This window comes from Streptomyces sp. NPDC050423 (assembly GCF_040655445.1).
GTDB lineage: Bacteria > Actinomycetota > Actinomycetes > Streptomycetales > Streptomycetaceae > Streptomyces.
Genome location: NZ_JBFAJY010000002.1, coordinates 56438 through 112400, shown reverse-complemented (window position 1 = coordinate 112400; position 55963 = coordinate 56438). Strand labels below are relative to the sequence as shown.

General features: G+C 70.0%; 55 protein-coding genes, 3 tRNA genes and 1 pseudogene (2 of these 59 cut by a window edge). 34 read left to right on the top strand and 25 right to left on the bottom strand.

All coding sequences use genetic code 11. The features are described from left to right. From pheA to AB0I52_RS02020, 7 genes are all read right to left on the bottom strand, one after another. On the bottom strand, positions 1–737 hold the 5' portion of the coding sequence (gene pheA / locus AB0I52_RS02050; RefSeq protein WP_363068001.1) for a prephenate dehydratase. The gene continues 199 nt to the left of window position 1, outside the view; 737 of the gene's 936 nt are visible here — the first part of the coding sequence; it begins with the start codon at positions 735–737; its stop codon lies off the left edge, out of view. Positions 738–796: 59 nt separating this feature from the next. Further along, positions 797–2173 (bottom strand): iron uptake transporter deferrochelatase/peroxidase subunit, encoded by a 1377-nt coding sequence (gene efeB, locus AB0I52_RS02045; RefSeq protein ID WP_363067999.1) that lies wholly within the window; start codon positions 2171–2173, stop codon positions 797–799. 8 nt (positions 2174–2181) lie between these two features. Continuing rightward, the gene (locus AB0I52_RS02040; protein ID WP_363067997.1) at positions 2182–4158 is read right to left on the bottom strand and encodes a copper resistance protein CopC; all 1977 of its coding nucleotides are present in this window, start codon (positions 4156–4158) and stop codon (positions 2182–2184) included. A gap of 14 nt (positions 4159–4172) precedes the next feature. Then, on the bottom strand, positions 4173–4622 hold the full coding sequence (locus tag AB0I52_RS02035; RefSeq protein WP_363067995.1) for a copper chaperone PCu(A)C: 450 nt from the start codon (positions 4620–4622) through the stop codon (positions 4173–4175). Then, positions 4619–5272, bottom strand: coding sequence for an SCO family protein (locus AB0I52_RS02030; RefSeq protein WP_363067993.1), 654 nt, complete (start codon positions 5270–5272; stop codon positions 4619–4621). The genes AB0I52_RS02035 and AB0I52_RS02030 overlap by 4 nt, the downstream gene beginning before the upstream one ends. A 77-nt stretch (positions 5273–5349) precedes the next feature. Further along, on the bottom strand, positions 5350–6084 hold the full coding sequence (locus tag AB0I52_RS02025; protein ID WP_363067991.1) for a YcnI family protein: 735 nt from the start codon (positions 6082–6084) through the stop codon (positions 5350–5352). Positions 6085–6248: 164 nt separating this feature from the next. Further along, the gene (locus AB0I52_RS02020; RefSeq protein ID WP_363067989.1) at positions 6249–7067 is read right to left on the bottom strand and encodes a hypothetical protein; all 819 of its coding nucleotides are present in this window, start codon (positions 7065–7067) and stop codon (positions 6249–6251) included. A 258-nt stretch (positions 7068–7325) separates the two neighbouring features. On the opposite strand from AB0I52_RS02020, the gene AB0I52_RS02015 reads away from it, so the two are divergent. Beyond that, on the top strand, positions 7326–7958 hold the full coding sequence (locus AB0I52_RS02015; protein WP_363067987.1) for an ATP-binding protein: 633 nt from the start codon (positions 7326–7328) through the stop codon (positions 7956–7958). Between the two features lie 51 nt (positions 7959–8009). Here the strand turns inward: AB0I52_RS02015 and AB0I52_RS02010 are convergent, their stop codons facing one another. Together AB0I52_RS02010 and AB0I52_RS02005 are read right to left on the bottom strand one after the other, a co-directional pair. Continuing rightward, entirely contained in the window at positions 8010–9473 is a 1464-nt protein-coding gene (locus AB0I52_RS02010) for an aminopeptidase P family protein (RefSeq protein WP_363067985.1), read from the bottom strand. 168 nt (positions 9474–9641) lie between these two features. Next, positions 9642–11129, bottom strand: coding sequence for a PP2C family protein-serine/threonine phosphatase (locus AB0I52_RS02005; protein ID WP_363067984.1), 1488 nt, complete (start codon positions 11127–11129; stop codon positions 9642–9644). A 481-nt stretch (positions 11130–11610) separates the two neighbouring features. On the opposite strand from AB0I52_RS02005, the gene AB0I52_RS02000 reads away from it, so the two are divergent. Continuing rightward, on the top strand, positions 11611–12321 hold the full coding sequence (locus AB0I52_RS02000) for a bifunctional DNA primase/polymerase (RefSeq protein WP_363067983.1): 711 nt from the start codon (positions 11611–11613) through the stop codon (positions 12319–12321). 845 nt (positions 12322–13166) lie between these two features. On the opposite strand, the gene AB0I52_RS01995 is transcribed toward AB0I52_RS02000, so the two are convergent. The 3 genes from AB0I52_RS01995 to AB0I52_RS01985 form a co-directional block, all read right to left on the bottom strand. Then, complete coding sequence (locus tag AB0I52_RS01995; protein ID WP_363067982.1) at positions 13167–14132, bottom strand: DUF5926 family protein; 966 nt, start codon at positions 14130–14132, stop codon at positions 13167–13169. Positions 14133–14390: 258 nt separating this feature from the next. Next, positions 14391–15059: an ATP-binding protein gene (locus tag AB0I52_RS01990; protein WP_363067980.1), complete on the bottom strand. Its 669-nt coding sequence runs from the start codon at positions 15057–15059 to the stop codon at positions 14391–14393. An 84-nt stretch (positions 15060–15143) separates the two neighbouring features. After that, positions 15144–15980 (bottom strand): glycerophosphodiester phosphodiesterase, encoded by an 837-nt coding sequence (locus AB0I52_RS01985; RefSeq protein WP_363067979.1) that lies wholly within the window; start codon positions 15978–15980, stop codon positions 15144–15146. A gap of 199 nt (positions 15981–16179) precedes the next feature. On the opposite strand from AB0I52_RS01985, the gene AB0I52_RS01980 reads away from it, so the two are divergent. Beyond that, positions 16180–17667 (top strand): trypsin-like peptidase domain-containing protein, encoded by a 1488-nt coding sequence (locus AB0I52_RS01980; protein WP_363067978.1) that lies wholly within the window; start codon positions 16180–16182, stop codon positions 17665–17667. A 50-nt stretch (positions 17668–17717) separates the two neighbouring features. Next, positions 17718–17804, top strand: a tRNA-Ser gene (locus AB0I52_RS01975). A gap of 164 nt (positions 17805–17968) precedes the next feature. Here the strand turns inward: AB0I52_RS01975 and AB0I52_RS01970 are convergent. Next, the gene (locus AB0I52_RS01970) at positions 17969–18724 is read right to left on the bottom strand and encodes a GntR family transcriptional regulator (protein WP_363067977.1); all 756 of its coding nucleotides are present in this window, start codon (positions 18722–18724) and stop codon (positions 17969–17971) included. A gap of 78 nt (positions 18725–18802) precedes the next feature. Between AB0I52_RS01970 and AB0I52_RS01965 the strand changes: the two genes are divergently transcribed. From AB0I52_RS01965 to AB0I52_RS01945, 5 genes are all read left to right on the top strand, one after another. Continuing rightward, the gene (locus AB0I52_RS01965) at positions 18803–19081 is read left to right on the top strand and encodes a hypothetical protein (RefSeq protein ID WP_363067976.1); all 279 of its coding nucleotides are present in this window, start codon (positions 18803–18805) and stop codon (positions 19079–19081) included. Positions 19082–19592: 511 nt separating this feature from the next. Continuing rightward, entirely contained in the window at positions 19593–19817 is a 225-nt protein-coding gene (locus tag AB0I52_RS01960; protein WP_363067975.1) for a hypothetical protein, read from the top strand. Continuing rightward, entirely contained in the window at positions 19814–20557 is a 744-nt protein-coding gene (locus AB0I52_RS01955; RefSeq protein ID WP_363067973.1) for a GntR family transcriptional regulator, read from the top strand. The genes AB0I52_RS01960 and AB0I52_RS01955 overlap by 4 nt, the downstream gene beginning before the upstream one ends. Continuing rightward, positions 20554–20862: a hypothetical protein gene (locus tag AB0I52_RS01950; protein WP_363067972.1), complete on the top strand. Its 309-nt coding sequence runs from the start codon at positions 20554–20556 to the stop codon at positions 20860–20862. The genes AB0I52_RS01955 and AB0I52_RS01950 overlap by 4 nt, the downstream gene beginning before the upstream one ends. A gap of 391 nt (positions 20863–21253) precedes the next feature. Beyond that, positions 21254–21568: a hypothetical protein gene (locus tag AB0I52_RS01945; RefSeq protein WP_363067970.1), complete on the top strand. Its 315-nt coding sequence runs from the start codon at positions 21254–21256 to the stop codon at positions 21566–21568. A gap of 200 nt (positions 21569–21768) precedes the next feature. Here AB0I52_RS01945 and AB0I52_RS01940 read toward each other — a convergent pair whose 3' ends face one another. From AB0I52_RS01940 to AB0I52_RS01930, 3 genes are all read right to left on the bottom strand, one after another. Next, entirely contained in the window at positions 21769–22479 is a 711-nt protein-coding gene (locus tag AB0I52_RS01940) for a hypothetical protein (RefSeq protein ID WP_363067968.1), read from the bottom strand. Positions 22480–22708: 229 nt separating this feature from the next. Continuing rightward, on the bottom strand, positions 22709–23596 hold the full coding sequence (locus tag AB0I52_RS01935) for a hypothetical protein (protein ID WP_363067966.1): 888 nt from the start codon (positions 23594–23596) through the stop codon (positions 22709–22711). A 464-nt stretch (positions 23597–24060) separates the two neighbouring features. Further along, positions 24061–24525 (bottom strand): NUDIX domain-containing protein, encoded by a 465-nt coding sequence (locus tag AB0I52_RS01930; RefSeq protein WP_363067965.1) that lies wholly within the window; start codon positions 24523–24525, stop codon positions 24061–24063. Positions 24526–24543: 18 nt separating this feature from the next. On the opposite strand from AB0I52_RS01930, the gene AB0I52_RS01925 reads away from it, so the two are divergent. The 12 genes from AB0I52_RS01925 (at position 24544) to AB0I52_RS01870 (ending at position 31864) form a co-directional block, all read left to right on the top strand. Continuing rightward, positions 24544–25323, top strand: a complete 780-nt coding sequence (locus AB0I52_RS01925; protein WP_363067964.1) for a GntR family transcriptional regulator — start codon at positions 24544–24546, stop codon at positions 25321–25323. A gap of 139 nt (positions 25324–25462) precedes the next feature. Then, the gene (locus AB0I52_RS01920; protein WP_326659849.1) at positions 25463–25822 is read left to right on the top strand and encodes a hypothetical protein; all 360 of its coding nucleotides are present in this window, start codon (positions 25463–25465) and stop codon (positions 25820–25822) included. A 2-nt stretch (positions 25823–25824) separates the two neighbouring features. Further along, entirely contained in the window at positions 25825–27180 is a 1356-nt protein-coding gene (locus AB0I52_RS01915) for an FtsK/SpoIIIE domain-containing protein (RefSeq protein ID WP_363067962.1), read from the top strand. An 83-nt stretch (positions 27181–27263) separates the two neighbouring features. After that, positions 27264–27449 (top strand): hypothetical protein, encoded by a 186-nt coding sequence (locus AB0I52_RS01910; protein ID WP_363067960.1) that lies wholly within the window; start codon positions 27264–27266, stop codon positions 27447–27449. After that, a complete protein-coding gene (locus tag AB0I52_RS01905) occupies positions 27449–28099 on the top strand; it encodes a DUF2637 domain-containing protein (protein ID WP_363067958.1) in 651 nt (216 codons plus the stop codon). The genes AB0I52_RS01910 and AB0I52_RS01905 overlap by 1 nt, the downstream gene beginning before the upstream one ends. An 18-nt stretch (positions 28100–28117) precedes the next feature. Next, the gene (locus tag AB0I52_RS01900; protein ID WP_363067957.1) at positions 28118–28303 is read left to right on the top strand and encodes a hypothetical protein; all 186 of its coding nucleotides are present in this window, start codon (positions 28118–28120) and stop codon (positions 28301–28303) included. A gap of 5 nt (positions 28304–28308) precedes the next feature. Then, the gene (locus AB0I52_RS01895; RefSeq protein ID WP_003967784.1) at positions 28309–28500 is read left to right on the top strand and encodes a mobile element transfer protein; all 192 of its coding nucleotides are present in this window, start codon (positions 28309–28311) and stop codon (positions 28498–28500) included. Positions 28501–28512: 12 nt separating this feature from the next. Next, a complete protein-coding gene (locus AB0I52_RS01890; protein ID WP_363067956.1) occupies positions 28513–28668 on the top strand; it encodes a hypothetical protein in 156 nt (51 codons plus the stop codon). 26 nt (positions 28669–28694) lie between these two features. Beyond that, the gene (locus AB0I52_RS01885; RefSeq protein WP_363067955.1) at positions 28695–29015 is read left to right on the top strand and encodes a SpdD-like protein; all 321 of its coding nucleotides are present in this window, start codon (positions 28695–28697) and stop codon (positions 29013–29015) included. Between the two features lie 91 nt (positions 29016–29106). Continuing rightward, complete coding sequence (gene repSA, locus AB0I52_RS01880) at positions 29107–30513, top strand: replication initiator protein RepSA (RefSeq protein WP_363067954.1); 1407 nt, start codon at positions 29107–29109, stop codon at positions 30511–30513. Next, the gene (locus AB0I52_RS01875; protein ID WP_363067953.1) at positions 30507–30728 is read left to right on the top strand and encodes a helix-turn-helix domain-containing protein; all 222 of its coding nucleotides are present in this window, start codon (positions 30507–30509) and stop codon (positions 30726–30728) included. The genes repSA and AB0I52_RS01875 overlap by 7 nt, the downstream gene beginning before the upstream one ends. After that, a complete protein-coding gene (locus AB0I52_RS01870; RefSeq protein ID WP_363067951.1) occupies positions 30728–31864 on the top strand; it encodes a tyrosine-type recombinase/integrase in 1137 nt (378 codons plus the stop codon). The genes AB0I52_RS01875 and AB0I52_RS01870 overlap by 1 nt, the downstream gene beginning before the upstream one ends. A gap of 878 nt (positions 31865–32742) precedes the next feature. On the opposite strand, the gene AB0I52_RS01865 is transcribed toward AB0I52_RS01870, so the two are convergent. After that, entirely contained in the window at positions 32743–33624 is an 882-nt protein-coding gene (locus AB0I52_RS01865; RefSeq protein ID WP_363067949.1) for a bifunctional DNA primase/polymerase, read from the bottom strand. A 311-nt stretch (positions 33625–33935) separates the two neighbouring features. Here AB0I52_RS01865 and AB0I52_RS01860 point away from each other — a divergent pair, with 311 nt between their 5' ends. From AB0I52_RS01860 to AB0I52_RS01825, 8 genes are all read left to right on the top strand, one after another. Beyond that, on the top strand, positions 33936–34244 hold the full coding sequence (locus AB0I52_RS01860; protein ID WP_363067948.1) for a hypothetical protein: 309 nt from the start codon (positions 33936–33938) through the stop codon (positions 34242–34244). A gap of 359 nt (positions 34245–34603) precedes the next feature. Further along, positions 34604–35779 (top strand): acyl-CoA dehydrogenase family protein, encoded by a 1176-nt coding sequence (locus AB0I52_RS01855; protein ID WP_363067947.1) that lies wholly within the window; start codon positions 34604–34606, stop codon positions 35777–35779. Further along, positions 35779–36789: a bifunctional MaoC family dehydratase N-terminal/OB-fold nucleic acid binding domain-containing protein gene (locus AB0I52_RS01850; RefSeq protein ID WP_363067945.1), complete on the top strand. Its 1011-nt coding sequence runs from the start codon at positions 35779–35781 to the stop codon at positions 36787–36789. Before AB0I52_RS01855 ends, AB0I52_RS01850 begins: the two co-directional genes overlap by 1 nt. A 1-nt stretch (position 36790) precedes the next feature. Continuing rightward, on the top strand, positions 36791–37825 hold the full coding sequence (locus tag AB0I52_RS01845) for an acyl-CoA dehydrogenase family protein (protein WP_363067943.1): 1035 nt from the start codon (positions 36791–36793) through the stop codon (positions 37823–37825). Continuing rightward, positions 37822–38217: a MaoC family dehydratase gene (locus AB0I52_RS01840; RefSeq protein ID WP_363067941.1), complete on the top strand. Its 396-nt coding sequence runs from the start codon at positions 37822–37824 to the stop codon at positions 38215–38217. Before AB0I52_RS01845 ends, AB0I52_RS01840 begins: the two co-directional genes overlap by 4 nt. Then, the gene (locus AB0I52_RS01835; RefSeq protein ID WP_363067939.1) at positions 38214–39380 is read left to right on the top strand and encodes a lipid-transfer protein; all 1167 of its coding nucleotides are present in this window, start codon (positions 38214–38216) and stop codon (positions 39378–39380) included. Before AB0I52_RS01840 ends, AB0I52_RS01835 begins: the two co-directional genes overlap by 4 nt. A gap of 400 nt (positions 39381–39780) precedes the next feature. Continuing rightward, the gene (locus tag AB0I52_RS01830; RefSeq protein ID WP_363068303.1) at positions 39781–40332 is read left to right on the top strand and encodes a SigE family RNA polymerase sigma factor; all 552 of its coding nucleotides are present in this window, start codon (positions 39781–39783) and stop codon (positions 40330–40332) included. A gap of 261 nt (positions 40333–40593) precedes the next feature. Further along, entirely contained in the window at positions 40594–42243 is a 1650-nt protein-coding gene (locus tag AB0I52_RS01825) for a long-chain fatty acid--CoA ligase (protein ID WP_363067938.1), read from the top strand. Positions 42244–42360: 117 nt separating this feature from the next. Here AB0I52_RS01825 and AB0I52_RS01820 read toward each other — a convergent pair whose 3' ends face one another. Together AB0I52_RS01820 and AB0I52_RS01815 are read right to left on the bottom strand one after the other, a co-directional pair. Next, on the bottom strand, positions 42361–46962 hold the full coding sequence (locus AB0I52_RS01820; RefSeq protein ID WP_363067937.1) for a PAS domain-containing protein: 4602 nt from the start codon (positions 46960–46962) through the stop codon (positions 42361–42363). A gap of 212 nt (positions 46963–47174) precedes the next feature. Then, positions 47175–47636, bottom strand: a complete 462-nt coding sequence (locus AB0I52_RS01815) for an SSI family serine proteinase inhibitor (protein ID WP_363067936.1) — start codon at positions 47634–47636, stop codon at positions 47175–47177. A gap of 226 nt (positions 47637–47862) precedes the next feature. Here AB0I52_RS01815 and AB0I52_RS01810 point away from each other — a divergent pair. After that, positions 47863–47953 (top strand) — tRNA-Ser (locus AB0I52_RS01810). Between the two features lie 237 nt (positions 47954–48190). Further along, positions 48191–48263, top strand: a tRNA-Arg gene (locus AB0I52_RS01805). A 78-nt stretch (positions 48264–48341) separates the two neighbouring features. Here the strand turns inward: AB0I52_RS01805 and AB0I52_RS01800 are convergent. The 3 genes and pseudogenes from AB0I52_RS01800 to AB0I52_RS01790 all read right to left on the bottom strand — a co-directional run. After that, positions 48342–48523 (bottom strand): annotated as a pseudogene (locus tag AB0I52_RS01800) (site-specific integrase); the annotation flags it as partial. Positions 48524–48561: 38 nt separating this feature from the next. Further along, on the bottom strand, positions 48562–49026 hold the full coding sequence (locus AB0I52_RS01795) for a hypothetical protein (protein ID WP_363067935.1): 465 nt from the start codon (positions 49024–49026) through the stop codon (positions 48562–48564). Between the two features lie 649 nt (positions 49027–49675). After that, complete coding sequence (locus AB0I52_RS01790; protein ID WP_363067933.1) at positions 49676–49918, bottom strand: hypothetical protein; 243 nt, start codon at positions 49916–49918, stop codon at positions 49676–49678. Positions 49919–50321: 403 nt separating this feature from the next. On the opposite strand from AB0I52_RS01790, the gene AB0I52_RS01785 reads away from it, so the two are divergent. Continuing rightward, positions 50322–51668, top strand: a complete 1347-nt coding sequence (locus AB0I52_RS01785) for a hypothetical protein (RefSeq protein WP_363067932.1) — start codon at positions 50322–50324, stop codon at positions 51666–51668. On the opposite strand, the gene AB0I52_RS01780 is transcribed toward AB0I52_RS01785, so the two are convergent. After that, entirely contained in the window at positions 51646–52179 is a 534-nt protein-coding gene (locus tag AB0I52_RS01780) for an NUDIX hydrolase (protein ID WP_363067930.1), read from the bottom strand. The genes AB0I52_RS01785 and AB0I52_RS01780 overlap by 23 nt on opposite strands. A 425-nt stretch (positions 52180–52604) precedes the next feature. Here AB0I52_RS01780 and AB0I52_RS01775 point away from each other — a divergent pair, with 425 nt between their 5' ends. Beyond that, the gene (locus tag AB0I52_RS01775; protein WP_363067929.1) at positions 52605–52925 is read left to right on the top strand and encodes a hypothetical protein; all 321 of its coding nucleotides are present in this window, start codon (positions 52605–52607) and stop codon (positions 52923–52925) included. Between the two features lie 296 nt (positions 52926–53221). Next, the gene (locus AB0I52_RS01770; protein WP_363067928.1) at positions 53222–54418 is read left to right on the top strand and encodes a cell wall protein; all 1197 of its coding nucleotides are present in this window, start codon (positions 53222–53224) and stop codon (positions 54416–54418) included. Between the two features lie 101 nt (positions 54419–54519). Here AB0I52_RS01770 and AB0I52_RS01765 read toward each other — a convergent pair whose 3' ends face one another. Together AB0I52_RS01765 and AB0I52_RS01760 are read right to left on the bottom strand one after the other, a co-directional pair. After that, positions 54520–55746, bottom strand: a complete 1227-nt coding sequence (locus AB0I52_RS01765; protein ID WP_363067927.1) for an FAD-dependent oxidoreductase — start codon at positions 55744–55746, stop codon at positions 54520–54522. A 94-nt stretch (positions 55747–55840) separates the two neighbouring features. Continuing rightward, positions 55841–55963: the 3' portion of an RNA polymerase sigma-70 factor gene (locus AB0I52_RS01760; RefSeq protein ID WP_363067926.1), read on the bottom strand. 825 nt of this gene lie beyond the right edge of the window; the window shows 123 of its 948 coding nt (coding positions 826–948); its start codon lies off the right edge, out of view; its stop codon occupies positions 55841–55843.

The following is a 55963-nucleotide window of genomic DNA, read 5'->3' as shown; positions in this document are numbered from 1 at the left end:
TCGGCGTCCACCGCGAAGCAGTAGTTCCCGATGCCCGCGCCCGTCGGCCGGGACTGGATCAGCATCAGGTTCACCCCGCGCACCGCGAACTCCTGGAGCAGTTCGAGCAGCGCACCGGGATGGTCGTCGCCCAGCCAGATGACCACCGACGTCTTGTCCGCACCGGTCGGCGCCGCCGGCCGGGCCGGGCGGCCCACCAGCACGAAACGGGTCTGGGCGTTCTCCGCGTCGTGGATCTCGGTCACCAGCGGTTCGAGCCCGTACGTCGCCGCGGCGAACTCACCGGCGAAGGCGGCGTCGTACCGCCCTTCCTGCACCAGCCGCGCACCGTCCGCGTTGGACGCCGCCGACTCCCATACGGCCTGCGGGAGATGGGCGGCCATCCAGTTGCGTACCTGCGGCTGCGCGGCCGGGTGAGCGGTGACCGTCTTGACGTCGGACAGCTTGGTACCGGGGCGTACGAGCAGCGCGAAGGTGATGGAGAGCAGCACCTCGCGGTAGATCATCAGCGGTTCACCGCTGGTCAGCTGGTCGAGGGTGGTGGTGATGCCGCCCTCGACGGAGTTCTCGATCGGTACGAGTGCCGCGGCGGCCGTGCCGTTCCGCACCGCGTCCAGGGCCGCCGGCACGGAGACCATCGGGACGAGCTCACGGGTGGCGGCTTCCGGGAGCGTACGGAGGGCGACCTCGGTGAAGGTGCCTTCGGGGCCGAGATAGGCGTAGCGCGTGGCGGACATACCGTCACCCTAATGCGCGGTGGTGGCTCAGGACTCCACGATCAATGCGCCGTATTGGCTCAGGATTCCAACAACCGCTGCCCCACGTACTCCCCGGCCGCCGCACCGCCCGGCACCGCGAAGAGGCCGCTCGCCTCGTGGCGGAGGAACGGCGACAGGGCGTCTCCCCGGTCGAGTTTGCGCTGCACCGGCACGAAGCCCCGCAGCGGATCCGCCTGCCAGCAGATGAACAGCAGCCCGGCGTCCGGGGTGCCGTCCGCGGCGATGCCGTCGTGGTACGAGAACGGGCGGCGGAGCATGGCCGCTCCGCTGTTGCGGTCGGGGGAGGAGATCCGGGCGTGGGCGTTGTCGGGGATCAGGAGTTTGCCGTCGGGGCCCGCCTTGTCGAGATCCATGTCGGTGGTTTCGGTGCCGCCGCTCAGGGGGGCACCGTCCGACTTGCGCCTGCCGATGACCCGTTCCTGACCGTCGACCGGGAGCTTCTCCCAGTCGTCGAGCAGCATCCTGATCCGCCGGACGACCGCGTACGAGCCGCCGGCCAGCCATGCGTACGTCGCGTCATCGGCGCCGGACGGGACGAAGACACGGTGATCGAAGTCGCTGTCGGCCGGTTTCGGATTACCGGTGCCGTCGACCTGGCCCATCAGATTGCGGGCGGTCATCGGCTTGGCGGTGGCTCCGGGGGTGCGGTTGAAGCCGTTCATCTGCCAGCGCACGGTGGCCGTCGAAGCGGCCTCCTTCTGTACGGCCCGCAGCGCGTGGAACGCGACGAGCGCGTCGTCGGCGCCGATCTGCACCCAGAGATCGCCGTTGGAGCGGGCGGTGTCGAGGCGGTCGGCGGAGAACGGCGGCAGCGGGTCGAGTCCCGGTGGCCGGCGGCCGACCAGGCCCGTGCGTTCGAAGAAGGTGGCGCCGAAGCCGAAGGTGACGGTCAGCGAGGACGGGCCGGCATCCAGCGCGATGCCGGTGTCGTGTCCCGTGCCGTCCGCCGCGCCACCGGCGGTGGGCTCGCCGGCCATCAGCCGCTGCGCGGCGGTGGACCAGCGGCGCATCAGGGCGGCCGCCTCCTTCCGGCCGGCGCCGGGGGTCAGGTCGAAGGCGATGAGGTGGCCGCTCGCCTGGAGCGGGGTGGTGATCCCCGGCTGATGTTTCCCGTGAAACATCACCTTGGAGGAGCCGACGGAGGTCAGCGCGGCCGGCGCCTCGTCCCGCGTCGTGGCGTAGCCGGCCGCACCGCCGGCCGCCCCGAGCACCAGCCCGGTGGCCCCGGCCACGCCCGCGGTGCCGAGCAGCCGCCGCCGGGAGAGGGCACCGGCGGTACCGGGGCCGGGACTTGTCCCGGCGTCGCTGCTGGTCCTCCTGTTCCCGGCGCGTGAGCCGGTTGAGCTGCTTGAGCTGCTTGAGCTGCTTGAAGGGTTCGAAGTGTTTCCGTTCACGATCCTGCTCAGCCGATCTTCACGTTCTTGTCCACTGTCGTCTGGTCGATGTCCGACGTCCGCACGGTCGCCGAGACGTTCCAGTCGCCCGCTATCGGGATCTGGACACCGGTGAATGTCCAGTGCCCCTCGGCCAGCCGGACCGGGACCACCGGAAGGGGGCCGATGTCCTTGGACTTCAGGGTGAGGGCGAGCTTCACCTCGGGGACGTCCATGGCCTTCCCGTTGGCGTCGTCGATCCAGATGTGGAGCACATTGGTTCCGGTACGGCCTGGGTCGATGTCCATCCGGACCGTGCCCTTGCCGTTCTCGCCGCCGGTGTCGAAAGGCAGCGTGAGGTTGACGGGGCCGCTCGCCGCGGGGGCGGCGGCCGCGTTCGACGTACGGGCCGCCTCCTCCTCGGTACGGCCGGGCTCGGTCGAGGTCAGGATGGTGGTCACCGCCAGCAGAGCCACCGCGACGCCGACTTCGGCCAGTACCGAGCGGCGGAGGCCGGAGCGGTCGGGGTCGGCATCACGCACCCTCTTCTTCTCGGCGGTTGCCACGGCGGCCTTCTGGCGGGCGAGCTGGACGGCCCGCGCCGGGTCCTGCGCCTCCGGCTCGGACGTGGACGTGGCCTCGGCCTCGGCCTCGGCTTCGTTCTCGGCAGTGGCTTCGGTCTCGGCCTCCACCTCCGCCACCGGTGCCGCAGCCGCCTCCCCCGTGCCGGTCGCCAGCCTTCCCGTCCACCGGCGTGAGAACGATGCGACCCCGACGAGGACCGCGACGAACCCCACCTTCACGAGCAGCAGCTGCCCGTACCCGGTGTCGGTCAGCGCGGACCAGGAGCCGAGCTGGCGCCAGGACTGGTAGATCCCGGTGGCGGCGACCACGAGGACACTGCCGAACGCGATCCGGGAGAAGCGCCGTACCGCGTCGGCGGTGACGTCGGGGGTGCGGTACAGCGCGACCAGCAGGGCCGCGAGCCCGCCCAGCCAGGTCGCCACGGCCAGCAGATGTAGTACGTCGACCGGCATGGCGATCCCCGGCTGGATGCCGGTCGACGCGTGCTCGGCGAGGGCCCAGGTCCCGGCGATCCCGGCGGCGATGACCGCGCCGCCGATGGCGAGGCCGAAGGTGAGGTCCTTCTTCTCGCGCTCGTCCTCGCGCTTCGCGTACGCCCCGAACAGCACGGCGACGAACAGCGCACTGGCGCCGAGCAGCAGCAGCCGCGAGACGAGTGCGGCGCCGGGCTTCGTGTCGAGGACCGCCTTCAGCCCGTCGAGGTCGAAGGCGTCCGCGAGCTTCCCGGAACCGGTGTAGGGGTTGCGCAGCAGCAGCATGGCGAGAGTGGCCGCGGTGATGGTCATCCAGCCGCGCACCACGAGGCGTTGCAGCGGGCGCGCGCCCGCCCCGCGCTGCCAGCAGGCCAGCACGAAGGCGGCGCCGCCCGCGAGCACGATGAAACCGGCGTACGCGGCGTAGCGCGCGATCCCGTAGAGGGCGCCGACGAGGCCGCCCCCGGCCTCGTTGTCCGGGAGGGCGACGCTGGTCTCGGAAGGGGCGCCGATGGAGAAGGTGAAGGCGCCGGAGACCGGATGACTGTCGGCGGAGACGGCCTGCCAGGCGACGGTGTACGTGCCGTCGGGCAGGCCGGTGTGCAGGGCGACGCCGTATTTCACGGTGGAGCCGCTGTGCAGATCGAGCGGGGCGGCCTCGGTGTCGGCGCGCTTGCCGTTGGGGTCCAGGACCCGGATGGAGCCCTCGCCCACGGCGACCTGCTCGGAGAAGGTCAGCGTGACCTGCTTGGGTGCGGTGTCGACCACCGCCCCGTCCTGCGGATCGCTCCCGGTGAGCGCGGCGTGAGCCGACGCGGGACCCGCGACCGCCAGCAGCAGACCGAACACCACGCCGACGAGAGCGGCGAGGAGTCCGGCCGCGGCGAGCGGCCGGCGTATGGCGGATACGGACGGGGGCGGCCCGAAGTGCGGGGCGGTGGCTGTCATGGTCTGTCAGTCCCTCACTGCTTCTTCGGGTTGTGGGTGGTCTCCTTCACGGGAAGGTCGACCTTGATGGGGCCGGCCTTCTCGAAGTGCAGCTCCATGGACACCTTCTCGCCCTGCTTGGGCTGCTGCTTGAGCTTCATGAACATGATGTGGTTTCCACCGCGTTCCAGGTCCAGCTCACCGCCCGCGGGTACCGCGAAGGACGTCACCATCCGCATCGCCTGGTTCTTCGTCTCGTGGATCGTGACGTCGTCCGAGAGCGGGCTGGTGACAGAGGTGAGCCGGTCGGAACTGCCGCCGCTGTTCTGCACGACGAGGAAGGCGGCCGCCATGTCGTTGACGGGCTGCGGCATGAACGCGCCGATGACCTTCAGCTCCGGCTCGCTGCCCGGGGAGGAGCACCCCGCCAGCGTCAGACCCGTGGAGAGGGCCAGAACGCCGGCGAGGGTGGTCCGGCGGTTCACGGCTTCTCCCCCTTGATGATCTTGGGGAGGTCCTTGGCGTAGTCGTCGGGCGTGGTGTCCTCGCTGTACAGCGCGTACCCCTTGTCGGTCTTCGGGGAGAACGCCATGACCTGCGAGCCGTGCATCGAGATGACCGTGCCGTCCTTCTCCTTCTTCGGCGCGTCTATACCGATGCCGATCTGCCGGGCGCCCGCCTGGATGGTGGGGAAGTCGCCGGTGAGACCGATGAAGGCCGGGTCCTGGGACTTGAGCCAGCTGCCCAGCGAGGACGGGGTGTCCCGTTCCGGGTCGGTCGTGACGAAGACGACCTGGAGCTTGTCCCGGTCGGCCTCGGGGAGGGACTTCTTGGCGATCGCGATGTTGCTCATGATGAGCGGGCAGACATCGGGGCATTCGGTGTAGCCGAAGTAGATGAGCGTCGGCTTGCCCTTGGTCTTCTCGCGCAGGTCGTACTTCTTGCCGTGGGTGTCGGTCAGGACGAGGTTCGGCTTGGTGAACGGAACGTCGAGCACCGTCGCGGCCTTGGTCTTCGTCTCCATCGAGACGTCGGCGATCGGCTTCTTGCCGTCGTTGTCACTGCCGCCGCAGGCGGACAGGGTGAGCGCGGCCGCGGCGACGAGCGCCGCGGCCAGCACAGACTTCTTAACCATGGAGCACTGATTCCTGGTGGGTCGGTGGGGCGGGTGGGGCGGGTAGTAGGGGTGCGGCTATCGGACCTTGTGGAGGGTCAGACGGTGCGGCGACGGCCGGCCAGGACGCCGAAGGCGACACCGGCGACGCCGATGACGATGCCGACGATGCCGAGGACGCGGGCCGTGGTGTCGCTGGAGGAGGACGCCGAAGCCGTCGTCGTCTCGTCCTTCGCCTGGTCCGCGGCAGCGTTCTTGTCGTCGGAGCCGGCGGCCGCGGCGCCGTGCGCGTCGTCGGTGGCAGCCGTCAGCTTGAGGACCGGAGCGGGGCTCTCGGGCTCTTCGGCCCCGTCCTTCTGCTCCTCGATCCAGCGGACGACTTCCTTGTTGTCGTACGTCTGGACGGCCTTGAACACCAGCTGGTCGGCGTTCTCGGGGAGCTGGCCGACGGAGAGCGGGAACTGCTGGAAGCGGCCGGGCTCGATCTTGCCGCCGTCCGCGGTCCAGGTGACCTTGGAGACGGCCTCGTTGATCTTCTTGCCGTGCATGTCGAGCGGCTTGGCCAGCTTGCTCGTGGTGACGTCGATCTTCCAGCCGGGGACCGCCTGCGGCTGGACGGAGGCCAGCGGGTGGTCGGTCGGGAAGTTGACCTCGAGCTTGGTCGTCGCGGCGTCGTCGCGCTCGTTGGGGACCTTGAAGTTGATGACGGCGTAACCGCCCTTGGCGGCCTCGCCCTGCGGCTGGACGCTGACGTGGGCGGAGGCCGTACCGGCGAGGATCAGCACGGTGGACGCGGCGACGCCGCCGGCGAGGGCGATGCGGGAAACGTTCATGTCAGGGATCACTCCACAAAGCACGAAGGAAAGGTGCTCCGCCGCGCGGGTGCGCGACGGCATCGCGACACCTCTTCCCCTCACGAGCGGCGTGTGTGCGCCGGCCCGCACCGGCACCGGAGAGGTGCTGCGAGGGGCGCGCGCGTCGTGAGGAGGGGGTCGCGTCAGGCTGCGAGAGCGAATACGGGCGGAGGCCCGCGCCTGATCACCATGTGCTGCAAGGGATCCCCGGTGGCCGGATCCGGTGCGTCCACGGCCGTGCGCGGGATGCGCGGCCCGCTCATGGATCCGCCCGGCAGACCGGCGCGCAGGGCGGACACGAGGACGAGTGCCGCGCGCAGCGCCCGCAGCCGGGCTCCGGCCGCGACCTGCTGGGCGCCGCGCGCCGACAGCCGGGCGAGGCGGAACAGGGCGATCTCCCCGCGCCGCAGCAGCCAGCCGGTGGCCAGCGCCGCCAGCAGGTGACCGAGCAGCATGGGCAGGCTGGGGAACATTCCGGCGAGGCCGGCCGCTCCGGTGCCGAGCGTGGCGTCGGAGGGGGCGGCGGCCATGTGCTGATGCGCCTGTCCGGCCACCGACGCCGGGTCGATGCCCGCGGTGGTGACGATGCGATGGGCGTCGGTGGCGTTCAACTGCGCCGGGCCCGCGCCGCAGACGAGGCTTGCCGCGAACCGGATCAGCGAGTCGTCACCGGCCGCGGGCTGTGGCGTCGCGGTGTGCGTACCGACACCGAAGAGCGTGTGCAGTGCGACCTGCCCGCCGGCCAGGGCCGCGGCGATCGACGGCAGCGAGCGTTCGCGTCCGGCCAGGGGTACCGCCACCGCGAGAATCCCGAGGAAGCCGGCGAGCAGGGTCCACCCGGGCACCGCCGTGCAGGAGGCCAGTGCGTGTCCGGCCGCGGACAACGCGACGCAGACCGCGGCGAACACCGCGGCCCTCAGCAGCCGCAGACCGGCTCCGGCGCGTCCCACAGACGTAGACATGGCCGGGTCATCATCGCACTGCGCCCCCGGCCGCCGTACGGCAGGTCCGGAAGGTCAGCTTCCGCCCGATTGGCTGCGTGCCGGGCTGTTGGGGATGGTTGCGGACGGGGTAGGAGCTGCTTTGTGGGCCGGGCATGCACAGGTGTGGCGAGCCCGGGTATCCGCCGAATGAGCGGTCTCACATCCCGTCTGTGCTTACGAACGGCATCGGGCGGCAATAGGTATCGGTATGTCGAGCCGCAGCCAGGAGGCTGGAGCATGAGCATTTGGTGGTCACTCCATCTGCGGCGCGAAGCTGCGAGCGTTCCGCTCGCGCGCCGTTTCCTGCTCGGCACCATGGAATCCGCGGGCGTGGACCCGGACATCTCCTTCGACCTGTCGGTCGCGCTCAGCGAGGCCTGCGCGAACGCCGTCGAGCACGGCGGGGTCCGGGGCGGTCCGGACGATGCCGGGGGGAACCGGGACGGGTGGGACGCCTGGGAAGAGCCGTCCGGTACGGCCTGCGGGCAGTACCGGGTCACCGCATATCTGGACGGCGAGAAATGCCGTATCGAAGTCGCCGATTCAGGCCCCGGCTTCCCCGCCCGCCGCGCGCTTCGCGACGCCGCACAGCAACAGCAACCACAGCAGCACCAGCACCAGCACCAGCAGGAACCGCAGCAGTACGACCTGCGGCAGTTCCAGTCACAGCAGTCCGGGCAGTCCGGGCCGTACGGCGGGCAGCAGGACGGTCATCCGCCGCTGGCCGCCGAGGGCGGGCGTGGTCTCTGCCTGATCGAGCAGCTCGCCGACCATGTCCACTTCGGCAACCGGCCGGGGCGCGGCGGTGCGGTGGTCAGCTTCGACAAGATCCTGAAACGGCGGGAGGGCGCCCTGCTCATGGTGTCCTGAGCAGGGCGCCCTCCGGCGCGCGTCGACGGCCCTGGGCCGGCCGGCGGCAGGTCAGCCCTTGAGCCGGGCCATCCAGGCCTCGACCTCGTCGGCCTGACGCGGCAGCTTGTCCGAGAGGTTCCGGTTGCCGTCCTCGGTGACGAGGATGTCGTCCTCGATCCGGACGCCGATGCCGCGGTACTCCTCGGGCACGGTCAGGTCGTCGGCCTGGAAGTAGAGACCGGGCTCGACGGTGAGGCACACCCCGGGCTCCAGCGTTCCGTTGACGTACGACTCCGTCCGCGCGGCGGCGCAGTCGTGGACGTCCATGCCGAGCATGTGACCGGTGCCGTGCAGGGTCCACCGCCGCTGCAGACCCAGCTCCAGGATCTCGTCCACGGACCGGTCGCCGAGCAGACCCCACTCGACGAGCTTCTCGGTCAGGACGCGCTGCGCGGCGTCGTGGAAGTCACGGAAGCCGGCGCCCGGCTTCACCGCCGCGATGCCGGCTTCCTGTGCCTCGTACACCGCGTCGTAGATCTTCCGCTGCAGCGGTGTGAACGTGCCGTTGATGGGAAGGGTGCGGGTCACATCGGCGGTGTAGAGGTCGTTGGTCTCCACGCCGGCGTCGAGCAGCAGCAGCTCGCCGGAGCGCACCGCGCCGTCGTTGCGCACCCAGTGCAGGGTGGTGGCGTGCGGGCCCGCGGCGCAGATCGAGCCGTAGCCGATGTCGTTGCCCTCGATGCGGGCGCGCAGGAAGAACGTTCCCTCTATGTAGCGCTCGCTCGTCGCCTCGGCCTTGTCGAGGACCTTCACGACGTCCTCGAAACCGCGCGCCGTGATGTCGCAGGCCTTGGCCAGCTCGGCGATCTCGAAGGCGTCCTTGACCACGCGCGCCTCGGAGAGGAAGACCCGCAGCTCCTCGTCGCGCTCCGCCGTGACCTTGTCGGTCAGCGCGGCCTCGATGCCGGCGTCGTGACCGCGGACGTTGCGGACCGGGCCGGTGGCCTCGGTCAGCGCGGCGGGCAGCTCCCGTACGTCCTTCGCCGGGATGCCGAGCAGCTGCTCGGCCTCGGTGAGGGAGTGGCGGCGGCCGACCCACAGCTCGCCCTGGCCGTCGAGCCAGAACTCGCCGTTCTCGCGGTCCGAGCGCGGCAGCAGGTAGACGGTCGCCTCGTGGCCGCCGTCCTTCGGCTCCAGGACGAGGACGCCGTCCTGGGTCTGGTCGCCGGTGAGGTACGCGTACTCGGTGGAGGCGCGGAAGGCGTACTCGGTGTCATTGGAACGAGTCTTCAGCCTGCCCGCGGGAACGACCAGCCGCTCGCCGGGGAAGCGCGCGGAGAGCGCGGCGCGGCGGGCGGCGGTGTGCCCGGCCTGAGCGATCGGCTCAAGTCCGTGCAGCTCGGTGTCGGCCCAACCGGACTTCATGCTCGCGGCGAGCTCGTCGGAGACGCCCGGGTACAGGCCGTTCTTCCGCTGCTTGACCGGCTCTGCCTCTTCGGTCTCCGGGTTCTCCGGAATGAGCTCCTCAGACACGTTCTGTCTCTCCTTGATACGACACTGGACCCCCTCCATCGTACGGGCGTACGGAAGGGGGCCCAGGGCCGGAAGACCTCTTACCCGGAGTGCCCGGACTCAGTCGGGACGGCCCGGCGGCACCGCGGCACCGCGGCTGCGGGTCGGCTCAGTGCGGCTCAGTGCGGCTCAGTCGAACCGCGCGGCCAGCAGGACCACGTCCTCCGTGTCGTCACCCTGTTCGGGGCCCTCGGGGAGCACCGTGCGCAGCACATGGTCGGCGACCGACGCGGCGTCGTGGCGCAGCGCCCTGGGGACGCTCGCCGCCGCCGAGTGGAGCCGGGTGAACGCCCGGTCCATGGAGTCCCCGGCCCGGCGCAGCAGGCCGTCGGTGTACAGCAGTACGGTCTCGCCGGGCGCCGGGGCGATCTCCACACTCGGCGCCTCCCAGCAGGCGAGCATGCCCAGCGGCGCGGACAGGGTGGTCTCGACGTACTCGGTGCGCCGGTCGCCGACGATCAGCGGCGGGGTGTGCCCGGCCCCGGCCAGCAGGATCTTGCGGCGGGCGGGTTCGCAGTAGGCGAACAGCGCGGTCGCGGACCGGGCGGGTTCGGTCAGCCGCAGCAGCAGTTCGAGATCGGAGAGTACGGCGACCGGGTCCTCGCCCTCCATCACCGCGTACGCCCGCAGGCCGGCGCGCAGCCGTCCCATCGCGGCCAGGGCGCTCGGCCCGGAGCCGCTCACCGAGCCGACGGCGAGCCCGAGCGCACCCTCCGGGAGGGCCAGCGCGTCGTACCAGTCGTTGCCGCCCTGCGGCGCGGCGTGATGGCGTACGGCCAGCTCCACGCCGGGGATCCGGGGCATCCGGCTGGGCAGGAGCTCCTCGGTGACGGTGGCGACATCGGTCCTGGCCCGTTCCAGTTCCAGCAGCCGGGCCAGGTGTTCGGCGGCGTACCCGGTGTACAGACCCGCCAGGTGGCGCTGGCGCTCCAGCGGCTCGGCGGGTTCGTCGTAGAGCCAGACGGCGGCGGCGAGCCGGCCGGTCCGGTCGGTGGTGATCGGCAGGGCGTAGCTGGCGGCGTAGCCGAGCCGGGCGGCGACCTCACGCCTGCGGGGGTCCAGGCCGGTGTCGCCGAGCAGATCGGGGGTGGTCAGGGGGCCTTCCGGGTTGGGCAGACCTTCCAGGATGCGTCCGTAGGACGTGGCGCTGCGCGGCACCGTCTCGATCTGGCCGAGCTCGGCGTGGGCCAGTCCGAGGCCGATGGTGCTGACGGGGCCGCGGCGGTCGGACGGTTCGAACACGATCAGCCCGCGGCGGGCTCCCACCAGAGCGGCTCCGGCGTCGAGCAGCTCGTGAAGTGCGTCGTCCAGGGTGCTGGTTCTGGCCAGCCGCTCGGTGAGCTCGTGCAGCGTGGTGAGGTCGGAGACCCAGCCCGCCAGACGGTCCTGGATGAAGGCGCTGGGGGCGGCGGGCACCTCGGAGAGAGGCCCGTCAGTGTGCGTCGAAACCGGAACTGTGGGATCGATTCCAGCCACTTTCGGAAGGTGCGGGGCACTCATGTTCGCCGGCTTTCCGACTGGTGTGTTTCGTCGAATAGCATCGCAAACCCCCATGTCATTCTGCGCAGCTATCAGTGCATCCACATGTACACGCACAAGTAAGGCGATGTCCAGCATTGTCCCCACGGGATTTGTGGTGTCCAAGTGATAACCAACTTGGCCAAAAAATGCACCCTGCGGCCGCTATTTGCGGTCGACTGGGTCTGCTCGGCAGGGGGTGCCCTCGGGGTGAAGTCCCGAGGGGAGCGTCATTCCGGGCATGCTGGGTACGTAATCGGTAGATGGCCAGGGACGGTTCCGACCGCCCCCGGAACCTGGCAGCGGGCCCGGACGTCCTCATCTGTGACGGCCACGCCCCACCCCCGAGTGGCGAGGTTGTACGCACGGACGGCAGGCGCGACACGCGCCCTGCGCCTCGCCATGATTTCGACTGGAACCGGCTCGATTCGGCTCAGCACAGCTCACGCTCGGTAGCGACGACCAACCCGTACCGCAGGCTCGACGAGCATGTACACACAGTGAAATTCCGCACACGCGATGTGACGCACGCGTGGTGTGATGTGGACCCTCGGCGTTCAACGGAAAGGAACGAGCGCTCATGCGCGAGATCCTCGGAAGGCGACGCAGGCTCCGGTTCCGGGACAGGCCCGCCCAGCTCGACGCGGCCCTGGCCTGTGCCACCGAGTGGCAGTGGCCGGTACTCCCGGGAGTGGGACTGCAGGCGGCCGACGGCCGCGGCGAGCGCGGCTGCGCCTGCCCCGATCCCGAGTGCGCCGTACCCGGCGCGCACCCCTTCGATCCCGGACTGCTCGCGGCGACCACCGACCCGCGGATGGTGCGCTGGTGGTGGACGAACCGGCCCGCCGCGCCGGTCGTACTGGCCACCGGCGGGCCGGCGCCGTGCGCACTGAGCCTGCCGGCCGGTGCCGGCGCCGGCGCGCTGGCCGAACTCGACCGGATGGGGGTGCGGCTGGGCCCCGTGGTGGCGACGCCGACCCGGTGGTCGCTGCTGGTCGCCCCGTACACCCTCGAACGGCTCGGTGAACTGCTGCACGCCCAGGACTGGGTGCCCAGTTCGCTGCGGTTCCACGGGGAGGGGGGCTATCTCCTCCTTCCGCCGTCGGGGACGGGCACGGGGCAAGTGCGCTGGGAGCGGGCGCCGGACCGGGTCTCCCGGCTGCGGCTGACCGGTGGAGCGCCGGTCGCGGCGGCCTCCTCGCCGTGGCTGCCGGATGTGGGAGCGGTTCTGGACGCGCTGGTCGAGGCGAGCAACAGTGCGCCGGACGGTGGAAGCCGGCTCGCCTACTGACGCCGCAGCCTCGGGCCGGCTGACGGGGTGGCCTCGGACCGGCTGACGCCGCAGCCTCGGACCGGCTGTGCAAAACACCGCTGTGCGGCACGGCTGTGCAAAGCACGACGGTGCAAAGTCGTTCGGCGGTCGGCTTTCTGATGCCCCCTCCGAATCGTGTGCGAAGAATGTTCGAGCTTCTCTTTCGGGAATCGCTCTGGACGTTGTCCGGGATCAGTCCGGGCGTTGTTCGGTCCTGGTCCGTGCGTTGTTCGGGCGCTGTCCTGGTTGTTTTGCGGCCGCATTCCGGCGGAAGTCGCATTCCTGCGGGTGTTCGAAGGTCCGGAGGGCGGCTCCCGCCGCCGCCGTCCGGCTACCGTCCTCCGTCCGACGCCGAGGGTTCTGCGGCTGCCCTCGGGCCCCTGGGCTGTGCGGCGTCGCTGGGGGAGCGGGATCCGGCCGGATTCCGCGGGGGCCGGATCCAATCCGGTTCCGTCCGCAGCGGGTTGACGCAGGCCCACGGCCGATGCTGCCCGAGCTGTCGGGGGCTGTGGTGAGCGCAGCGAGCCGTCAGGAGGCCGATGGCGAGGGCTGCGGCACGGGGAGGGGCTCGTCCGGGGACCTGCGTCAGGTCTGTGCGCGGTTCGTGCGCCGCGCTGTGCGCCATGGGCGCTGTACCCGGAAATGAGGATGCCCGATCGCTGGCGACGGGGGATGCACCAGCGACCGGGCTTCTAGAACGGTAACAAGAGATCTGCCGTTCGCAAATTCGATCTCGCGTATTCGGACAGCGATTTACCTGTCAGTACGGCGAGTTGTGACGCGAGTCACCGTACGCCGCCGTACGGTCCGGGCGGTGGTCACGGTCAGCTGAGCGTCACCTGGCGGTTGGTGAGCCCGCCGCGCGCCCGGCGCTCCTCGGGAGTGAGGGGCACGTCCGAAGCGAGCGCCGTGGCCAGCCGCTCCGCGAACACCGCGGCGGGCTTCTCGCACTCCTCTGCCCCCATCGCGCTCGGCAGATCCCAGACCGGGACCATCAGGCCGTGCGCGCGGAAGGAGCCGACCAGCCGGGTCCCCTCGCCGAGGGACGAGACCCCGGCGGCGTGCAGCCGGGCGAGAGCGTCGAGGAGCTGCTCCTCGGGGTGCGGCATGACCCACCGGAGGTGGTTCTTCTCCGGTGTCTCGCACCAGTACGCGGCGTCCACCCCGGTGAGCAGGACGGTCGGGATCGCGGCGTCGTTCGCACGCTCCAGGGAGGCGGACACCTCGGCTGTGGCGTTCTCCGCGTCCGGCACCCAGAACTCGAAGCCGGAGTGCACGACGGGCGCGAACGGCGCAGCCGGGTCCAGGACATCCTGCAGCCGGGGCCCGTCGGCCGGAACGCGCCGGGCGGCCACGGGCGAGCCGGGCTCGGTCTCCAGCGCTCGCTGCAGGGTGTCGGCGAGGTCCCGGCTGAGGTCACCGGAAGAGGTGTCGTTCTGCAGGGCGAGCAGAACCGATCCGTCGTCGCGGCGCAGCGCGGGCCAGGCCATCGGGAGCACGGTCGCGAGCGTCACGGACGGTACGCCCTCGGGCAGCCCGCCCTTCAGCGTCAGCTCGACCGTGGCGGCGGGGACCAGCTCGCGCAGCGCGACCCAGTCGCACTCGCCGGCCAGTCCCTCGAAGGGGCGCTGGACGAGCTCGGTCACGGCCTGGGCGGCGGCGCGGCCGTGGCAGGCCTTGTAACGGCGGCCCGAACCGCACGGGCAGGGCTCGCGAGCCCCGACCACCGGGATCTCGCCGTCCTTGAGTTGCTGCTTCCCGGCCTTGGTCTGAGGGCGCTTCTTGGCCATGGTGGGCTTTCTCCCGGTTGCGACGGTTGCGACAGTGCGGTCTGGGCCGCGAGCCTAGCCGCCCGTACGGTGTCCGGGGTGCAGCTGCCCCAGCTGCCTGCGGGCACGGGTGCGGGAACGCCGCTTTCCCGGTGCGACTTTCCCGGCTCTCGTACCGCTTCCGCCGTACTGCCTCCACCGCACCGCACCGCTTCTGCAGTACCGCAGTACCGCGGCACCGCTTCCGCCGTACTGCTTCTTTCGTACGGCTTCGCCGGGTCAGCCCGCGTCGTCGAAGGCGCCGGCGAGATCCAGCCCGTCGAGCCCTGGTACGACGGGTACCGCAGCCGCACTCGGCAGCGCGGTCGCGCCGTTCAGCCGTCCGTTGCCCCGTCCGCCCGGTCGGCCACCGGGGCGTTCTGGCCCCTCGTTGACCAGCACCCAGACCGTGACCTCGCCGGACGAGCTGTCGCGTACGCCCCACTTCTGGGCGAGCGCGCTGATGATGTTGAGCCCTCGGCCGCCGCGAGCAGTTACCGATGGAGTGGCCGGAACCGGTCGGGTCGGACCGCCTCCGTCTGTCACCTCGAGGGTCAGCCCGCCCGTTCTGTCGACGCGCCACGCGGCGCGCACGTCACCCTCTCCCACGTCGCTCTGCCGGCCCAGCGGCCTGCCGTGCCGACAGGCATTGCTGAGCAGTTCGGAAAGGATCAATACAGCATCGTCGACGACCGAATCCGACACCCCGTGGCTGCGCAACTGCTCACGCATCCGGTGCCGTGCCTGACCCACGCCCGCAGGGCCATGGGGAACGGCCATGCTCGACGACGTGGGCACTTCCTGTGCCACCACCAACGCCACCCCCGAGACCTCCTTTGCCCCACGCCACGGAGTGGATGCCCCCCTGGGCTGGGCCGGAAACCGGCCAATGGTCTGCCAGTGACGCACTCGTAACGATCGAGTACAGCCCGAATGCGCCGGTGCACTCCCCGTCACTGATATGAAGACCGACCCCCATATGTGCCGGTCGGTCTAAGCGCGTCCCAATTGCGACAGGACCTGCTTCGGACGGTTCGTGATGATCGCCTCCACTCCGAGCCGGACGCAGAGGTCGACGTCCTCCGGTTCGTTGACCGTCCAGACGTGGGCCCGGTGGCCCGCCCGGTGCAGGCGGTCGATGTAGCCCGGGTGGCTGCGCACGATCCGCATCCCGGGACCGGCGATCCGGGCGCCGGCCGGCAGGCGCCCGTCACGCAGCCGCGGCGAGACGAACTGCATCAGATAGACGGTGGGCAGATCCGGTGAGGCGTCCTGGATGCGGCGCAGGGAGCGGGCCGAGAAGCTCATGATGCGGACCGGCGAGGGGCCCCCGGCCGGCGGCGCGTCGAGCTCGAAGCGCTTCAGCAGATGCAGCAGCCGCTCCTCGACCTGGCCCGCCCAGCGGGTCGGGTGCTTGGTCTCGATGGCCAACTGGAGCGGACGCCCGGTGGCTCGTGTCTCGACGAGCAGTTCGAGCAGCCGTTCCAGGGTGAGTACGGAGGTGAGCTCGCCCGGCACCGGGTCCCAGTCCGGGGACTCCGACTCCTCGCGGTCCTTCCACGAGCCGAAGTCGAGCGCGGCGAGCTCGGAGAGCTCCAGGGCGGAGACCGCGCCGCGACCGTTGGACGTACGGTTCACCCGGCGGTCGTGCACGCATACGAGATGGCCGTCGGCGGTGAGCCGTACGTCGCACTCCAGGGCGTCGGCGCCGTCCTCGATCGCCTTCCGGTACGCGGCCAGGGTGTGCTCGGGGGCGTCGTCGGACGCGCCTCGGTGTGCGATGACCTGGATGGGATGCTGCGTGGTGTGCTGCTGTCGTGCGTGGGTCACCGCGTCATGGTGTCACCGGCGGGCCCGCGGGCGCGCGAACCCTGCGACGCAGGACCGTTTTGCCCGATATAAAGGCCCGTGCGCGGATGCACAGGTCCTGCTTACAGTGGTCTGACGTGCTGTGGGAAAAGCTGACTCCAGACACGTACACAGCGGATCTCTTGCCGAATCATGATGTGGAACCGAGGAGTATAGAGCTGTGAGCACAGAGAACGAGGGCAACGAGGGCACCGCGGCCGAGGCCGCGCCGTCCGTTCCGTCCACACCTCCAGTGCCGGCCGATGCTCCCCAGGGGCCTCCTGGAAGCACGCACCCGGCCCCTCCGCGGACGGATGTGACGGCCGAGCAGCCGCAGGTTCCCCCGGCCCATGACCCGGCGACCACGACCATGGCCCAGGTCCCGCCGGCGCCGCAGCCCCACATGCCCCCTCCCGTACCCCAGTCGGCAGCGGACGCCGGCTGGCCCCCGCCCCCGCCCGCAGTCCCGGCCTACGCCCACGGCGCGCAGGGCGGCGGCCCCGTGTGGGGCCCGCCCGGCCAACTGCAGACACCCGACGCCCCCCGCAAGCGGGGCGCCGGCGGTCTGGTGGCCGCGGTGGTCGTGGCAGCGCTCGTGGCGGGCGGCATCGGCGGAGCCCTCGGCTACTGGGCCGCGGACAGCAATGACGGCTCCGGCTCCTCCGGTTCGACCACGGTCGCGGCGTCGGCCAACCCGCAGGACCTCAAGCGCGACCCGGGCACGGTCGCGGGCGTGGCGGCCAAGGCGCTGCCCAGCGTGGTCACCATCGACGCGCAGGGCGGCGACGGCGAGGGCGGCACCGGCACCGGCTTCGTGTACGACAAGGAGGGCCACATCCTCACGAACAACCACGTGGTGGCCTCCGCCGCGGACAACGGCCAGCTCACGGCGACCTTCTCGAACGGCAAGAAGTACGGCGCCGAGGTGGTCGGCCGGGCCGAGGGCTACGATGTCGCGGTCCTGAAGCTGAAGGACCCGCCGCAGGGGCTCACCCCGCTGGCGCTGGGCAACTCGGACCAGGTGGCGGTGGGCGACTCGACGATCGCGATCGGCGCTCCGTTCGGCCTGTCCAACACGGTCACCACGGGCATCATCAGCGCGAAGAACCGCCCGGTCGCCTCCGGCGACGGCTCCGGCGGCAGCAACTCGTACATGAGCGCCCTGCAGACCGACGCCTCGATCAACCCGGGCAACTCCGGCGGCCCGCTGCTGAGCGCCGGCGGCGCGGTCATCGGGATCAACTCGGCGATCCAGTCGACCGGCAGCAGCACCGGCCAGAGCCAGGCGGGCTCCATCGGCCTCGGCTTCGCGATCCCGGTCAACCAGGCGAAGAACGTCGCCGAGCAGCTGATCAAGACCGGCCAGCCGGTGTACCCGGTCATCGGCGCGACGGTGACGATGGACGAGAAGACCGGCGGCGCGGTCATCTCGGACCAGGGCACGAGCGGCACGGACGCGGTCCCGAAGGACAGCCCGGCGGGCAGGGCCGGTCTGAAGCCGGGGGACGTCATCACGAAGTTCAACGACACCGTGGTCGACAGCGGCCCGACCCTGATCGGCGAGATCTGGACCCACAAGCCGGGCGACAAGGTCACGCTGACCTACAAGCGCGGCGGAAAGACGTCGACCGCCGAAGTCACCCTGGGGGAGCGCAAGGGCGACAGCTGACCGGCTAGGCTGTCCTAGCGTCGAAAGCGGGTTGTTGACCGCCGACGCGGGGTGGGTTGCCCGAGCGGCCTAAGGGAACGGTCTTGAAAACCGTCGTGGCAGCGATGTCACCGTGGGTTCAAATCCCACACCCACCGCAGGTGAACGGCCCCTGACCAGTACGTATGGTCAGGGGCCGTTGCCATGCCCGCTCCCTGCCGGTCACCGCTGTTCCCCCTGGATTCCCGGTCTATTGGGCACGGATGGGGCACGCGGGGGGCACGGCTGGGCGCTGCTTTTTGTGGCTGCTGGGGTCGGCCGGTCAGCGGCTGATGGGGATCTCGTAGACGATCTCGCAGTGCGCTGCGGGCACCACGATGTCCGCTGTCTCCACGGGGCGACCCTGGTCGCTGTAGTACGTCCGCCGGATGTGCGTCACAAGTGCGGCCTTCTGGATGCCGAGTAGCGACGCCTCCTCGGCGGTCGCCTGCCGTGGCTCGGGCTGCTCCACCGCATGGCTGACGGTTACTCCGATCGCGGCCATGCGGTTCACGACACCTGCCCCGGCGTGCGGCCCTCCCTCGGGGAGGACGACGAGTGTGCCCGCGGTGAGGTCGTAGGGCTCCCAACTCGTCGACAGCTGCACCGGCCTGCCGTCGGCCAGGAACTCGTACGTCGTCCGCACGCACAGCTCGCCCTCGGCGATCCCCAGCCGCGCGGCAATCTCCGCCGGGGCCGGCACCTTCGCCTCGGTCCGGCTCTCCCAGTCGCTCTGCCTGCCGAGAGCCTTCATGTCCTGGCGGAACGGGGACCCCGTTGGCTGTTCGCGTGCGGACGACCGCACGACTCGAACGCGTTGCCGGGCTTCGGCGACATACGTGCCCGATCCGGCTCGGCCTTCCAACACACCCTGGGAGATCAGCAACTCCTGTGCCCGGCGCACCACGTTCTCGCCGACGCCGCACTCCTGGCCGATCTGGGCGCGGGAGGGGAGGCGGTCGCCCGGTTCCCAGACGTGCTCCGCGATGCGCTGCCGGAGTTCGTCGGCGATGCGGAGATACGGCGGTTGCTCAGACATATGGAAAATCTAGTCCACTAGCTCTAATCTAGTTAACTAGCTTCACTGAAAGTGATAGTCGGTGACGGGGGCTGTGCTGTGTCCGCTTCGGGAGTGAGTGCGGCGGCTATCGCCGCCCGGCTGTCCGCCGCCGGGCTCCCCACGCGGGTGGAGGAGCACAACCGGTTCGCGACGGTCGAGGCGGAAGTGCCGGAAGTTCTCTCCGCCGAGTCATGGCGGGAGGTCCTGGACGTGGTGGCTGAGGCCGATCGATTCGGACTACTGGCCACCAGCTTGAACGGCCGCACCTTATGGGCGGTCGTACGCAAAACGGTCCCCACGACGGGCGATGTCGGGGGACCGGGCGATCAGCGATAGGAGCTGACCAGCATGCTCAACCGTATCTGCCGTGCCGCCTCCCTCACCAGAGAGCGGCACTTCCCCAAGGGCCGGCACCGCCGCCCCTTAACGCCCTCCCGGCCACTGGCCGCTCCCACCTCCGCCGCGCTGGCTGACGCGTCGACCGTTCCCTTGGGCCCGGCTTTGGCTGGCGCGGTCCACCGTCGCCCGCTGAGGGGTGAGGACGGGCCGTACCTGGTGGCGTGGGAAGAGCGTGTACGGACGCGAGCGGTGCTCGTCGCGTCTCGTCTGCCGGCCGAGGCGTGGTCGGCCCTCGCGGGGGTTCGCTGATGCCCCCTCGCCGACAGTCGTCCGGTGCGGACACCACTTCCGTCCCCTACCGCTCGATCGCGTGCAGGATCGGCACGCACTCCTCCTGCGTTGAGTCCTCCCCGTTCTTGGCACCGGTCGACGTCCCGGTGATCTATGAGGCGTGCGACTGTCCGTGCCACTCGATGCCCGAGCTGTCCGCGGCCGTGGAGGTGACGCTGTGAGGCCTCAAGTCCCTGTCGGTGTGCTGGTTTCTCACATCGAGGTCACCGCGGCCACCGTGCAGCGCGGCGACATCATCCAACTCGGCGGGCAGGCATGCCGGGTGAGAGACCTTTTCCAGCTCCCCCAAGGGGCCAAGCAACTGGTCTTCGAGTCGGGCGAACTGCTGGCCATACACGCTCGTACTCGGCTCGTCGCCGTACGACTGATGAGAAGGCGGTGACCGGCGCCGTGCCCTCTCGTCACCACGACATCGCCGACGATCTCCGCCACCAGATCACGACGGGCCGCCTCAAGCCTGGCGAGCGCCTGCTGTCCGAAGTCGGCCTGGCCGCCCGGTACAAGGTCAGCACAGTGACCCTGCGCCGCGCCCTCGCCGTACTCCAGGGGGAAGGACTCGTCGAGAAGATCCACGGCAAGGGCAACTACGTCCGTCGCCCCCGCCGCAAGATCATGTATGTCGGCGGCTGGGGCACACTGGACCCCTGGACCGCGGCTGAGCCCACGTTGCGCGTCACGGTTCGCAGCACCACGGTTCCGGCCTCCGTGGTCCTGACGACGTTGCTGAAGGTGCCAACGGGCAGCCCTCTCGCCGAATACACCTGCCTCAGCCTCGAACAAGGGTCACCGCACGGGCTGGCCCGCATCTACATCCCACGCGACCTGGCCCCGGCCGGAGTCCTCGACGACGACTCCGTGTGCCGGGAGGCAGCCACGAGATTCGCCGTCCTCGGCCCGTCGCCGACCACCATCCGAGAAACGGTCTGCGCCCGCTCCCCCACACCGGACGAAGCCTCGGCCCTCCGGATCGGAACCACCACGGCCGTCCTCGCGATCACACGCATCGCCACCGACTCCACCGGCCGCGTCATCGAAGCCGCGCTTCTGGCCTTCCCGGGAGACCGCCTCGATGCCGTCTTCACCAACCACCACGTGCCCGAAGAGAGGCAGGCCCAAGGATGAATGCACCGAACGAACTGCGGCTTCTACCGTGGACGGGCCCGGAGGACAAGCCCTGCTACCTGAGCACTGACGACCCGGACGGCTACATGTCCCGCCTCGCGGACAACATCGAAGCGATCCAACTCGGCACGGCAAGCGCACTGTTGGAAGAGTCCTCAGAAGCTCTCGACAACCAGGACACGTCCCCTGGCGAGATGCGGTGCCTGGCCAAAGAGCTGACCGGGGCCCTGCGCGACGTCTACCGCGTTGCAACGAGCCGCGGTCACCGCCGGGCAACAAGCGATCCTCGTGAGTCCGCCTACTGATCCACGGTCCCACCGACCAGTACAGCAGGAGTGGCCCATGGCTCTGACTAGATCAGATGCCATGGGCTTCTGGCTTTGCCGGCCGACTTCCGTCGAACCTTGGACGGTCTGAGGACTGCTTCGTCCCGAAGCAACTCAGGGTGGGCCCTCACCCTGGGTCGCTCTGCTTCTCGCCTGTGCCGATGGTTTGCTGGCGTTCGTGCTCGTCCAACGTTGTCCGTCGCCTCGCGGAACTGGGTCATGCCGCGCTTCAATGGTGCCGAACTAGACGGAGAGCGAGGCGGACCGAGGCGGGCGAACGGTGAGGTTCGTTTCGTACATCCTCCGAAACACCCTCACGTCGTGGGTGTCGTAGGTCACACTGAGCCCCTGGTGAAGCCAAGGGGGAATCATGAGTAGCCCGCACATCAACACGCCCATCCAGGTGCGCATGTACGCCAACGCACTGCATAAGGCTGTCTGGGTCGTTGTGGTCGTGGCGTCGGCCGGCCTCCTCGCCCCGCCGCTGTTCTTCATCGCAGCCAAGAAGCGTGTCGTCAGCATGGCAGTGCCCGCAGTGTATGCGGTGATCATTTACGGTTCTGCTGTCCTCGGTTCAGTTCTCGGCAACCCGAAGAACTGGGTGGGTGGCGTCCTCGCCATCACGATGATCATTGCCGCCGTACACGCTGCGATCCTCGATGCGGACTGGAAGCCAGGCCGGTAGCGGGTGGATCGGCGGCGCCCGCCTCTCAGCACGATCCTGCGGGCGTGATTGAAGCTGAGACCGTTCGTGGCGTGAACTTCTGGTCCGTAGCTCTACGTAGATCGGTCATCGGCGGCTAGACCGGTCATCATCCGGCCCCCCTTGGGCGTCGCCGGACGGGGCCGGTTGCTGAGGTTGCGGTACTTCGCTGTTGTACCGCTTTACCCCAGTCCCAGGTATGTGCGTATGTCTGAGCTATAGCCCACGTTCTGAGGGGCGTAGCCTTCCCAGTCGAAGCATTTTCCAACGTGTCCGCCAATGTTGCCCTGGACAGGATTCGTCAGACGGACTTCCCACCTCTGAACGTCCTCGTGGTACTTCCAGGCGCTCGTGTGATCCACGTCCCAGACGCCCACGACGCGTACGGGTTTGGCCTCGGCCGTGGTGACGGCTACCAGGCGCTTGATCGGCGCCTCTCGGTCAACGCACTTGCCGAGCGGCCAATACCGGCTGCATCGCTCAGCTGCATCCGCCGAATGGGCCGCCCCAGAGACGACGACCCGTTCATCGTCAATCGCATTGAGGCTGATCTTGACGAGCAGAGTCGTGGAGAGATCAGAATATCGCAAGATACCTTGCTGGAAAGGCAGTAGCGGCACCAGATCCTTCGACTGCTTGCGCTTCGCGACGTTGAGGAGATGCGTTCCATGCTCTTCCGCATCCGCAAGGGCCCGGATGATCAGAGACTCCGCACGTTCGGCATCCCCACGAGTTGAGAACGGCATGCTCGTGATCCTCACGTCGCCGCTCCGGTCACGTAGGTCGTCGACGACCTTGGTGTGCGGCCCGTACGGTCGGGCGCGGTCCCCTATCCCCACGTAGCCGATGCTGCCGTCACCGTCGTAGATGAAGTAGACGTAGTTGTTGCTCAACTTGACCTCTCCCGCGCTCACGAGTTGATCCGTGCGCGGGAGCGTAACCGCGGGCTCTGACACCTCAGTTTGGGAAGCTAAGGCGATCTAGGGCCAGTTGGATGTCTGACCTGCGGCGGCGCGCCCTGGCCGCCCTCAACGCCGGCGGCTCGTTGCCCGCCGTTCCCCGTGGCTCCCCGCTCAACCTGGCACGGGTCTGGCACGGATCCCAGGGCGGGCGACGTCCCATCTACATACGGCCGGAAAGGTATCGATGCTTTGGTGGAATTGCGAGCGCTAGGGTGGCGTCAAAGTCGGCGCGATAGCGGACTATGCGGTCATCTAGTGGGCCTGCGATGGTCTCCTTTCTTGCCTCGAAGGTAATGGCCCCACTTTCATCCCTGCCGGCAGCTTGAATGGGCGGTTGGATTATTTCCGCATCCCAAATTGTCGCAACCCGTTGACTCGTGCGGGGTTCACATACGATCTGAAAACCGGAGCGCTTCACCTTCGAATCCTTCGCCCATGCAAGCGGTTTACGGCGAAGGATGGCGTCTACGGTTTCAAGTGCGGTCAGCTTTGGGGCCTCAAGCTCCGGATCGTTCCACATGTTCCTGCCGTGCAGGTTGCGAATTGATATCCATTCATCCCTTGATCTGCGATCGATCCACGTGAACGTCACCTCCTGCTCGGGCTGGAGGATGGCGTGCCCCAGCTCCACTTCCTCGTCGTCAAGCAAGAAGACTGACTGATTTCGGTATCTGTACCAAACCTCTCGTCCCGAGTTTTCATGATCGCGCAGAGTGAGCAGCATTTCGCACGGGTGGGTATTGATGAGCCTCCCTTTGAGGACCACCTCAAGGCTATCTTTTTCCCACTCCCGGACCCATTTGTGCGCCTCGTCCCCTATCATGCTCTCAAATTCGCGCGCTGTTGCTTCTCTGTATTCGATCTTGGTGAGGAACAGGTCCACCGAGGGCGTGTGAGAACTTCGCGCCACTTCGTATGCCGCTTGGCCGGTTCTGCGGGTCAACTCAAGAGACTCTCTTGCAATTCGGCTGGAGCGACGCACGAAGAATGCGGATGTTAGCGCAATTGCTGGAGAGGCTATGGAAAGAGCTTCGGACCAAGTGGGCACGTAGGCCTCCATTTCTCAAACCGGGACTCGTTATCAGCTCAGCTTGACTGTCAGCATCCTTACCCCACCTCCCCCAGCTCCCATCCCGTCCGCCGTCGACCCACACACCGTGGAGCGGGCGTGGTTCAGGGCGTCAAGGTGGAGCGCGCCACTGTACGAACGACCTTGACGCCCTGGGCCGCGACTGCTCGGCTCTGCCTGGGTCGATGGCGGACGGGATGGGAGCCCACAACGCTCACCACGAACCGGCCGGCACTCGCGTACGGCGCCCCCTCCATCCCAGAGTCTGAGCGCCCCCGCCGGAGGCATGTCTTTTAGCTCGCGGATGAGTTCTCGCTTCCGCCCGCATGCACGCAGCGCGCCGCCGGGCGCGGCCAGCCGGGGCGCAGACAGGAGGCAGGCCGCGCCGCACAGGCGGCGCGCGCCCGCGCCGTGCGCGGGCACTTGATGAAGTAGAGAAAGTCTTATCCCGCTGTGATGAGCTGCTTGCCGTCGTGGCTCCGCACGTGAGGGCCGTTGCCGTCCAGGGCGTCCAGCAGACGGACCGCGTAGACCTCGGACATGCGCTCGCTGACCCCGTCGGGTGTGAGCCAGGAGACGGCTGTCGACTCGCTTGATGTGCGCTCGGTGCCGCCGGAGGGCTTGCAGCGGAAGACCAGGGCGACGATGCCTCGGGTCGTGTTCTTGTAGACGCCGGTGAGCTGGTCCACCTCGACGTGGATGCCTGTCTCTTCCCAGACCTCGCGGGCAACGCCGGCTTCCGGCGTCTCGTTGAGTTCGAGGATGCCGCCGGGGAGCTCCCAGGTGCCGTTGTCGGCTCGGCGGATCGCCAGGAGGCGGCCGTCCTCGCGCACCACTACGCCGGCTACGGACACGGAGTGCAGGGGAGGGGGTGTCGCTTCCTGTGGTTGACTCATGTAGAGGAGCATAGGAGGCAGGGAAGGACTATGGGAACTGCGGCGGGAGGGGCCGGTTCCGGTCCTCGGTATGTGCAGATCGCTGATGACCTCGTGCAGCAGATCCGGGCGGGAGTTCTCAAGGCCGGCGACATGGTGCCGAGTGAATCCGAGCTGGTGGACCGCTACGGCGTCTCCGGCGGGACGATCCGTAAGGCCATGGTCGAGGTGCGGGCGAGTGGGCTCGTCGAGACCCGGCACGGCAAGGGCTCGATCGTGAAGAACCGGCCCCCCGTGCGGCACCGCTCCTCCGATCGGTTCCGGCGCTCGCTCCGGCAGGGTGGCCAGGCTGCCTACCTCGCGGAGTCCGCACAGTCCGGCGCCACCGCAAAGGTCAGCGTTCTCTACATCGGCCCCATGGATGCGCCCGAGGATGCTGCCGAGCGCCTGGGCGTCCCTGCCGGTACGCAGGTGCTGGCCCGTCGACGCCTCTACTTCCGTAACGGCACCCCGGTCGAGACCGCTTCGTCGTACCTGCCCTGGGACGTGGTGAAGGAGATCCCCGAGCTGTTCGCCGAGAACCCCGGAGGCGGTGGCATCTACGCCCGACTCGAAGACCACGGCCATGAGTTCGCGGAGTTCGTCGAGACGCTGCAAGCGCGTCCGGCCTCGAAGTCGGAAGCGTCGGAGCTGGCGCTCAGCCCTGGTGCGCCCGTGGTTCACCTGATCCGGGAGGCCTGCACGACCGCGGGGCGCGTGGTCGAGGTGTGCGACACCCTCATGGCCGCTGACCAGTTCGTTTTCGAGTACAGGATCCCTGCCGGCGACTGACGCCCGCTCAACTCCCCGCAGCCCGTCGCGAGTTCTTCTTCGCGGCGGGTTGACTCATGTACAGGAGTGATGCACTCTTCTTCGTGTCACTCATATACATGAGTGGCGGAGTTCAGCATCTATAGAGGAGTGATCTGCTGTGCGTCAGATTCCCGTCGACACCTCCAGCGCGGTCGTGATGGTCGCCAAGACTCCGCAGGTCAAGGTGCGTGACCGCCGTACCGGTGAGATCGCCACCGACATGGAGACCGGTGCTCAGCTCATGACGGTGGACGTGATGTTCGCGGCGAACGAGGAGGTGGAGATCCTGTCCGTCACCGTTCCGGAGCCCGGGATCAGCGGTGAGCTGTCCATGGGTACGCCGGTCGCGCTCACCGGCCTGGTCGCCCGCCCGTGGGAGAACGACTTCAACGGCCAGCGGCGGCACGGCATCGCGTTCCGCGCGGTCGCGGTCACCTCGCTCGCCGACGTCGCCGCTGCTGGGTCGAAGGCGGCCTGATCATGACCGCCTTCACGGTCGCCCTGGTGCTGGTCGTCGCCGCTGCGGGTCTCCTGCGGTGGCGGCGCCCCGCCTGGTACTGGCTGGCATTCGGGGTCACTCTGGCCGCGTTGCGGGTCCTGGTCCGGTACCGCTCGGTCATGGACGCGTGCGGGTTGACCGTTCCGCCAGCGCGATGGCGGTTAGCCCTGGCTCGTGCCGCGAGTCGGCCGGTACCTGAGCCCCGCCCGCCGCGCATCCGACGGCTGCGGCCTACGCGCACCGGTCTGGTCCTGCGGCTCAAGCTCCGTCCCGGACAGGACGCCTTCGACATAGCCGCGGCCTCGGACCGGCTCCGGCACTCGTTCTCGATGTTCGGCGTGACCTCGCGTGAAGTGCGGTCCGGCGTCGTCGAGGTGCGGATGACCGGATACGACGTGCTCAAGCGGGTGCAGATGCCCGCTGAGACAGAGACCCGGCCGATGCGGGTACCGGTCGCCCTTCGGGAGGACGGGGCGGTGCACTACCGCGACTACCGGGCGATACCCCACGCCCTCACCCTCGGCGCCACGGAGTCCGGCAAGTCCGTCTACCAACGCAACCTGGTCGCCGGCCTCGCACCCATGGACGTCGCTCTCGTCGGCATCGACTGCAAGCAGGGAGTCGAACTCTTCCCGCTGGCCCGCCGGTTCTCCGCGCTGGCCGACAGCCCCGACGCTGCCGCCGAACTCCTCGACGCCCTCGTGGCCCGGATGGCAGATGTCTACCACCTCATCCGGACCCAGCAGCGCATCACGGTCGATGTGCCGGACGCGGACATCGCCGCCGACATCTGGGACCTGCCCGATGACCTCCGACCAACCCCGGTTGTCGTTCTGGTCGACGAGGTGGCCGAACTCGCCCTGTACGCAACGAAGGAGGAGGAGAAGCGGCGGGACCGCATCATCACTGCCCTGGTCCGCCTCGCACAGCTCGGCCGCGCGGCCGGCATCTACCTCGAAATCTGCGGACAGCGCTTCGGCTCCGAACTCGGCAAGGGCATCACCATGCTCCGCGCCCAACTCACCGGCCGAACCGCCCACCGCCTCAACGACGAGACCTCCGCCAACATGGCCTTCGGCGACATCGCCCCGGACGCGGTCCTCGCCGCCATCCAGATTCCCGCCGACATGCGGGGCCTCGCCATCGCTGGCGACTCGTCCGGCGGGTGGCACCGCATCCGCGCTCCGCACACCTCGCTCCGCCAGGCCGTGAACCTCTGCAACCGGTACGCCGACCGCACCCCGGACCTGCCCGAGCTGGCCCCCTTCCGGCCTGTCGTGACTGCTCCCGTCACCGCCCTCGCGCCATCGGTGAAGTCCTCTCCGGCCACCGCCTGATTCCTCCCCGATCCACCCGGTAGGCGCGACCGTTTTCGCGCCGGGTCCCTACCCCCTCCATGCCCAAAGAAGGGAGAACCGCCATGTGCCCGGACTGCGACGACTTCGCCCGGACCGTGCTCCTCCTCGGTCAACTCGCCCTGTACGCCGACATGGCCGGCGCCGATCTCGACTTCGTGGACGTCGTCAGCCCGTCCCTCGCCGTGTCGCTGCCGGAGCCGCCGCAGGGCACGTTCCTGGATGACTCCGACCCCGCCGAGGACTCCTGATGGGCGCCCGGCCCGGTCTCCGGGTCGACGCGGTGTTGATCCAGGCGATCATCGCCGGAGCTCTGTCCTTCGCCCACCTGCACGATCTCGCCGCCGCGGCCGGACAGGACGGCTGGAAGGCATGGGCCTACCCGGTCAGTGTCGACCTCCTCCTTGTCGCCGCCTGGCGTCGGCTGCGCAGTGAGGGACCGTCCCGGCTGGCCTGGTGCTGGTTTCTGGTCGCCCTGTTCGCCTCGCTCGGCGCCAACGTCGCCACCGCCGGGTTCCTCGACCTGGCCGACCCGCCCGCCCCGCTCCGCCTCGGCATCGCCGGATGGCCTGCGCTCGCCTTCCTTGGCGGCACCCTCCTCGCGCACTCGTCGGGGGATGCGGAGTCGGAGCCGGCCACCGTCGCGGACGCGGAGGACGTCGGGCCGGTGCCTGCGCCTGATGCCGTCCCGGCCCCGTCCCCGGCTGAGGAAGCCAGTACGCCTCCGGCCCTGCCCTCGCCCCCGGCTCCGCCGGTCCCCGCCGCACTGGTCGACCACGCCCGCAAGGTCGCCGACGAGTACCGCACGCGCACCGGCTCTCCGATCGACACGGACACCCTCCGCGCCCGCCTCGGCGTCCCGCCCCACCTCGCCGATGCCATCGCCGCCCACCTCAGCTGACCGCAAAGGAGAACCGAGATGACCAACGACCCCGCCGACCTGACCGTGGCCGACTACCTCGACAGCGCGCGGGACATGGCCGCGGCCGGACGCCCCTTCCTCGCCCACCTGCTCGCCGAGGAAGCCGCTCGACGCGTTGACGACCCGGCCACCGCCCGCAGTATCCGCGCCCAGTACCCCGACCCCGCGACCGACAGGGGCTGACCGGCATGCCCGCTCGCGACAGCTTCCACTCCGTGATGCGTATCGGCCCCGTGCAGATCGGCACCCACCGCGACCGCACCGGCCGCACGGCCCACGCCGCTGTCTGCACCGCCGACCGCTGCGGCTGGTCCGCCGACTACTCCAGCCGGACCGCCGCCCAACTCGCCGCCCGCACACACCGCTGCACCGTCCGTTAGGAGACAGCGTCCATGGACGTCCCCCTCTGGTTCGCCCTGCTGGCTGTCGGCTACCTCGGCATCAAACTCTTCCGCCCGCCGGTGTGGCTGATCTGCGTGCTCCTCCTCGGCGGCTACCTCCTCGCCGACAGCCTCTTCGCCTCCGTCATCGACACCGCCGTCAAGTAGCCCGCACCCAGGAGAGGAGACCAACCATGTTCCAGCCCAAGATCCCGACCATGCCCCAGCCCACCGGCCTGGTCACCCCGCCCGCCGTCATCCAGCCGACCGCTGTCACTCCGGGTACGCCGGTCCCGCCCGCGGTGCCCACCGCCGCCCCGGTGTCGTCCCGTCCGGTCGTCCAGCTCACCCCCGGAACCGCGCTCGCACTCGTCGGCGCCGGCACCGCCGTCGTCCTGGTCGTGGGCGCCGTCCTGGTCTCGCTGCTCCTGGCGGTCGCCGTCACTGGCGCCTCGGTAGCGGTCTGCGCGGTCGTCCTGCGCTCCCTGATCGCCTCCGGCGCCAAACGCCGCTGACCGGCCCCCGGGCGGCCTCGATACCGCCAAGCATCCGCTGCCCGGGAGCCGTCCCCACCGATCGAACTCGCAACCGGAAGGAACTCCCAGCATGGCCCACCGGGCCTCACTCTCGACACAGAAACCGTCCATGTCCATGGACCCCGCCGTCCTCGGGGACGTCCTCCGGGTGGCCTCGGCCTCCGACTACACCCGCTGGGAGGATCAGATTCGCCGTACCGGCGGCTGCGCCGACCCGGTCCACTTGAGCGGCTGGGTGACCCACAAGGACAAGAGCAGCGGCGAGACCCTGCACCGCTACTCCACCGCGTCCGAGCCGGGCGGGCGCCTACGTATCGCCTGCGGCAACCGCCGCGTCTCCCGCTGCCCCTCCTGCGCCTGGACCTACGCGGGCGACACCTACCACCTCATCCGCGCCGGCCTCGCCGGAGACGACCGCCGCGACATCCCCACCACCGTCCGCGACCACCCGCGCGTCTTCGCCACCCTCACCGCACCTTCATTCGGCCCGGTCCACAACCGACCCGACCGTGGCACCTGCCGCTGCGGCACCCGGCACGCCGCCGACGCCCCGAACCTCGGCACCGCCCTCGACCCGGGCACCTATGACTACGCGGGCGCCGTGCTCTTCAACAACCATGCCGGACAGCTCTGGCAGCGCTTCACCACCCGACTCCGCCGCGAACTCGCCGTCCGCGCGGGCATCCGACGCCGTGAACTCGGCGACCATCTCCGGGTCTCTTTCGGCAAGGTCGCCGAATTCCAGAAGCGCGGCGCTCTCCACTTCCACGCTGTCGTACGCCTCGACGGCCCGGACGGACCCGGCACACCGCCACCCGCCTGGGCCACGGTCGACGCACTCAGCGACGCGATACGAGCCGCCGCCACGCACTCGTACACCTCGGTCTCGGTCCCGGCTGCCGGTGACCAGCCGACCCGGACGTTCCGTTGGGGCCGACAGCTCGACGTTCGCCCGGTCAAAGTCTTCGGCGACGGATCCGACATCACCGAACAGGCAGTCGCCTCCTACGTGGCCAAGTACGCCACCAAAGCCGCCGAGAACACCGGCACCCTTGACCGCCGCATCGGCGAGCTTGCCGAGCTCGACCGCCACCGCATCCCCGATCACACCCGTCGGCTCATCACCGCATGCCGTGAGCTCGATGGCCTCTATCCGGACCGGCGCCTCTGGGCCTGGGCGCACATGCTCGGCTTCCGCGGCCACTTCTCGTCGAAGTCGCGCACCTACTCCACGACCCTCGGCGCCATCCGCCAGGAACGCGCCGACTACCGCGCCGCCCAGGAAGCGCCCGCCCTCGGCCTCGCCGACCGCGAACCGGACACCGTCCTCGTCCTGACCGACTGGCAGTACGTCGGCCACGGGCACACCCCCGGCGAAGGGGCCCTTGCCGCCACCATCGCCCGTGACCTCCAGACCAACCGCGAGACCGCCCGCGAAGCACTGAACGCTCGCACCGCCGACGAAGGGGAGTGGTGACCGTGGACCGACTGCTCACCGTGGGCCAGGTCGCCGAACGCCTCGGCACCGGTCTCCGCTTCCCACGTCGGCTCATCGAGGAACGCCGCATCGCGTTCGTCAAGGTCGGCCGACACGTCCGCATCCGGGAAAGTGCCGTGGACGAGTACGTCAGTGCCCACACGGTGGAACCGATCGTCCTGCGGCCCACCTCGACGTACCGGCGGGCTGCCTGATGGCCGGCAAGCGCAAGTCCCGCCGCTCCTTCGGCCGCATTCGTAAGCTGCCCTCCGGCCGGTTCCAGGCTCGATACCCGGGGCCTGACGGCGTGCTGCGCGCCGCTGATCAGACGTTCGCCACCACGACGGACGCCGATCGCTGGCTGGCACGGAAGCGAATCGAGATGGAAGAGGGCCGCTGGCTCGACCCCGCCGAGGGCCAGACCACCGTCCGCGACTGGTCGGCACGCTGGCTCGCCGCGGTCTCCCCGCAGCTCAAGCACAAGACACAGGCGTCGTATCGATCCCTGATCAACTCGCTGATCGTTCCGGCTCTCGGTGATCGTGAGCTGTCCAGCCTTCGGCCGATTACCGTCGTCGAGTGGGTCGGCTCGATGAAGACCCGGGGTCTCAGCGCGTCACGGATCCGGCAGGCGTATCGGGTGCTCTCGCAGATCATGCGGGCGGCTGTCGACAACGAGATGATCGGGCAGACCCCGTGCAGGGGTGTGAAGCTGCCTCGGATGCCGCAGACCGAGCCGCACATCCTCACCCCGTTGGAAGCCTCACGGATCGTGCGGTGCGCGACGAAGCCGCATGATCTGCTGATCTCCTTGCTCGCCTACGCGGGTCTGCGAGTTGGGGAGGCGTTTGCGCTGCGGCGAGCGGACATCGATGTGTCCGGCGGCCTGGTCCTCGTCGATGAGAATCTGGCCGAAGCGAACGGCACCCTCGTCTTCGACACTCCCAAGTCCCATCAGAAGCGGGTCCTGCGGATCGGGCCGTCACTCGCGGCGCGGATAGGCCGACACCTGGAGACGCTGCCCGGCGGGGAGGATGCTCTCCTCTTCGTCACGCCCGGCGGCAAGCCTCTGCGCTACAACCAGTGGCGCAAGGCCTACTTCGACCCTGCGGTGGCGGCGGCGGGGCTCACTGACGTGACGCCGCACGATCTGCGCGCCTCGCACGGCACGTGGGTCGCTGACCGGTACGGCGTGATGACCGCAGCCCATCGGCTCGGCCACTCGAACGCGAGCGTCACTACCCGGCACTATGCCCGGCCGGTTGCCGGTCGCGATGACCAGGTGGCTCATGCAACTGACCTATGGATGAGCGGGGGTGTAGAAGGCAGTTCGGAAAGTAGGCCGACCTGAGCAGTTGCAGTCGCCAGCCTTGGCCAACTGATCCTCGGTTGCGAGGCGATGCCTGTCGGGAGAGCACATGGCAACGGAATGTGAGCGCGTGCGGGCGATGTGTAATATTCACGTTGCCAGTTGGGTGCTGTAAGGCTACCGGCTGGCACAGGTATGGCCTGGCCCACAACCAGCGGCAATTCCTGACACCTACAGAGAAAGACGTAGATGTGAAGATTGCCTTGGCCATGCTGCTCGTGATCGTTTTCCTTCTGGCGACCGTAGTGGGGCTTGCCGCTTCGTGGCTTGCAGTCCTGCTGGGCGAGTCGAGGGTGACGGCCGTTGAGTGGGGAGCTAAGTCTGCGGTTTGCGTGGCCACACTCGGTCTCGCAGTCGTGACTCTTATCCTCCTCCATACCTGAACAAGCTGCCCCGGTGCTCATTTGCCGGGGCAGCTCGGGCAAGCGGTTGTGGCCGTGTGCGCGGTGTGGGGAGGCACTGGGGCACGTAGCGGGCACGGTGACGATGAAGACGGCTCCGCCGGGATGCCCGTACCTGTCTGACCTGCTGCGGAGAACGCCACCCGACGCGCCCCCGAAAGGTCTTGAAAACCGTCGTGGCAGCGATGTCACCGTGGGTTCAAATCCCACACCCACCGCAGGTGAACGGCCCCTGACCGGGTGAATCGGTCGGGGGCCGTTCCGCTGCGCACTGTCTGTCAGTACTCGTGGTTCCCCTCGGCCAGTACTCGTCGTTCCCCGTCGGCTCCCGGCGGAACGGGCACGGCAAGAGCGCGGATACCACCTCGGACGCGGCGGGATTCCTCAGGGTGGTGGACGGGGCGGAGCTGTAGCGCAGAGGTCGTTGCGCGCATGTCCGCGCACCGGGAGCCCTGGCCGTCACCTCGGGGGTTCGCAGCGGGTTGTGGTGAGACGTGCCGCTGAGGCGATGGTCGCGCGGGCCTCGTGTTCGGGGAGGCCGGTGTGGACGGCGGCTTCGGTGAGGGCGTCCGCCAGGCTGTCGCCGAAGCCGTGTTCGTAGGCGCGGCAGGCGGCCCAGAAGAGCCGGGTGTTGCGCTGGCCCTCGTCCGCCGCGAGGACGAACCGGATCAGGCCGCGGCCCCGGTCGTCGGGGCGGCCGTGGCGGCGATGTGTGCGTGCCGGGGGCGTCAGCAGCTGGAGGAGGGCGCGGGGGCAGGGGGCCGGCGGGAGGGTGCCGGTGCCGGGGACGAGCCGGTAGGTGCCGCGGGTGGTGGCCGAGCCGGGGCCGACCAGGTAGCCGCCCGTGCCGCGGATGTCGATGCCGGGGGCGAGCCGGCCCGCGGAGTTCGGTACGGCCGTTCCGGGCGGGCCGGACAGCCAGATGTGGCGGCCGCCGCTGGGGGTGAGCACCGTGACGGTCGGCGGGATGGTGAACAGGTGGTGCAGGGCGAGCTGTTGCAGGGCCGCCGTGGAGTCGTTCCGGCCGGTGGCGTCGATGTCGAGGTCGATACCGATGAGGTGGTGCGGGGCCCGGCCGCAGGCGATGCCGTAGCCGGTGGCCCAGGGGGCGGCGGCGAAGAGGGCGCGTACGGCGGTGGGGTCGGTGGTGGCGTCATGGACGCCGTGTCCGGGCAGGCCGCAGGCGCCCCGGCAACTGCTCGGGCGGTCCTCGTCGCGGTGCGGGGAGCGCAGGGCGGGGAGCTTGGTGGCGGACAACGGGATGACGGGGAGCCCGTGTTCGGCCGCGGACAGTGCGTGGGCCAGGGCCAGGGTGAAGGTTCGCCGGTCGGTGATGGCCATGCTTCCATGCTCGTACTAACGTTCGAATAAAGGAAGAGGGGTGGGTCCGTGAGCGCGGTGCGAGGTGTAGTGGTGGAACGCTTCTTCTCCTGCGGGGCAAGGGCTGTGGGGGTGCGTCCGGCTGACCTGCGAGTCTGTGATGTCTGGGGGTTTATCGGCTCTTCCTCACGCTTGCGAGGGAATCGAAAAGCATGGGTGGTTCGCCGGGGTGGTGGCGGGCAGCCTTGATCTCGCGACGTCGTGACCATCACCCGGGCGGTCGGCCAACCGGCCCGGGGCCGGCCTTACTTTCGGTTCCTGGAGGAATAGACATGGCAAGCATCCGTACCGCTCGTGCCCTCGCTGTTGTTGCCGCTCTGCCCCTCACCGCCGCGCTCTTCGCCGGTGTGGCCCAGGCCGACAACGGCTCGTTCGCGAACGACGGATCGAACGCGGGGGTGGCCGCGATCAGCGGCAGCGGCGTCGGGGCCAACTTCGGCAACTCGTCCACTTCGCAGCAGCAGGCCGTCGGAGACGGGGCGTCGAACCAGAGCAACTCCGCCCAGGTGAACGGCTCCGCATTCACTGCGATCGACCAGTCCAGCCACACCGTCGCGGTGAACTTCACCAATCTCTGGTGATCCGGTGCCTGCCGCGGGCCGGTCGGTGGGTCGGGCCGCGGTTGGGGGAACGACGGCCTGCGTGGCATCCCTTCGGTGGTGGCGTGCAGGCCGTTCGTCGTTCCCGGGGGTGAGGGGGTGAGGGGGTGAGGGTGGAAGGGGGAAGGGGGAGTTGAGGGGGTCGGGGAGTTGAGGTGAGGGGGCTGAGGGGCGCGGGGATGAAGTGGGTGGGAGGGGGTGAAAGGGGGAGGGGCCGGTGAGGGGCTGCTGTCGGGTGTCTTGACAGGTGAACAGAATCTGACGGACAGTCAGAAACCCCTGATCCCTGATCCCTGATGCCTGATGCCTGATCCGCAGGCCTTTCCCGGGAGGCAGCCGCCGTGCACCTGGCCCCTACGGAGCGCCAGCTACAGCTGCGCGCCGAACTCCGCACGTACTTCCGCGATGTGATGCCGGAGTCCGGCCACCGGACCGGTCCGGTGGCCGGGAGCCCGGCCGAACAGCGGCGACTGCTGCGCCGCATCGGCGCGGACGGGATGCTGGGACTCGGCTGGCCCGTCGAGTACGGCGGGCAGGGGCGCGGCGCGGACGAACAGTTCGTGTTCTTCGACGAGGCCTACCGGGCGGGCGCCCCCGTCTCGATGGTCACCCTCAACACCGTGGGCCCCACCCTGATGAAGTACGGGACCGAGGCGCAGAAGGAGTACTTTCTGCCGCGGATCCTGGCCGGTGAGATTGTCTTCGCCATCGGCTACAGCGAGCCGGAGGCCGGTACCGACCTGGCGGCGCTGCGGACCAGGGCCGTACGGCAGGGCGACTCGTGGGTCATCGACGGGCAGAAGATCTTCACCAGCAACGCGCAGAACGCGGACTGGATCTGGCTCGCCTGCCGTACGGATCCGGACGCGCCCAAGCACCGGGGCATCTCGATCATCCTTGTGCCGACAGACGCGCCCGGCTTCTCCTGGACGCCCATCGAGACCGTGGGCGGGCTGACCACGACCGCCACGTACTACGACGGCGTTCAGGTGCCCGCCACCGGGCTGGTCGGTGCGGAGAACGGGGGCTGGGGGCTGATCACCAACCAGTTGAACCATGAGCGGGTGGCCCTGGCCGCGATCGGGATGCAGGCCGAGGACTTCTACGACGCGGCGCTCACCTTCGCCCGCACGCCCGATCCGGTGACGGGGCGGCGCCCGGTCGACGAGCCGTGGATCCGGTCCAGGCTGGCCGAGGCCTACGCCCGGCTGGCCGCGACGCGCCTGCTCAACTGGCGTCTGGTGGGGGATGTCGGGGCCGGCGCGCTGGCCCCCGGCGAGGCCAGCGGCGTGAAGTTCGTGGGAACCGAAAGCGCCGTAGAGGTGTATCGGATGTGCCAGGAGATCACGGGCGACGCCGGAATGATCCGGGGCGGTTCGCACGGCGCCTTCGGGGACGGGGAGCTGGAGCGGATGAACAGGGCGGCGCAGATCAACACCTTCGGGGGCGGGGTGAGCGAGGTGCAGCGGGAGATCGTCGCGACGATGCGGCTCGGGATGAAGAGGGGGAAACGGTGATGGACGGGCAGGGCGTGCGGGACGAACTGTACGAGCGGCTCAGGGCGTACGAGGGGCGGTCGGCCGCCATCGCCGGCAGCGGCAAGGACCCGGTCAACGAGCCCATGATCAGGCACTGGTGCGAGGCCATGGGGGATACGAACCCCGCATACGCCGGCCCCGACGCCATTGCCCCTCCGGCCATGCTGCAGGCGTGGACGATGGGCGGGCTGTCGGGGCACACGGACCGGGGCGAGGCCTACGACGAGCTCTTCGGCCTGCTCGACGGGGCCGGGTACCGCTCGGTGGTCGCGACCGACTGTGAGCAGGAGTATCTGCGGCCGCTGCGCCCCGGTGACCGGATCACCTTCGACGCGGTGATCGAGGCGGTGTCGGAGCGGAAGACGACGAAGCTGGGCACCGGCTACTTCGTCACCACGCGTATGGACGTCCGGGCGCAGGACGAGCCGGCGGGGACGCACCGCTTCCGGATCCTCAAGTACCGGCCGGCGTCGCCGAAGGGGAAGGCGAAGGGGAATGCGAAGGGGAATGCGAAGGGGAAGGCCGAGGCGCCGGGCAAGGGGACAGCGCGGTCCGGGGAGAGGCGGGGTGGCGGGAGCCTGCGGCCCCGGCCGGTGATCAACCGGGACAACGCCGGGTTCTGGAAGGGCGTCTCCGCGCACCAGCTGCTGATCCAGCGCTGCGGCGCATGCGGCACCCTGCGCTTCCCCTGGCTGCCCGGCTGCAACGCCTGCGGGTCGCCCGAGTGGGAGACGGTCGAGGCGTCGGGCGAGGGCACCGTCTTCTCGTACGTCGTGATGCATCACCCGCCCTTCCCCGCGTTCAGCACGTCCGAGGGCGCCGAGCCGTACGCGGTGGCGCTGGTGGAGCTCGCGGAGGGGGTCCGGATGGTCAGCAACGTGATCGGGGTGCCGTACGACAAGGTGCGGGTGGGAATGCCGGTCCGGCTGGAATTCCTCCGTACGGACCCCGAGTTGGAACTGCCGGTCTTCCGGGGGAGCGAGGGCTGACATGGATTTCACACCCACTGAGGAGCAGACCGCCGCGCAGGGGCTCGCCGCCCGGATCTTCGGGGATCTGTCGACGCACGACCGTCTGGTCGCGGCCGGCACCGGTACGGACGCCGAGCTCTGGAAGGAGCTCTGCGCGGCCGGACTGCCCGGGGCGGTCGAGGAGATCGGACTCCTCGGCCTGGTGCTCCTCCTGGAGGAACAGGGCCGGACGACCGCACAGGTGCCCCTCGCGTCGAGCTGTGTCTACGGGCTCCTCGCCGTCGCCGGACACGGTACGGACGAACAGTGCGAGCGGCTGCTGCCCCCGTTCCGGGACGGTACGGCGGTTGCGGCGGGGGCCTTCCCGGCGGGCGGCGCCGTACAGGCGCGGCCGGAGGGAGGACTGAGCGGCACGGCGCCGCTGGTGCCGTGGCTGAGGGACGCCACCCATGTCCTTGTCGCAGCCGCGGACCGGTCGCTGTGGATCGTACGGACCGCGGACGCCGGTGTGCTGACCGAGCCCGTGGAGACCACGGCCCCGTGGTCGGCGGGACGGCTCGTGCTCGACGGGGCGCCCGGCGAACGGCTCGGCGGGGCGCGGGCGTACGAGGAGGTGCTCGCGACGGCCCGGACGGCGTTCGCGGGCCTGCAGGCGGGGGTGTGCGCGGGTGCGGTGGCGCGCGCTGTCGAACACACCGGCGCGCGTGAGCAGTTCGGGCGTCCGCTCTCGACCAACCAGGGGGTGCTGCTGCGAGCCGCCGACGCCCATATGGACACCGAGGCGATACGCGTCACGGCGTACGAGGCCGCATGGCTGCACGACCGGTCGCTGCCCCGTGCGGCGCAGGCGCTCACCGCCGCGTGGTGGGCGTCCGAGGCGGGAAAACGGGTCGTGCACGCGGCGCAGCACCTGCACGGAGGTACGGGCGCCGACCTCGACCACCCCGTGCACCGGCACTTCCTCTGGGGTCGTCAGCTCGACGCCTGTCTCGGCTGCGGCAGCGAAGTGCTTCAGGAACTCGGCGCACTGCTGGTGGAGGAGGGTTCGCGGTGAAGGTCGGCGAAGAGCTGGCACCGCTGGAGATCGCGGTGACCCGCACCCTGATCGTGTCGGGCGCGGTCGCCTCCCGCGATTACCAGGACGTGCACCATGACGCGGAGCTGGCCCGGGAGAAGGGCTCCCCGGACATCTTCATGAACATCCTGACGACCAACGGCCTGGTCGGGCGGTACGTCACCGACCATTTCGGGCCCTCGGCGGTGCTCAGAAGGATCGCCATCAGGCTGGGTGCCCCGAACTATCCGGGCGACACGATGGTGTTGAGCGGCAAGGTGACCGCGCTCGGTGACGACGGGACGGCCGAGGTGTCGATAGTCGGCGCCAACGGGCTGGGCAGGCATGTCACCGGCACGGTGACCATCAGCGTTCCGGAGGGATCCGCATGAGCGTGCGCAGGGCCGATTCGCTCGGCGGACGGGCGGCCGTGGCCGGGATCGGGGCGACCGAGTTCTCCAAGGACTCAGGACGCAGCGAACTCAAACTGGCCGTCGAGGCCGTGCGGGCGGCGCTCGACGACGCGGGGCTCAGCCCCGCCGATGTCGACGGACTGGTCACCTTCACCATGGACACCAGCCCTGAGATCACCGTCGCCCAGGCGGCCGGCATCGGTGAGCTGTCGTTCTTCTCCCGCATCCACTACGGGGGCGGGGCGGCCTGTGCCACCGTCCAGCAGGCGGCCCTCGCCGTCGCCTGCGGGGTGGCCGACGTGGTCGTCTGCTACCGCGCGTTCAACGAGAGGTCGGGGCGGCGCTTCGGCTCCGGGGTGCAGCAGCGGGAACCCACCGCCGAGGGCGCGGCGCTGGGCTGGAACCTGCCCTTCGGGCTGCTCACCCCCGCTTCCTGGGTGGCCATGGCGGCCCAGCGGTATCTGCACACCTACGGGCTGACGCCGGAGGCCTTCGGCCACGTCGCGGTCACCGACCGGCGCCATGCCGCGCGCAACCCGGCGGCGTACTTCTACGAGAAGCCGATCACCCTTGCCGAACATGCGGCGTCCCGCTGGATCGTCGAGCCCCTGCGCCTGCTCGACTGCTGTCAGGAGACAGACGGCGGACAGGCGATCGTCGTCACCAGCGCGGAACGGGCCAGAGACCTGCGGCAGCCGCCCGCGGTGATCGTCGCCGCCGCGCAGGGAGCCGGGCGGGCACAGGAGCAGATGACGAGCTTCTACCGTGACGGGCTGACGGGTCTGCCGGAGATGAATGTCGTCGCCCGCCAGCTCTGGCGGAGCTCGGGCCTCTCCCCCGCCGACATCGACGTGGCGATCCTGTACGACCACTTCACCCCGTTCGTGCTGATGCAACTGGAGGAGTTCGGATTCTGCGGACCGGGCGAGGCCGCCGACTTCGTGGCAGCCGACGCGCTGCCCCTGAACACCCATGGCGGCCAGCTGGGGGAGGCGTACCTGCACGGGATGAACGGCATCGCGGAGGCGGTCCGGCAGATCCGGGGCACCTCGGTGAACCAGATACCCGGGGCGGCCCGGTCCCTGGTCACGGCCGGCACGGGGGTACCCACCTCGGGTCTTGTCCTGGGCCGGGAGCAGTGAGCGGCGCGACCGGTCCGTGGGACGCGCGGTCCGCTGGGCGACCCGTAACCGGTCCGTGGGACGCGCGGTCTGCTGGGCGACCCGTAACCGGTCCGTGGGACGCGCGGTCCGCTGGGCGACCCTGAGTGCTGTCGCGCGGCCCCTCCACCTACAGGAGGTGGCAGGGGGGCCGGTCCTACACCCTGAGGCGGACCCGGTTTCGGGACCTGGGGGCGATCCCCGGAGCGGCGCCCGCTCCTAGCGTGGAGGCATGACCACGCCAGTCCGCACGGGCACCTCCAGGGGAGTCGCCGCCAACACCGGACGCACGCCGCACATCCCGCAGGCGCCGCTCGCCGGACACCCGCCGCACGCGTCGACGGCCCCACGCACAACGCACGCGCCGGTCGCCGCGTACGCGGTGCCGCGCACGCCGGCCGCCGCGCGCACACCGTACGGTGCACGCGTTCCGTACGTCCCGTACCCGTCGTTCACGTCGTTCGTGAAGGCCCGTGGGCCTGTGCTGCTGCGCGCGGCCCGCTCGCTCACCGCGAATCCCAGCGATGCCGAGGACCTGCTGCAGACCGCTCTCACCAAAACGTACGTCGCCTGGGAGCGGATCGAGGACCACCGGGCTCTCGACGGCTATGTCCGCCGGGCGCTGCTGAACACCCGGACCTCGCAGTGGCGCAAGCGCAAGGTCGACGAGTTCGCCTGCGACGAGGTGCCCGAGCAGGAAACGGTTCCGGGGCCCGACCCCGCGGAGCGGCAGTCGCTGCACGACGCCATGTGGCGGGCCGTGCTGAGACTCCCCGACCGGCAGCGCGCGATGGTCGTCCTGCGCTATTACGAGGACCTCAGCGAGGCGCAGACGGCCGAGGTGCTGGGAGTGTCCATCGGCACGGTCAAGAGTGCCGTGTCCCGGGCGCTCGGCAAGCTGCGCCAGGACCCGGAGCTGGCACCGGTCAGGTGAGGCGTCGCCCCGGGGCCAGGAAGCGAGACGTCGGCCGAGGCGCCGGCGTCGGCCGGGGGACACGGCTGAGGAGGGACGCGTCGGGGCTGGTCATGGACATGGTCACGTACGCGGGGAAGGAAGGTTCGGTCATTGCGCACGGGGGGTGTGATTTTGCCGGACGACGCCGATCCGTACGTCCGGGAGTAGTGACATACCGCTCGGTATGTGCGCAGAATCAGCGGAACCTTACTGCCGCGTAGCGCCTACCGGGAGGACGCCGTGCTCAGCACCATGCAGGACGTACCGCTGACTGTCACCCGCATCCTGAGCCATGGGATGACCATTCACGGGAAGTCGCAGGTCACGACCTGGACTGGAGAGCCCGAGCCGCAGCGGCGCAGTTTCGCCGAGATCGGCCGGCGGGCCACCCAGCTCGCCCACGCCCTGCGGGACGAGCTCGGTATCGACGGGGACCAGCGCGTCGCCACGCTGATGTGGAACAACGCCGAGCACGTGGAGGCCTACCTCGCCATCCCGTCCATGGGCGCCGTGCTCCACACCCTCAACCTCCGGCTCCCCGCCGAACAGCTGGTCTGGATCGTCAAGCACGCCGACGACAAGGTCCTCATCGTCAACGGCTCCGTGCTGCCGCTCCTCGCGCCGCTGCTCCCCCAGCTGACGTCGCTGGAACACGTGGTCGTCTCGGGACCCGGTGACCGTTCCGTCCTCGACGGCGCCGTGCCCCGGGTACACGACTACGAGGAGCTGCTCGCCGGCCGGGCCACCAGCTACGACTGGCCCGAGCTGGACGAACGCCAGGCCGCCGCCATGTGCTACACCTCAGGCACCACCGGGGACCCGAAGGGCGTCGTCTACTCCCACCGTTCGATCTACCTGCACTCCATGCAGGTCAACATGTCCGAGTCGATGGGCCTGACCGACAAGGACACCACCCTGGTGGTCGTCCCCCAGTTCCATGTCAACGCCTGGGGTCTGCCGCACGCGACGTTCATGTCCGGCGTCAACATGCTGATGCCGGACCGCTTCCTTCAGCCCGCCCCGCTCGCTGACATGATCGAGCGGGAGAGGCCGACCCATGCCGCCGCCGTTCCCACCATCTGGCAGGGGCTGCTGGCCGAGGTCACCGCGAATCCGCGCGACCTCACCTCCATGGCGCGCGTCACCATCGGCGGCGCCGCCTGCCCGCCCTCCCTCATGGCGGCGTACGACAAGCTCGGTGTCCGCCTCTGTCACGCCTGGGGCATGACGGAGACCTCGCCGCTCGGCACCATGGCCAACCCGCCCGCCGGACTGACCGAGGAGCAGGAGTGGCCCTACCGCATCACCCAGGGCCGCTTCCCGGCCGGTGTCGAGGCACGGCTGGTCGGACCCGGCGGCGAGCACCTGCCGTGGGACGGCGAGTCGGCCGGTGAGCTGGAGGTGCGCGGCTCCTGGATCGCCGGTGCGTACTACGGCGGTGCGGACGGCGAGGCGCTGCGGCCCGAGGACAAGTTCAGCGAGGACGGCTGGCTGAAGACCGGCGACGTCGGGGTGATCAGCGACGACGGCTTCCTCACGCTCACCGACCGCGCCAAGGACGTCATCAAGTCCGGCGGAGAGTGGATTTCGAGCGTCGGGCTCGAGAACGCGTTGATGGCGCACCCGGATGTGGCCGAGGCGGCGGTCGTGGCCGTCCCGGACGACAGGTGGGGCGAGCGTCCGCTGGCGACCGTGGTCCTCAAGGAGGGCGCGAGCGCCGACTACCCGTCGCTGAGGGCCTTTCTCGCGGAGCAGGGCATCGCCAAGTGGCAGCTGCCCGAGCGTTGGTCGGTCATCGCGTCCGTACCGAAGACCAGCGTCGGGAAGTTCGACAAGAAGGTGATCCGCAAGCAGTACGCGGAGGGCGAGCTGGACATCACCCAGCTCTGATCCGGACGGCCGGGACCGGGGCCGGGGCCAGGGCCAGTACGAGGACGAGGGCGGTACGGGATCTCTCCCGCACCGCCCTCGTCTCGCTGCTGCTACCGCCGCTGCCGCCGTCCGCGGTCAGTTCGTGCCGATCTTCGCGAGCAGGTCGACGATGCGTGCCTGTACCTCGTCGCTCGTCGAACGTTCGGCGAGGAAGAGCACGGTCTCGCCCGAACTCAGCTTCGGCAGGTCCGACTGGCTCATGTCGGCCGAGGTGTAGACGACCAGCGGGGTGCGGTTCAGCTGACCGTTGGCGCGCAGCCAGTCGACGATTCCGGCCCGGCGGCGGCGTACCTGCATCAGGTCCATCACCACCAGGTTCGGCCGCATCCGGGTCGCGAGCGAGACCGCCTCGCTGTCGGTCGCGGCACAGGCGACCTGCATGCCGCGGCGCTCCAGCGTCTGTGTCAGCGCGTACGCGATGTCCTCGTGCTCGTCGATCAGGAGGACCCGCGGCGGGTGCTGTTCGCTGTCGCGCGGGGCGAGTGCCTTCAGCAGCACGGCCGGGTCGGCACCGTACGCGGCGTCCCGCGAGGCCTGCCCCAGACCGGCCGTCACCAGCACGGGCACCTCGGCCGCCACCGCCGCCTGGCGCAGTGACTGAAGGGCCTTACGGGTAATGGGACCGGTCAGCGGGTCGACGAAGAGCGCGGCGGGGAACGCCGCGATCTGTGCGTCGACCTCCTCGCGCGAGTGAACGATCACCGGCCGGTAGCCGCGGTCGCTCAGCGCCTGCTGGGTGGAGACGTCGGGCGCCGGCCAGACGAGCAGCCGGCGCGGGTTGTCCAGCGGCTCCGGGGGCAGCTCGTCGTCCACAGGCTGCGGGGAGGGGCGGTTGGCGACCTCGACCGCGCCACCGGGGCCGTCGAGCGGCTCCGGTCCCTCGGCGGCGCCCTCGTCGGGTGCCCCGATCGCGTACGCGCGTCCTTCGGCCGCCGGAGCGGGGAGCAGCGGGCCTGATCCCGAGCCCTGCGCCGTGCCGCCCGTGCCGCCGGGGCCGGGGCCGCCGGTGCCGCCGACGCCTGCCCCGGACTGCGGGTTCGCCGGCTGCGGTGCTGAGGCAGCCGACGCCGGCAGGGGGGCCTGGTCGGTCAGGTCGGCCGGGTCGGCCGGGTCGCTCTCGGGGGGTGCGGCGAGCTTGCGGCGCCGGCCGGCGCCGCCGAGCGTCTGGTTCTGCTGGTGCGCGATGTGCTGGGCGAACGGCACGCCCTGCCCGAGCGTCCGCACGCTGAACGCGCGTCCGTGCGTCGAGTCCGAAGAACCCTCGGGCATGGGCGCCTCAGCGGGCAGTGGCTGCCGCCGCGCGTCCGGTCCGGGCACGAGGGTCCTCGGACGGGTCTCGTCGGGTCCGGTGGGATCGTCGGGGCCTGCGGAGCCGGAGAGGCCGTCGGGGGTGTCGGTACGGCCGGAGCCGCGGGCGTTGCCGGCCGGGGACGTGCCGGTGGTGTGCGTGGTGCGGCCTGCGCCGGGCCACTCCGCGTCGCCGTCGGGCTGCTCCCCGGGAGACCGGTCTGCCGTAGCCGTAGCCGATCCCTGGCTTTGGCCCCGGACCTGGACCAGGTCCGGTACGCCTTCCGGTTCCCAGCCACCGTTCTGTTCCCAGCCGTTGTCCTGCTCCCACCCACCGTCCAGCGCGGCGGACGGTGCCGGCTGTGCGGACGGGGCAGCGGGTGCGGCCGGGGGAGCCTGTTCGGGCAGAGAGGCGGGAGCCGCCTCGGGCAGCAGCCCCGATGCCTCGGGCAACTGCTGCGGCGGGGCGGCCTGCGCGTCCGCGTGCCGGGCCCGGCGGCGTCCGGTCGGGAGCGGGTGTGCCTGCGGCGGGGTGTGGTCGTCGTCCGGCGGACCGGACACGGCGTCGTGACGCCCCGGCAGCGAGGCGTCGGGCTCGGCGGCGACCGCCGGCATCTGGTCGGCGGCGGCGGGCGGCAGGGCGAAGGGGACCCGAGGGCCCTTCGGCTCGGCCTGAGCGGCCCGGTCCTGTGCGGCGGAGAGCGCGCGCCGGGCCCGTCGCCCGGCCGGCTGCTGCCGCGCGGGCGCGGATTCCGGAGCGGGCGCCGCCGGACGGGCCTGCTGAGCCGGCGCCTCCAGCCGGGCGGCACCGTCGAGATCGGAGAAGGCCGCAGGGCCCTCGGACTCCACGGCGTTCACCGACGGCATGGCGGCCGGAAGGGCCAGCCGGCTCTCCCCGCCCCGGCGCGCCCGGTGGCCGGCGGCCGGTACCGGCGTCGGCGCCTCGTTCGGAACGCCCTGCGGCGGCACGGTCTGCCCCCGCTGCGGTCTGCCCCCGGCCCCCTGAGCGCCCTCGGCCGCCGTCACCACGGACCCCTCGGACGGGGCCGCGGCAGCGGGCAGCGCCAGGGCCTGCCCCGGTCCCTGCTGTCCGTCGGCGGCCTGAGCGCCGGTCTCCGCCGGACTGGGCCGGCCGCGCCTGCGCCCGGACCCCCCGCTCTGCTCGGCGGGATTCAGTTCGTGCGGGTTCGGCCCGTCGTGCTCGACGGCAGCCGCGGACGAGGACGGGTCCACGGGCACGTCAGCAGTTTCGGCCGCTGGCTTGCGCCGGGCCCGCCGCCGGCCGGTCGGTTCGGCCGCCGCGGTGTCCCCGGGAGCCGCCCCGGGCGCACCCGCGCCCTCGGAACCGCCCACCGGGCTCTCCAGGAAGGCATCCGTGGAGGCCCTGCGCGCCCGGCGCCGCCCCCCGCCGCCCTCATGACCACCCGCGGCCCCCGCAACCGCCTCAACGTGAGGTGCCTGAGGGTCCTGAGGCGCCTGAGGGACTTCCAGAGCCTCCGGAGCCATCGCAGCTCCCTGAGCCATCGGAGCCCCCGGAACCTCCAGGCCTCCCGCAGGAACCTCCAGACCCCCAGCGGGAACATCCAGCCCCCCCGCGCTCTCCGGACCTCCAGGGCCGCCCAGACCTCCCACGCTCTCCGGGACGTCCGGGGCCATGGGAGGCATCGCTGTTCCCGAGCCCGCGCCCAGCGGTACTTCGAGCACGTACGCGCTGCCGCTCATGCCCGGCATCTCGTGTGTCTGGAGCACGCCGCCGTGCGCCCGCACGATCCCGCGCACGATCGGCTCGTGCACCGGGTCACCCCCGGCGAACGGTCCGCGCACCTCGATCCGTACGACCTCACCGCGCTGTGCCGCGGCGACGACGACCGTCGAGTCGACGTAGCCACCGCCCGGCATCAGCCGTGCCTTGCCGGTCGAGTCGACGCCGGCGACGTCCGCGACGAGGTGCGCGAGCGCGGTCACCAGCCGTCCCGCGTCGACCTCGGCCTCGATCGGCGGCGCGTGCACCGCGAACTGGGCGCGGCCTGGACCGATCAGCTCGACGGCGGCGTCGATACCAGCCGTCACGACTCCGTCGAGCAGCACGTTCGTCTTGACGAGTGCTTCGGAGCCGCCGTCCAGGCGCTGGTAGCTCAGTACGTTGTCGACGAGCGTCGTCATCCGCGCGTAGCCCGCGGCCAGGTGGTGCAGGATCTGGTTGGCCTCGGGCCACAGCTGGCCCGCGGGGTCGGCGGCGAGCGTGGACAGCTCGCCGCGCAGCTCCTCCAGCGGTCCGCGCAGCGACTCGCCGAGCACGGCGGTCAGCTGGGTGTGCCGGGCGGACAGGTCTGCCAGCCGCCCGGCCTGCTCCTCCAACCGGTCGGTCTGCTCCTCCAGCGCGGAGGTGTGCCGCTCGGTCCGGTCGGCCAGCTCGGCGGCGTGCTGTCCGGTCAGGGCGGCCAGCTCGGCGGTGTGCTTCGCGGTCAGCTCGGTGACCGCGGCGGTGTGGCTCTCGGTCAGTTCGGTGACCGCGGCGGTGTGGCTCTCGGTCAGTTCGGTGATCTCGGCCGCGCGCTGCTCGTCGAGTTCCTCGTACGGCCTGCGGTCGGTGAACGTCATCACCGCACCGACCAGCTGGTCGCCGTCCCGCACGGGTGCCGTGGTCAGGTCGACCGGCACCTGCGCGCCGCTCTTGGACCACAGGACCTGCCCGCGCACCCGGTGCTTGCGCCCCGACTTCAGGGTGTCGGCCAGCGGCGATTCCTCGTACGGGAACGGCTCGCCCTCGGCCCGCGAGTGCAGGATCAGCGGGTGCAGCTCCTGGCCGCCCAGGTCGGTGGCGCGGAAGCCGAGGATCTGGGCGGCGGCGGGGTTGACCAGGACGACCCGGCCGTCCGTGTCCGTGCCGACGACGCCCTCGGACGCGGCCCGCAGGATCATCTCGGTCTGGCGCTGCGAGCGGGCCAGCTCGGCTTCGGTGTCGACGGTGCCCGACAGGTCGCGCACGACGAGCATCAGCAGCTCGTCACCCGTATAGGTGCCGCTGTAACTCGCCTGGACGTCGTTGTACGCGGCCTGCCCGTCCTCCAGGCTGGCGCTCGTCACCTCGACGGGGTACTCGTTGCCGTCGGTCCGCCGCGCGGTCATCCGCGTGGGCTTGGTACGGCCCCGCTCGTCCGCAGCCTCCGGCCTCCGCATCGACCCCGGGATCAGCTTGGAGTCGAACTCCGGCAGCAGATCGAGCAGTCCGCGTCCGACGAGCGCGGTGCCCGGCGTCTCGAACATTTCGAGGGCGATGGTGTTGGCGTTGACGACCGTACCGTTGCAGTTGACGAGCAGAAGCCCGTCCGGAAGGGCGTCGAGTATGGCTGCGAGGCGAGCAGCGCCTCGGGATGGCCTGCTGCTCACGACGACGCTTCCTCCCTGATTACTGCACCTTGCCGACAGCGGCCCCATCTTGCCCCTCGGGCCTCAGGCTGTCACTGGAGGAGTCTAAAGGCAGGGGAGGGGCAAGGGGCGGCGGATGAGGGGGAGCTCTCACCAAGGTTCTGTGCATACGGTGTACGACCCTGGCCCATTACGCGCCCCGCGCGCCGCCCCGTGACCTGCGGAGCCCCTGCTCAGCGGACGTTCGGGAGCACCGGACGCAGGCTGTTCCAGCGCCCGATCTCGCACCCGTTGGACCGGTCGAACGAAGCATCGATGCTTCGCCCCCGCCAGCTACCGGTGACCCGGGCGGTGGCCGGTCCGCCGTACTGCTGCGTGCACATCGCGTCCCGGGAGACCGGGGTGAACGGGTCCGTGCTCTCGCCGGGCAGCTGCGCGAGCCGGTCGCAGGCCTGCCGCGCCGCCGGGTGGCTGCCGCCCGCCGGCTCGCACTCCAGCTCGTAGCTCCCGTCCGCCGCCGGGTCCCCCGACCCCGAGACGACCACCGTCAGATGCGTCCGGCCGTCCTCGCCCTGGAGCACGGGCAGCGGCAGCAACTGCAGCGGCAGGGGACCGGCCGAAGCCGTCGCGGCCGGGGCGGCGGCGGAGAGCGCGGCGAGGGACACGACAGCGGTGAGGGCGAGGCGACGCAGCATGCGGGCTCCAGTGGTCGTGCACGTCGGCGGCAGTGGCCGGCGACGGAGGGGAACGGCGGGGGCGGCGCCCCCGGCATGACTAACGCTCCGAACGCCACGGCGTTGCGCAACCGCAGGCGCTTTGCCCTCGCGGCCGACTGCCTAGTACCGTAGGCGGCGATTGGTGACACGGCGTGCAGCTGTGTCATCATCTGCACGCACCACCCGCGCTTGCGCGGGGTGTGCTGGAGGCGTCGCCTAGTCCGGTCTATGGCGCCGCACTGCTAATGCGGTTTGGGTCTTAAAGCCCATCGAGGGTTCAAATCCCTCCGCCTCCGCGTGATCACCGAAGCCCCGTGCCACTGGCCGGGGCTTCGGTCGTATCCGGGCCCGGCCCGCCCTGGACCACTGCGCGCTCGTCCTGGACCGGCCCGGGACGGGCCTGGATCCGGACGGCGCCGAACGGGTGTTTTCACAGCTCAGCAGGGGTGCGGCTAATGGATTTCGCGTGACGCCGCAGGTCATGTAATGTTGTTCTCGCAACGCAGACGGGGCAGAAAAGCCCAGGACGCCAAGCACTCGTAGCTTAACGGATAGAGCATCTGACTACGGATCAGAAGGTTGCAGGTTCGAATCCTGCCGAGTGCACAGCAGGCCGGAGGCCCCCAGGAGAAATCCTGGGGGCCTCTCGCGTTGCCCGTACAGCAGCGAAGTACAGCAACCGTGTCAGCCGGTACCGCCCATCGCGTCGGAGAGCCGACCGATCGCGTCCCGTACCGCCTCCTCGCTCGCTTCGGCGTAGACCTCCATCGTCATGGCGATCTGCGAGTGGCGAAGGATCCGCTGAGCGATCTTCGGATGCACCTTGAGAGCCACCAGCAGCGACTGCAGGTATGCCGGGTGTTCCGTGGGCCAGGTAGGGGCGGAGCGCGGCGGCCGAAGGCTCTCAGGGGCGAGTCAGCGACGAACGCATCGCAGCCATGAGCTTCTGGCGCGCCTCCCGGAAGTCGCGCCGTGTTTGCGCGCACTCAGGGTCATCACGCAAATGTCCGGCGACCACCGTGTCCCGGTAGAGGAGCAATTGGTAGGCGGCGTCCCTGGCGGACTGGGCCACCCCTTGGGTAGCCAGCAGCTCCAGTTGGTACTGCTTCGCATGTACGCCGTGGGCCAGGGTGCTGGCACGAGCGAGCTCAGCCCGCTCATCCAGGGGCAGGTGCCCCGATCTGCTGGCATCGCTTATTGCATCGCGTGCCTCAGTCAGGGCTTCCAAGAACTGGGCGGACACCGTGCGCATGGTCTCTCTGTCGCGCTCGCCCATGTCCCGTCGCCAACGCACGCGGTCTGTAGTGAGCGTGCTGCCCACCCCAATAATCGCACCCACCACGGTGGCAACTAATGCTGTCCATTCCATGGCCTGGAGACTATGAGCCCCCCTGTCCGGCGGCCAGGGGCCCATGGCTGGGAAGACTGGGGAATCGGGCTCGTGCCACCACCGCGCCAGAGCCGGCGGAACGCGCATCGATCAGCAGTTGCGATCGGTCCGGGGTGCACTGGCTGGTCACGACAGCCCAGTAGCTCAGTCGCAATGTCTCGATGCCCCTCCGCAGCGGTGCTGCAGGGACTGGCCGTCACGGATCAGAAGGTTGCAGGTTCGAATCCTGCCGAGTGCGCAGAAGGCCAAAGGCCCGTTGGACATCAGCGGATGACATCAACGCACCAGGGCGATGCTCTGGGGCGAAGGTGATTGCGGTGTCCAGCAGCCTCTGACGAACGAGACGGTCCGAGAGGCAGAGCGTGTGCCGGGTTTGACGCTGCCTTCGCCCCTGCTTGACCTTCTGCGAGTTCAGGAAGGAGACATCGTGGCTGCCGATCACGATGCGTTCCCCACTGGCCCGCTGACCTCGTGGAGCGAAGGCGCGCCCCATTCGACCACCTGGTGGGCATCGGGCGAAGCGACGGATGACCTCGTTGCTCGATACTCCGTACTTGGTCCAGGAGTGGAGCATGCCAGCACTACTTGTGTTGCTGTCCGGCGATGGGCACTGCTGGATCGGACTCGGCTACAGCACTTGCGGGCGGGATGGCGAGCCGTCTTCCCAGGTGTGCTGCTCGGTGTGGTCGGCGAACAGACAGCAGGCCTCACCGTCGGAACGCGGGGCGACCACTGGACAGTCAGGCAGTACGACCAGGCTCACCTCGATCCTCTCCCGCCAGCGGAGCCACAGCGCGATCCCGTACTCGACGAGGTCGCCGAGGAGGCCGTAGTGCTCATCGCCGCTGTGCGTGGACAGCTGGCATTGCACTGCCCTGTCGACGCACTCGGCGGCTGACCTCTCCCGCGCTTCCCGTGCCAGGTCCGGGGGCACCCGGCGCCAGTGTGTGCACCGCATCACGACACCAGCCGCAGAGAGCCGACGGAGTTCCGCTCCGCGCAGCGACGGCATGCGCAAGGCGGGAAGCTGCCAGGGTTGTCCGGGAGGACCGGATCATCCCCCACGCGTACCTCGGTGAGAGACCCCCACGTTCGGCCGGAGTCGCGCGAGACCCGCAGTGTCATTCGTACGTCGTCCTGTCCGTTCGCCATGGTCAGGAGCATCGCGATCTGCGGGCTCGCCCGGAAAGGCCAGGCGGAATACCCAACCTGGGTAACATCACCCTCGGTTGGTAAAGAGTGACGATCTGTAGTTCTCATGCTGGAGCGTGCCGATGTCCGAGCCACCCCACTCGAAGGAACTCCCGGTCAGGCTGCTCACGGACCCGGTGATGATCGAGGCATGCCGAGCCAGAGACTTCGGCCGCATCTTTCGGCTGGTCAAAGCGCGAGCGGGCATCTACCCGTCGATGATCGCGCGACGTTGCGACCTCACTCCCAGCCGCGTCGGCGAGGTGATCTCGGGGCGGCGGCAGCTGCTGCACATGGACGTGATCGAGCGGATCTCTGACGGACTGCGCATCCCCGGCCACATGCTCGGTCTGGCCCGGCGCTCGTGGGAGACGCCGCGGAACTTGACCGTCACCCCACGAGAACCCTCGGAGCAACCGGTCTCCGTCGACGTGCAGTTGGCCGAGGGTCTGCCCGGGGCGGACGTGGACAGCATCCTCGCCCTGGCGGCCGAGAGACACCTCAGCCCGTCGATGCTGGACGCCTTGCACTCGTCGATCACGGACTACTGGCGGCGGGACGACGAACACGGCGGCGAGATCTTACGGCCGGCGGTCGTCGGCCAGCTCCGCTACGTCGTCGGTCTCCTTGGGGGGGAGCGCCCCGCGCCCATGCGGAACGGCCTGCACGGCATTGCGGCCGAGCTGGCCCGGCTCACCGGTTGGACGTACTTCGATGCCCGCCAGTTCAACCAGGCACGCGCCTACTTCACCGAATCCTTGGGGCTGGCCAGGGCCATCGACGATCGCCAGTTCATGGCCAACGTCCTCGCCTGCATGAGCCTCCAGGCCACCTACGAGGACAAGCCCGGGGATGCCCTCGCTCTCGTCGCCGCAGCGCAGGACCAGACCCGAGCCGCCGTAGAGACGACACCGCGCGTGCTGGCCATGCTCGCGATGCGTGAAGCCTTCGCCCACGCCACCCTGAGGAATCACGGTGCGACCCACACCGCGATCTCGGAAGCCCACACCCACTTCGGCCGGATCAGTACCGGCGATCCGGACCCGGCCTGGGTCGTCTACTTCGACGAGCCCAAACTGATCGTGGACACAGGCATCGCGCACGGCCGCCTGGGCGAAGCCGCCCTTGCCGAACCCCTCATCGCGGACGCTCTCCGCCGAGAGCATCAGGCGAACCACCGAGGCCGCGCTTTCCACGCATTCTGGCTCGCCCGCACCCAACTGCAGCGCGGCAAGCTCGACGAGGCGTGCCACACGGCGATGGATGCCCTGGTCCCGGCGGCTGCCGTCAGTTCGCAGCGAGTCGCCGGCCACCTCCGTGAGTTCTACGAGCAGCTGGAGCCCTTCCGCCAGGAACCGGCCGCAGTGGAGTTCGAGTCCCGGCTCCGGGAAATACTGCCCGGCCAGGTCAGCGGATCGCCTCGTCCATGAGCACGTAGAGCAGCCCGACCAGGGATCCGCTGCTGACGATCTCGCGCCGGTCGATCATGCCCCGGACGTCGGCCAGCGGGATCCATTCGATCCGGTCCGACTCGTTCTTCTCGGTCGGCGGTCCTTCGTAGGTCGCTCCATCGGACCGGAAGACGTGGTGCTGGGAGTCGGTGATGCCGTTGGCCGGCTCGGCGTAGATAAGGGATTTGATCGGGCCGGGCCGCCAGCCGGTCTCCTCCAGCACCTCACGGGCAGCGGCTTCAGCCGGCGTCTCGTTCTCCTCGACCAACCCCATGGGCAGTTCCCACGCCCAAGCGTTCGTGATGAAGCGGTGCCGCCACATCATCAGGACCTCGCGCCGCTCGTTGACGACGGCTGCCACGGCCAAGTGCCGGAGCTTGACGACGTGGTGCTCCCAGCGGTTCCCATCGGGCGTTTCGACGTCGGTGAGCCACAGGTTCACCCAGCTGTTCTCGTAGATCGGACGTTCCCCGTGGATCTTCCACTGCATCGCTGCGGCCCCTCTCGATCGGCCTCCAGCATCTCAGAGCAAGTAGGGAGGCAGGTCGTGTTCAGGGCATCACGGCATCGTGGAAACGCAGTTGTGACGCCCGTGTGCAGGGCTGTGCCGCAGAAGGCGCAGTGCACAGCCCGCTGCTGCTGGGCAGTCAGTCCCTCATGACCGGCGGCAGCGTGACGAGTCGCCTGTCGGGCAGGGGGCCCGTGGTGGAAGGATGGCGTGTGGTCGGTCTCCTGGTGATTTCAGGGTTCTGACTGGCCCCGGCCCTGCGGAGGTGCGAACTCCGGTCCGGGGCCGTTCTGTTGCTACGGGACCGTTGGTCGGCCTCGCGAGAACGAAGTTAAACCCTGGGCTTGAATTTCGTCAACCCTGGGGTTTACAGTCGTGCTGGCCGCGCCGCAGGAGGGAGCGCGGGTATGGCGAATGACCGTGAGCAGACCGAGGAGGTGAAACGTTTGATGGAAGCCATTGCGGCATTCAGGGACATCGAGGACGACGAGGCTTGTGCCTTGGCCGTCTCGCGGGTGTTGGAGGACTGGCCCAGCTATCAGACGAATCTCCGACAACTACGGCAGCAGCGTGTCAACGCCCTGAAGGCACAAGGTAGGACGTGGAAGGAAATAGGCCAGCTCCTTGGTGGCGTTTCTGCAGCCCGCGCCCAGCAGATCGGCAAGGGGCTGAGCGGAGCGCAACGTCGCAGGGCCGACCGCGAAGCGCAAGGGCCTGCCGCCGAATAGCAGAACGGCCGAGCGGTGTAGAGACCGCCCGGCCGTAGTGACCAGCGGGTCATCACCCCGCCGATCCGAAATCCACCCATGTGAAGAGAAGGATTCGCGTTCGATCGTAGGGCCAGTAACCGCGTGGTGACCACTCCCGCGCCCTGAGCCGTCCGCGACGGCCCCCTTCTCCGCGACCCCCGCGGTCCCACCGGCCGCCCCTCACCCCACGGACTGTGATGCGCCACCCCACCGGCGCGGCCTCGTGCTGCGCTTCTCCGTCATGCCCGGATCCGGCATGGACCCCCGTTCCCCGCGTGCTCCAGGAGGTCGACGCGACAGCCTCCCGGTGCGCCCGGCCGCGTGCGTGGCTGCGAGCGGTGGTGTGGCTCGTAGAGGCGGGTCTGCATCGCCGGGCAGGGGCGACGACGCTGGCCGTCGCGCGCGATCTGGCCGGGCGGATGGACTACCGGCTCGGTTTCGTGCTGTACGACCTGGAGGGCACCGCCGCCCGGTGCGGGGTGTCGGTGGCGACGGTGAAGCGGCACGTCCGGGTCTTACGGGAGCTGGGTGCGCTGGTGTGGCAGCGGCACGGGACGAAGCGGAATCTGCGTCTGCCCGGCCGCCGGTACGCGGGCACCGCGACGATCTATGCCGCGACGATCCCGGCCGTGTACGACTCGGCGATGGGTCACCGCCTGGAGGGCGCCGGATACGGGGCGAGGGTGAGCGGCGTGACGGACGCGGGCCGGACTCGCGCGGTGGAGCGCGCGCGGGTGAAGCCCCGGCCTGTCCGTCCTGTGGATAACTCGCCTTTGCGGAGACGCGGTTCAGGCGGGCGTGCACCCCATTCTTCCGGGCCCCACCACGACGTACGCAAGGCTGATGTGAGTGGGAGGTTGAACTACACCTCGCGCAGGCGCGCGACATCCGGCCGTGTGCCGCCGCGCTCCCCGTTGCAGGTCGCCCGGGACATCGCCGTCGCCCGGCAGGTGCGCCCCCTCGTCGCCTGGACGCAGCACGAGGGGCTGCGCCGCCTCGCGTACGCGCTGCGCCCGCTCATCGACCGCGGCCTCGGTGCCCGCGACATCGCTGCCGAGCTTTACGCGATGGCCATGGGCTGGCGCCCGGCCCGTCCGGCGGCCCGCATCACCGCGGCCCTGGCAGTCGACCGAGTGCCCGTGGGGCATGAGGGTACGAACGCGCCCGAGGCGTTCAGCCGTGCCGTGACCGACGTGCGGGAGGCGTCGGCCGAGTCGGCCGGGAGCGTGGTGCCGGTGGGGGCCGACGGCGCGTCGTACGGAATCGAAGGGCTGACGCGTACCGAGGTTCTCCAGTTACGCTCGGCCGCCGCGACGGACCCGGGGCTGGTGCTCGCCGCCCTGGAGAACCTCGGCGAGCGGGACACCCGCCGTCTGTACACGAACCGGCTCGTGGACGAGGTGCTGCTGTACGAGTTCACCGGGGTGCGCCGTGGTCGTACCGGCGCCCGGCACGACCCTGCTCTGACGTGACCGGTGTGGGGGCGAGCGGATCCGCTCTGCTCAAGCGGTACCGGGCACAGAAGCGGTGAGCCTCCGTGCCCGGCATCGGCATGGGCCCGGCTCGCCGCGGGTCAGGCCTCGGCGTTGGCCGCCGCAGCCTCCTGGGGATGCTGCCCGGCCCGGACGACGCGGCGGCGGCGGGACGGGATGCCGAAGGTCGGGTTGGCGACGTTCCATGCCGCTCCCTTGCAGACCAGCTCCTTGTAGACGGCGGCGAGCCGTCCTGTCAGGGCCGCCCGGACCGAGCGGTCGTCGGCGGTGACGTACTGGATCAGGCCCTCCTTGCGGCCCAGTGAGATGCACTGGTTGAAGTAGCGGAGCGGCGTGTTCGGGAGCTTGCCGCCGGTCAGGCGTGCCGCGATGGCGTCGGCGGCCCGCCAGGCGGCGGGGGCGCCCGAGGCACAGGACATCCGCAGGGGTTTGTCGCCGGGGCCCATCGCCATCGCCGCGTCGCCGACGGCGTACACGTCCGGGTGCGAGACCGAGCGCATGGTTGCGTCGACCACGATCTGGCCCGTGCCGCTGACCTCCAGGGCGGTGGCCCGCGCGATCGGGTGGACCGCGAAGCCGGTGGTCCAGACGGTGACCGCGGCCGGGACGGACGTGCCGTCGGCGGTGGTGACGTGGTCGGTCTCGACGCCGGTGACGGCGGTGCTCTCGTGCACCGTGATGCCGAGCTGGTCGAAGACGTGGCGCAGGTGCCGGCGGCCCTTGGGCGAGAGCCAGTCGCCCAGTCCGCCCCGGGCGGCGAGGGCCACGTCGAGGTCCGGGCGGGACTCGGCGATCTCGGTCGCGGCCTCCAGCCCGGTGAGTCCGCCGCCGACGACGACCACGGACCGGCCGGCTTCCAGACGGGCCAGCCGCTCGCGCAGCCGGAGTGCTCCGGGGCGGCCGGCGATCTCGTGGGCGTGCTCGGCGGTGCCGGGGACACCCTGGGTGTTCCAGCTGCTGCCGAGGGCGTACACGAGGCTGTCGTACGTCAGCTCCTGCTCCTGCTCCAGCTCCTGTTCCTGGGCGCTGTTCGCTTCCACGACGCTGACCGTCCTGCGGTCGACGTCGATGCCGGTGACCTCCGCGAGCCTCAGCTCGACCCCGGTCCCCGCGAACATCTTGCTGAGCGGCCGGGGCCTGAGGCCCTGGCCGACCGCCAGCTGGTGCATCCGGACCCGCTCGACGAAGTCGGGCTCGGCGTTGACGAGGGTGATCGCGACGTCTTCGCGGCGCAGGCGCTTGGCGAGGCGTCCGGCGGCGGTGGCTCCGGCGTATCCGGCTCCGAGAACGATGATTCGATGCTGCATTTCCCTGCTCCTGTCTGGCGCGGGTTCGCCCCTTGAACCGGGCGGCCCGCCGTTTTCTGACAGGAGCAGGGTGTGATGTGCATCACACATGGAGCTAGAAGGCGTTGAACAGGGGTTCTCCGTGGCCGTCGGCGGCCGCCCAGTGCTGGGTCGCGCGTTCGAGCTTGTCGGGGTTGACCTGGTTGAGGATCGCGGCGATGCCCTCGGTGGTGATCTC

What these genes read in the sequence shown, in the direction of transcription:
- AB0I52_RS01765 (WP_363067927.1), bottom strand. Translation starts at nt 55,746, where the DNA reads ATGCAGCATCGAATCATCGTTCTCGGAGCCGGATACGCCGGAGCCACC.
- AB0I52_RS02005 (WP_363067984.1), bottom strand. Translation starts at nt 11,129, where the DNA reads ATGCTGGACATCGCCTTACTTGTGCGTGTACATGTGGATGCACTGATA.
- AB0I52_RS01870 (WP_363067951.1), top strand. Translation starts at nt 30,728, where the DNA reads ATGGCCGGCAAGCGCAAGTCCCGCCGCTCCTTCGGCCGCATTCGTAAG.
- AB0I52_RS01950 (WP_363067972.1), top strand. Translation starts at nt 20,554, where the DNA reads ATGAATGCACCGAACGAACTGCGGCTTCTACCGTGGACGGGCCCGGAG.
- AB0I52_RS02025 (WP_363067991.1), bottom strand. Translation starts at nt 6,084, where the DNA reads ATGAACGTTTCCCGCATCGCCCTCGCCGGCGGCGTCGCCGCGTCCACC.
- AB0I52_RS01845 (WP_363067943.1), top strand. Translation starts at nt 36,791, where the DNA reads ATGGATTTCACACCCACTGAGGAGCAGACCGCCGCGCAGGGGCTCGCC.
- AB0I52_RS01890 (WP_363067956.1), top strand. Translation starts at nt 28,513, where the DNA reads ATGGACGTCCCCCTCTGGTTCGCCCTGCTGGCTGTCGGCTACCTCGGC.
- AB0I52_RS01925 (WP_363067964.1), top strand. Translation starts at nt 24,544, where the DNA reads ATGGGAACTGCGGCGGGAGGGGCCGGTTCCGGTCCTCGGTATGTGCAG.
- AB0I52_RS01795 (WP_363067935.1), bottom strand. Translation starts at nt 49,026, where the DNA reads ATGGAATGGACAGCATTAGTTGCCACCGTGGTGGGTGCGATTATTGGG.
- AB0I52_RS02000 (WP_363067983.1), top strand. Translation starts at nt 11,611, where the DNA reads ATGCGCGAGATCCTCGGAAGGCGACGCAGGCTCCGGTTCCGGGACAGG.
- AB0I52_RS01910 (WP_363067960.1), top strand. Translation starts at nt 27,264, where the DNA reads ATGTGCCCGGACTGCGACGACTTCGCCCGGACCGTGCTCCTCCTCGGT.
- AB0I52_RS01945 (WP_363067970.1), top strand. Translation starts at nt 21,254, where the DNA reads ATGAGTAGCCCGCACATCAACACGCCCATCCAGGTGCGCATGTACGCC.
- AB0I52_RS01895 (WP_003967784.1), top strand. Translation starts at nt 28,309, where the DNA reads ATGCCCGCTCGCGACAGCTTCCACTCCGTGATGCGTATCGGCCCCGTG.
- AB0I52_RS01785 (WP_363067932.1), top strand. Translation starts at nt 50,322, where the DNA reads ATGTCCGAGCCACCCCACTCGAAGGAACTCCCGGTCAGGCTGCTCACG.
- AB0I52_RS01915 (WP_363067962.1), top strand. Translation starts at nt 25,825, where the DNA reads ATGACCGCCTTCACGGTCGCCCTGGTGCTGGTCGTCGCCGCTGCGGGT.
- AB0I52_RS01780 (WP_363067930.1), bottom strand. Translation starts at nt 52,179, where the DNA reads ATGCAGTGGAAGATCCACGGGGAACGTCCGATCTACGAGAACAGCTGG.
- AB0I52_RS01850 (WP_363067945.1), top strand. Translation starts at nt 35,779, where the DNA reads ATGGACGGGCAGGGCGTGCGGGACGAACTGTACGAGCGGCTCAGGGCG.
- AB0I52_RS01930 (WP_363067965.1), bottom strand. Translation starts at nt 24,525, where the DNA reads ATGCTCCTCTACATGAGTCAACCACAGGAAGCGACACCCCCTCCCCTG.
- AB0I52_RS01900 (WP_363067957.1), top strand. Translation starts at nt 28,118, where the DNA reads ATGACCAACGACCCCGCCGACCTGACCGTGGCCGACTACCTCGACAGC.
- AB0I52_RS01885 (WP_363067955.1), top strand. Translation starts at nt 28,695, where the DNA reads ATGTTCCAGCCCAAGATCCCGACCATGCCCCAGCCCACCGGCCTGGTC.
- AB0I52_RS02030 (WP_363067993.1), bottom strand. Translation starts at nt 5,272, where the DNA reads ATGGTTAAGAAGTCTGTGCTGGCCGCGGCGCTCGTCGCCGCGGCCGCG.
- AB0I52_RS01970 (WP_363067977.1), bottom strand. Translation starts at nt 18,724, where the DNA reads ATGTCTGAGCAACCGCCGTATCTCCGCATCGCCGACGAACTCCGGCAG.
- AB0I52_RS01815 (WP_363067936.1), bottom strand. Translation starts at nt 47,636, where the DNA reads ATGCTGCGTCGCCTCGCCCTCACCGCTGTCGTGTCCCTCGCCGCGCTC.
- AB0I52_RS02015 (WP_363067987.1), top strand. Translation starts at nt 7,326, where the DNA reads ATGAGCATTTGGTGGTCACTCCATCTGCGGCGCGAAGCTGCGAGCGTT.
- AB0I52_RS01995 (WP_363067982.1), bottom strand. Translation starts at nt 14,132, where the DNA reads ATGGCCAAGAAGCGCCCTCAGACCAAGGCCGGGAAGCAGCAACTCAAG.
- AB0I52_RS01775 (WP_363067929.1), top strand. Translation starts at nt 52,605, where the DNA reads ATGGCGAATGACCGTGAGCAGACCGAGGAGGTGAAACGTTTGATGGAA.
- AB0I52_RS02040 (WP_363067997.1), bottom strand. Translation starts at nt 4,158, where the DNA reads ATGACAGCCACCGCCCCGCACTTCGGGCCGCCCCCGTCCGTATCCGCC.
- AB0I52_RS01835 (WP_363067939.1), top strand. Translation starts at nt 38,214, where the DNA reads ATGAGCGTGCGCAGGGCCGATTCGCTCGGCGGACGGGCGGCCGTGGCC.
- AB0I52_RS02020 (WP_363067989.1), bottom strand. Translation starts at nt 7,067, where the DNA reads ATGTCTACGTCTGTGGGACGCGCCGGAGCCGGTCTGCGGCTGCTGAGG.
- repSA (WP_363067954.1), top strand. Translation starts at nt 29,107, where the DNA reads ATGGCCCACCGGGCCTCACTCTCGACACAGAAACCGTCCATGTCCATG.
- AB0I52_RS01860 (WP_363067948.1), top strand. Translation starts at nt 33,936, where the DNA reads ATGGCAAGCATCCGTACCGCTCGTGCCCTCGCTGTTGTTGCCGCTCTG.
- AB0I52_RS01905 (WP_363067958.1), top strand. Translation starts at nt 27,449, where the DNA reads ATGGGCGCCCGGCCCGGTCTCCGGGTCGACGCGGTGTTGATCCAGGCG.
- AB0I52_RS01865 (WP_363067949.1), bottom strand. Translation starts at nt 33,624, where the DNA reads ATGGCCATCACCGACCGGCGAACCTTCACCCTGGCCCTGGCCCACGCA.